The 57,671-nt window shown below is 57.5% G+C and carries 39 protein-coding genes, 2 tRNA genes and 17 pseudogenes (2 of these 58 cut by a window edge); 35 read left to right on the forward strand and 23 right to left on the reverse strand.

Annotated features, from left to right (window positions below):
• Window positions 1-36 carry the 5' end (the start) of a YtfJ family protein gene (locus SOPEG_RS06555; protein ID WP_025244740.1) on the reverse strand. Its footprint begins 531 nt before the window's first position, so only the first 36 of its 567 coding nucleotides appear in the window; the start codon lies at window positions 34-36; its stop codon lies off the left edge, out of view.
• A 278-nt stretch (window positions 37-314) separates the two neighbouring features.
• Between SOPEG_RS06555 and SOPEG_RS06560 the strand changes: the two genes are divergently transcribed.
• Entirely contained in the window at window positions 315-506 is a 192-nt protein-coding gene (locus tag SOPEG_RS06560) for a DUF1107 domain-containing protein (RefSeq protein ID WP_038468381.1), read from the forward strand.
• A gap of 100 nt (window positions 507-606) precedes the next feature.
• On the opposite strand, the pseudogene paeA reads toward SOPEG_RS06560, so the two are convergent.
• A pseudogene (gene paeA / locus SOPEG_RS06565) lies at window positions 607-1,941 on the reverse strand (polyamine export protein PaeA).
• Window positions 1,942-2,077: 136 nt separating this feature from the next.
• Window positions 2,078-2,659 carry a peptide-methionine (S)-S-oxide reductase MsrA gene (msrA, locus tag SOPEG_RS06570; protein ID WP_051419998.1) on the reverse strand — a complete coding sequence of 194 codons (582 nt, stop codon included), beginning with the start codon at window positions 2,657-2,659 and terminating at the stop codon, window positions 2,078-2,080.
• A gap of 450 nt (window positions 2,660-3,109) precedes the next feature.
• Here msrA and tamA point away from each other — a divergent pair, with 450 nt between their 5' ends.
• The 3 genes from tamA to SOPEG_RS06585 are packed head-to-tail and all read left to right on the forward strand — an operon-like array spanning window position 3,110 to window position 8,987.
• On the forward strand, window positions 3,110-4,801 hold the full coding sequence (tamA, locus tag SOPEG_RS06575; protein WP_081743104.1) for an autotransporter assembly complex protein TamA: 1,692 nt from the start codon (window positions 3,110-3,112) through the stop codon (window positions 4,799-4,801).
• Window positions 4,798-8,622, forward strand: coding sequence for an autotransporter assembly complex protein TamB (gene tamB / locus SOPEG_RS06580; RefSeq protein WP_025244743.1), 3,825 nt, complete (start codon window positions 4,798-4,800; stop codon window positions 8,620-8,622). Before tamA ends, tamB begins: the two co-directional genes overlap by 4 nt.
• Window positions 8,623-8,624: 2 nt before the next feature.
• On the forward strand, window positions 8,625-8,987 hold the full coding sequence (locus SOPEG_RS06585; protein WP_025244744.1) for a gamma-glutamylcyclotransferase family protein: 363 nt from the start codon (window positions 8,625-8,627) through the stop codon (window positions 8,985-8,987).
• A gap of 44 nt (window positions 8,988-9,031) precedes the next feature.
• Here the strand turns inward: SOPEG_RS06585 and ppa are convergent, their stop codons facing one another.
• Both ppa and fbp read right to left on the reverse strand, forming a co-directional pair.
• Entirely contained in the window at window positions 9,032-9,562 is a 531-nt protein-coding gene (gene ppa / locus SOPEG_RS06590) for an inorganic diphosphatase (protein ID WP_025244745.1), read from the reverse strand.
• A 183-nt stretch (window positions 9,563-9,745) separates the two neighbouring features.
• Window positions 9,746-10,735 (reverse strand): annotated as a pseudogene (gene fbp / locus SOPEG_RS06595) (class 1 fructose-bisphosphatase).
• 189 nt (window positions 10,736-10,924) lie between these two features.
• Here fbp and mpl point away from each other — a divergent pair.
• Window positions 10,925-12,280 (forward strand): annotated as a pseudogene (gene mpl / locus SOPEG_RS06600) (UDP-N-acetylmuramate:L-alanyl-gamma-D-glutamyl-meso-diaminopimelate ligase); the annotation flags it as partial.
• Between the two features lie 295 nt (window positions 12,281-12,575).
• Here the strand turns inward: mpl and SOPEG_RS06605 are convergent.
• Together SOPEG_RS06605 and argR are read right to left on the reverse strand one after the other, a co-directional pair.
• The gene (locus tag SOPEG_RS06605) at window positions 12,576-12,833 is read right to left on the reverse strand and encodes a YdgH/BhsA/McbA-like domain containing protein (RefSeq protein WP_025244747.1); all 258 of its coding nucleotides are present in this window, start codon (window positions 12,831-12,833) and stop codon (window positions 12,576-12,578) included.
• Window positions 12,834-13,509: 676 nt separating this feature from the next.
• A complete protein-coding gene (argR, locus tag SOPEG_RS06610; protein WP_025244748.1) occupies window positions 13,510-13,980 on the reverse strand; it encodes a transcriptional regulator ArgR in 471 nt (156 codons plus the stop codon).
• A gap of 253 nt (window positions 13,981-14,233) precedes the next feature.
• Between argR and mdh the strand changes: the two are divergent.
• Window positions 14,234-15,164: pseudogene (mdh, locus tag SOPEG_RS06615) on the forward strand (malate dehydrogenase).
• A 788-nt stretch (window positions 15,165-15,952) separates the two neighbouring features.
• Window positions 15,953-16,330 carry a DNA-binding protein gene (locus tag SOPEG_RS06620; protein WP_025244749.1) on the forward strand — a complete coding sequence of 126 codons (378 nt, stop codon included), beginning with the start codon at window positions 15,953-15,955 and terminating at the stop codon, window positions 16,328-16,330.
• 43 nt (window positions 16,331-16,373) lie between these two features.
• Here the strand turns inward: SOPEG_RS06620 and SOPEG_RS06625 are convergent, their stop codons facing one another.
• Entirely contained in the window at window positions 16,374-16,637 is a 264-nt protein-coding gene (locus tag SOPEG_RS06625; protein WP_025244750.1) for a helix-turn-helix domain-containing protein, read from the reverse strand.
• A gap of 186 nt (window positions 16,638-16,823) precedes the next feature.
• Between SOPEG_RS06625 and SOPEG_RS06630 the strand changes: the two genes are divergently transcribed.
• On the forward strand, window positions 16,824-17,204 hold the full coding sequence (locus tag SOPEG_RS06630) for a DNA-binding protein (RefSeq protein WP_025244751.1): 381 nt from the start codon (window positions 16,824-16,826) through the stop codon (window positions 17,202-17,204).
• Between the two features lie 90 nt (window positions 17,205-17,294).
• Here SOPEG_RS06630 and ispB read toward each other — a convergent pair whose 3' ends face one another.
• Window positions 17,295-18,266 carry an octaprenyl diphosphate synthase gene (ispB, locus tag SOPEG_RS06635; RefSeq protein ID WP_025244752.1) on the reverse strand — a complete coding sequence of 324 codons (972 nt, stop codon included), beginning with the start codon at window positions 18,264-18,266 and terminating at the stop codon, window positions 17,295-17,297.
• Window positions 18,267-18,537: 271 nt separating this feature from the next.
• Between ispB and rplU the strand changes: the two genes are divergently transcribed.
• The 6 genes and pseudogenes from rplU (at window position 18,538) to SOPEG_RS06670 (ending at window position 24,230) form a co-directional block, all read left to right on the forward strand.
• Window positions 18,538-18,849, forward strand: a complete 312-nt coding sequence (gene rplU, locus SOPEG_RS06640) for a 50S ribosomal protein L21 (protein WP_025244753.1) — start codon at window positions 18,538-18,540, stop codon at window positions 18,847-18,849.
• Window positions 18,850-18,864: 15 nt separating this feature from the next.
• Window positions 18,865-19,122 carry a 50S ribosomal protein L27 gene (gene rpmA, locus SOPEG_RS06645; RefSeq protein ID WP_025244754.1) on the forward strand — a complete coding sequence of 86 codons (258 nt, stop codon included), beginning with the start codon at window positions 18,865-18,867 and terminating at the stop codon, window positions 19,120-19,122.
• An 89-nt stretch (window positions 19,123-19,211) separates the two neighbouring features.
• Window positions 19,212-20,151 (forward strand): annotated as a pseudogene (locus tag SOPEG_RS06650) (DMT family transporter).
• A 16-nt stretch (window positions 20,152-20,167) separates the two neighbouring features.
• Window positions 20,168-21,334, forward strand: a complete 1,167-nt coding sequence (cgtA, locus tag SOPEG_RS06655; protein ID WP_025244755.1) for an Obg family GTPase CgtA — start codon at window positions 20,168-20,170, stop codon at window positions 21,332-21,334.
• A gap of 1,703 nt (window positions 21,335-23,037) precedes the next feature.
• A complete protein-coding gene (locus SOPEG_RS06665) occupies window positions 23,038-23,724 on the forward strand; it encodes a hypothetical protein (protein WP_025244757.1) in 687 nt (228 codons plus the stop codon).
• A 35-nt stretch (window positions 23,725-23,759) separates the two neighbouring features.
• Entirely contained in the window at window positions 23,760-24,230 is a 471-nt protein-coding gene (locus SOPEG_RS06670; protein ID WP_025244758.1) for a hypothetical protein, read from the forward strand.
• 51 nt (window positions 24,231-24,281) lie between these two features.
• Here the strand turns inward: SOPEG_RS06670 and dacB are convergent.
• Window positions 24,282-25,716, reverse strand: a pseudogene (dacB, locus tag SOPEG_RS06675) (serine-type D-Ala-D-Ala carboxypeptidase).
• A 260-nt stretch (window positions 25,717-25,976) separates the two neighbouring features.
• Between dacB and greA the strand changes: the two are divergent.
• Window positions 25,977-26,453: a transcription elongation factor GreA gene (gene greA, locus SOPEG_RS06680; protein WP_025244759.1), complete on the forward strand. Its 477-nt coding sequence runs from the start codon at window positions 25,977-25,979 to the stop codon at window positions 26,451-26,453.
• 148 nt (window positions 26,454-26,601) lie between these two features.
• Here greA and yhbY read toward each other — a convergent pair.
• A pseudogene (gene yhbY / locus SOPEG_RS06685) lies at window positions 26,602-26,886 on the reverse strand (ribosome assembly RNA-binding protein YhbY); the annotation flags it as partial.
• Between the two features lie 153 nt (window positions 26,887-27,039).
• Here yhbY and rlmE point away from each other — a divergent pair.
• The 17 genes and pseudogenes from rlmE (at window position 27,040) to SOPEG_RS06770 (ending at window position 44,985) form a co-directional block, all read left to right on the forward strand.
• Window positions 27,040-27,669, forward strand: coding sequence for a 23S rRNA (uridine(2552)-2'-O)-methyltransferase RlmE (gene rlmE, locus SOPEG_RS06690; protein WP_025244760.1), 630 nt, complete (start codon window positions 27,040-27,042; stop codon window positions 27,667-27,669).
• A 55-nt stretch (window positions 27,670-27,724) separates the two neighbouring features.
• Window positions 27,725-29,656: an ATP-dependent zinc metalloprotease FtsH gene (gene ftsH / locus SOPEG_RS06695; RefSeq protein ID WP_025244761.1), complete on the forward strand. Its 1,932-nt coding sequence runs from the start codon at window positions 27,725-27,727 to the stop codon at window positions 29,654-29,656.
• A 142-nt stretch (window positions 29,657-29,798) separates the two neighbouring features.
• Window positions 29,799-30,644, forward strand: coding sequence for a dihydropteroate synthase (gene folP / locus SOPEG_RS06700; RefSeq protein ID WP_025244762.1), 846 nt, complete (start codon window positions 29,799-29,801; stop codon window positions 30,642-30,644).
• Window positions 30,641-31,978 (forward strand): phosphoglucosamine mutase, encoded by a 1,338-nt coding sequence (glmM, locus tag SOPEG_RS06705; RefSeq protein ID WP_025244763.1) that lies wholly within the window; start codon window positions 30,641-30,643, stop codon window positions 31,976-31,978. The genes folP and glmM overlap by 4 nt, the downstream gene beginning before the upstream one ends.
• Window positions 31,979-32,446: 468 nt before the next feature.
• Window positions 32,447-32,779 (forward strand): preprotein translocase subunit SecG, encoded by a 333-nt coding sequence (gene secG, locus SOPEG_RS06715; protein WP_011410237.1) that lies wholly within the window; start codon window positions 32,447-32,449, stop codon window positions 32,777-32,779.
• Window positions 32,780-32,837: 58 nt separating this feature from the next.
• A tRNA-Leu gene (locus tag SOPEG_RS06720) sits at window positions 32,838-32,924 on the forward strand.
• Between the two features lie 59 nt (window positions 32,925-32,983).
• Window positions 32,984-33,060, forward strand: a tRNA-Met gene (locus SOPEG_RS06725).
• A 214-nt stretch (window positions 33,061-33,274) separates the two neighbouring features.
• A complete protein-coding gene (gene rimP, locus SOPEG_RS06730; RefSeq protein WP_025244765.1) occupies window positions 33,275-33,727 on the forward strand; it encodes a ribosome maturation factor RimP in 453 nt (150 codons plus the stop codon).
• A gap of 21 nt (window positions 33,728-33,748) precedes the next feature.
• Entirely contained in the window at window positions 33,749-35,236 is a 1,488-nt protein-coding gene (nusA, locus tag SOPEG_RS06735) for a transcription termination factor NusA (protein ID WP_025244766.1), read from the forward strand.
• 25 nt (window positions 35,237-35,261) lie between these two features.
• Window positions 35,262-37,898 carry a translation initiation factor IF-2 gene (infB, locus tag SOPEG_RS06740; RefSeq protein WP_025244767.1) on the forward strand — a complete coding sequence of 879 codons (2,637 nt, stop codon included), beginning with the start codon at window positions 35,262-35,264 and terminating at the stop codon, window positions 37,896-37,898.
• Between the two features lie 68 nt (window positions 37,899-37,966).
• Entirely contained in the window at window positions 37,967-38,383 is a 417-nt protein-coding gene (rbfA, locus tag SOPEG_RS06745; protein WP_025244768.1) for a 30S ribosome-binding factor RbfA, read from the forward strand.
• Window positions 38,383-39,324, forward strand: coding sequence for a tRNA pseudouridine(55) synthase TruB (gene truB / locus SOPEG_RS06750; RefSeq protein ID WP_025244769.1), 942 nt, complete (start codon window positions 38,383-38,385; stop codon window positions 39,322-39,324). Before rbfA ends, truB begins: the two co-directional genes overlap by 1 nt.
• Window positions 39,325-39,443: 119 nt before the next feature.
• Window positions 39,444-39,713: a 30S ribosomal protein S15 gene (gene rpsO, locus SOPEG_RS06755; protein ID WP_025244770.1), complete on the forward strand. Its 270-nt coding sequence runs from the start codon at window positions 39,444-39,446 to the stop codon at window positions 39,711-39,713.
• Window positions 39,714-39,972: 259 nt separating this feature from the next.
• Window positions 39,973-42,126 carry a polyribonucleotide nucleotidyltransferase gene (gene pnp, locus SOPEG_RS06760; protein ID WP_025244771.1) on the forward strand — a complete coding sequence of 718 codons (2,154 nt, stop codon included), beginning with the start codon at window positions 39,973-39,975 and terminating at the stop codon, window positions 42,124-42,126.
• Window positions 42,127-42,212: 86 nt separating this feature from the next.
• Window positions 42,213-43,100 carry a lipoprotein NlpI gene (gene nlpI, locus SOPEG_RS06765; RefSeq protein ID WP_025244772.1) on the forward strand — a complete coding sequence of 296 codons (888 nt, stop codon included), beginning with the start codon at window positions 42,213-42,215 and terminating at the stop codon, window positions 43,098-43,100.
• Window positions 43,101-43,206: 106 nt separating this feature from the next.
• Window positions 43,207-43,266 carry a protein YrbN gene (yrbN, locus tag SOPEG_RS30815; RefSeq protein ID WP_376744496.1) on the forward strand — a complete coding sequence of 20 codons (60 nt, stop codon included), beginning with the start codon at window positions 43,207-43,209 and terminating at the stop codon, window positions 43,264-43,266.
• An 11-nt stretch (window positions 43,267-43,277) separates the two neighbouring features.
• Window positions 43,278-44,985: pseudogene (locus SOPEG_RS06770) on the forward strand (ATP-dependent RNA helicase DeaD).
• 196 nt (window positions 44,986-45,181) lie between these two features.
• Here the strand turns inward: SOPEG_RS06770 and SOPEG_RS06775 are convergent.
• The 4 pseudogenes from SOPEG_RS06775 to istB all read right to left on the reverse strand — a co-directional run.
• Window positions 45,182-46,185: pseudogene (locus SOPEG_RS06775) on the reverse strand (luciferase-like monooxygenase).
• Between the two features lie 357 nt (window positions 46,186-46,542).
• Window positions 46,543-47,422, reverse strand: a pseudogene (locus SOPEG_RS06780) (U32 family peptidase).
• Window positions 47,423-47,436: 14 nt separating this feature from the next.
• Window positions 47,437-47,523 (reverse strand): annotated as a pseudogene (locus SOPEG_RS30370) (hypothetical protein); the annotation flags it as partial.
• A 122-nt stretch (window positions 47,524-47,645) separates the two neighbouring features.
• Window positions 47,646-47,897 (reverse strand): annotated as a pseudogene (istB, locus tag SOPEG_RS06785) (IS21-like element ISSoEn3 family helper ATPase IstB); the annotation flags it as partial.
• 73 nt (window positions 47,898-47,970) lie between these two features.
• Between istB and SOPEG_RS06790 the strand changes: the two are divergent.
• The gene (locus tag SOPEG_RS06790; protein ID WP_025244775.1) at window positions 47,971-49,179 is read left to right on the forward strand and encodes an IS256-like element ISSoEn2 family transposase; all 1,209 of its coding nucleotides are present in this window, start codon (window positions 47,971-47,973) and stop codon (window positions 49,177-49,179) included.
• 281 nt (window positions 49,180-49,460) lie between these two features.
• On the opposite strand, the pseudogene SOPEG_RS06795 reads toward SOPEG_RS06790, so the two are convergent.
• Window positions 49,461-49,622: pseudogene (locus SOPEG_RS06795) on the reverse strand (trp operon repressor); the annotation flags it as partial.
• A gap of 54 nt (window positions 49,623-49,676) precedes the next feature.
• A pseudogene (locus SOPEG_RS24250) lies at window positions 49,677-50,536 on the reverse strand (transglycosylase SLT domain-containing protein); the annotation flags it as partial.
• On the opposite strand from SOPEG_RS24250, the pseudogene SOPEG_RS06805 reads away from it, so the two are divergent.
• A pseudogene (locus SOPEG_RS06805) lies at window positions 50,504-50,734 on the forward strand (energy-dependent translational throttle protein EttA); the annotation flags it as partial. The pseudogenes SOPEG_RS24250 and SOPEG_RS06805 overlap by 33 nt on opposite strands.
• 148 nt (window positions 50,735-50,882) lie before the next feature.
• Here the strand turns inward: SOPEG_RS06805 and nadR are convergent.
• The 3 genes and pseudogenes from nadR to serB all read right to left on the reverse strand — a co-directional run bounded on the left by nadR (window position 50,883) and on the right by serB (window position 54,508).
• Complete coding sequence (nadR, locus tag SOPEG_RS06810; protein ID WP_025244779.1) at window positions 50,883-52,112, reverse strand: multifunctional transcriptional regulator/nicotinamide-nucleotide adenylyltransferase/ribosylnicotinamide kinase NadR; 1,230 nt, start codon at window positions 52,110-52,112, stop codon at window positions 50,883-50,885.
• A gap of 13 nt (window positions 52,113-52,125) precedes the next feature.
• Window positions 52,126-53,467, reverse strand: a pseudogene (radA, locus tag SOPEG_RS06815) (DNA repair protein RadA).
• Window positions 53,468-53,530: 63 nt separating this feature from the next.
• A complete protein-coding gene (serB, locus tag SOPEG_RS06820) occupies window positions 53,531-54,508 on the reverse strand; it encodes a phosphoserine phosphatase (RefSeq protein WP_025244780.1) in 978 nt (325 codons plus the stop codon).
• A gap of 107 nt (window positions 54,509-54,615) precedes the next feature.
• Between serB and SOPEG_RS06825 the strand changes: the two genes are divergently transcribed.
• Window positions 54,616-55,320, forward strand: a complete 705-nt coding sequence (locus SOPEG_RS06825) for a YtjB family periplasmic protein (protein WP_025244781.1) — start codon at window positions 54,616-54,618, stop codon at window positions 55,318-55,320.
• Window positions 55,321-55,348: 28 nt separating this feature from the next.
• Here the strand turns inward: SOPEG_RS06825 and deoD are convergent, their stop codons facing one another.
• From deoD to SOPEG_RS06840, 3 genes and pseudogenes are all read right to left on the reverse strand, one after another.
• Window positions 55,349-56,068 (reverse strand): purine-nucleoside phosphorylase, encoded by a 720-nt coding sequence (gene deoD / locus SOPEG_RS06830; RefSeq protein ID WP_025244782.1) that lies wholly within the window; start codon window positions 56,066-56,068, stop codon window positions 55,349-55,351.
• A 155-nt stretch (window positions 56,069-56,223) separates the two neighbouring features.
• Window positions 56,224-57,447 (reverse strand): phosphopentomutase, encoded by a 1,224-nt coding sequence (gene deoB / locus SOPEG_RS06835; RefSeq protein WP_025244783.1) that lies wholly within the window; start codon window positions 57,445-57,447, stop codon window positions 56,224-56,226.
• A gap of 102 nt (window positions 57,448-57,549) precedes the next feature.
• Window positions 57,550-57,671, reverse strand: a pseudogene (locus tag SOPEG_RS06840) (thymidine phosphorylase) (it continues 870 nt past the right edge of the window).

Consider the following 57,671-nt stretch of genomic DNA (forward strand, 5'->3'; position numbering starts at 1 on the left):
GAGGCAGCATAACGGTAGGCCGATGAGATAGCGCATAAAAAACTCCTGTTGTTAGGATCTCACCGGGCCCTCTTTGGCCCAGTGTGTGTGCAAGCACAACCACCGCACTTTTAGGATAATTATACTGTTTATAGGGATTTGTTTTTTATACCCTACTGTCAAATTATGTAAAAGCAGTAATGCATCCTGTAAGAGCGTGAACTAAAGCACAACTTACCACTCAGATAAGGTGTAGTTAGGTAGCGTTACCGGATTTCCAATCGCGGTAGTCAGTACCATAGGAAGAAGTAACCCTGTAGGAGGAAAGTAAAAAAATGAGAATCTTCCATCGCTATAACGCCATAAAAGTAGCCACTTACGTAAAGACCTTATTTCGCGACAGACTTTACATCAAGGGCATCGGCGCTTTTGAGTTCGATAAAGGTAAAATTTTGCTGCCCAAGGTGCGAGATAAACAGTATTTCAGCATCATGTCTGAAGTCAATCGCCAGGTAATGCGGCTCTAGCTAGATATGGCCTAAGAACGCTTTTTACGGTGAACCGCCGCCGTAGTCATTATGCCTCCGCCGCGCGCGGGGGCTGTTTTTCATCACTGCGGCGCTTATCTCAGGCGACATGGGCATTGTTGTCGGACGCCGGGGACAGTAGCGGGGAGGATTTTTCCTCGACGCGCGTAACCAGCAGCTGATCGATTTTATAGCTGTCGGTATCCACCACCTCAAACTTGTAGCCGGCGTATCGGACGAAATCGGTGCGTTTGGGGATTTTGCGCAGCATAAACATCATAAAGCCGCCGATGGTTTCGTAGTTACCGGATTGCGGAAACTCATCAATGTGCAGCGCCCGCATCACATCATCAATCGGCGTGCCGCCCTCAATTAGCCAGGAGTTTTCGTCGCGGGCGACAATCTGCTCCTCCAGCCCCTGGCCCACCAGATCCCCCATAAGCGTGGTCATCACATCATTAAGAGTGATTATCCCGACCACCAGCGCATACTCGTTTAAGATGACCGCGAAATCCTCGCCGGCGGTTTTAAAGCTTTCCAACGCCTCAGACAAGGTCAGGGTATCCGGCACGATCAGCGCCGAGCGGATCTACACGCCGCTATTGAGCGCCAGGCTCTGATTGCCCAGCACGCGATTAAGCAGGTCCTTCGAGTCGACATAGCCGACGATGTGGTCGATGGTTGCGTCACAGACCAGGAATTTGGAATGGGGATGGGTGGCAATTTTCTCTTTAATGCTGTCCTCGGTTTCGCGCAGATCAAAATAAATGATATTTTCGCGCGACGTCATAGAGGAGGGCACAGTGCGCGATTCCAGCTCAAAGACGTTTTCGATGAGTTCATGTTCTTGCTTGCGCAGCACGCCGGCCAGCGCCCCTGCCTCCATCACCGCGTAAATATCGTCGGAAGTGATATCGTCTTTGCGCACCATGGGCAGTTTCAGCATTCTGAAAATGACGTTGGCCAGACCGTTAAACAGCCACACCAGCGGACAGAATACCAGCAGGCAGAAGCGCATTGGGTAGATAATCTTGACGGCATAACTTTCCGGGGAGATCAACGCGATGCGTTTCGGGGTCAGATCGGCAAACAGAATAAATATGCCGGTCACCAGCGAGAAGGAGCAAATGAAGCTCAACTGTTCCGCCAGCTCGGATGATATAAAGTGCGCGAATACCGAGGCAAACCAGGGAAAAAAGGCGGCGTCGCCGACGATGCCTCCGAGAATGGCCACGGCGTTGAGGCCAATCTGAATCACGGTAAAAAACACGCCCGGCGTCTCTTGTAATTTGAGCACGCGCTGCGCGTTAATATCCCCTTCGTCGGCCAGCAATTTCAATTTTATTTTGCGCGAGGCGGCCAGCGATATCTCTGATATCGAAAAAAATGCGCTTACTGCAATCAGCAGCAGAATAAGCAAAAAACTATTTAGCATAAGTTAACCAGTTCGGGCTATATGGAAGCGTCGGCGCCCTGTAAGGGCGAATTTGCGTGAACATCTCGCCTCAACGCCACGGCGACCGTGTCGCACGACAGTATAGCAGCGTCTGTCATCGCGCCGCCAATACCGCTTAGCGGGCCGGCGGCAGGCACACGCCAATGCCCCCGAGGGCGCAATAGCCGTCGGGATGTTTATGTAGATATTGTTGATGCTCATCCTCGGCATAATAAAAGGGCGCCGCGGGTTCCAGTGCGGTCGTGATGGGCCGGGTATCGCCGGCGTCGGCCATCGCTTGGGCAAAAGCGGCCAGGCTTGCGCGCGCGGCCTCGCGCTGCGCATTATCCTGGGGAAAGAGCGCCGAGCGGTACTGGCTGCCGATATCGTCCCCCTGGCGCATGCCCTGAGTCGGATCGTGGTGCTGCCAGAATAACCCCAGCAAAGCCGTGTAGGGGATGATCTGCGGGTCGAACACCACTCTTACCGCTTCGGCATGGCCGGTCTGGCCGCTGCACACTTCGCGGTAGGTAGGGTTGGGCGTATAGCCGCCGGTATAGCCGGCCGCGGTACTGTAAACGCCGGGCTGTTGCCAGAACAGCCGCTCCACGCCCCAAAAACAGCCCATGGCGAATATAGCTAGCGCCATGCCGTCCGGGACGTGGCTCATGGAATGGTGCAGCACCGGATGCGTGGGGGCGATGGGCATGGGCGTCATGCGCCCCGGCAGCGCTTCACTTTGCGTAATGCGCGTGGTTTTGTCGAAATTTTGCGCCACCCTGAACTCCTCATTTGAACAAATGCCGGCGAAATACCCCGCAAGGGGTTGTTTAACCGGCACGCTTTACCGACAATAAAGCGCATTATTACATGATGCTGTGAAGATAAATCGATTTTACTGCGAAAATATCTCATCACTAACCATAGAGGGTTGATACACCTGAGTATCAGGTGAGTAAGCGCCACTCAGCGCCCGACGGCGAGACGGACGCGGCCGCGCAAGGCCCGCCCGGCGATTTTGCCAACGGAGTATTGAGTCTGCTAATAATAGCATCAACGCTGATTCGTCGCGGATGGAGAGACTTTGCCAGGAAAGAAACAATCAGAGATCATCAGCGTGAAAGCACGGTACGGTCGAAAATCCCTATTTTTCTGCGCGCTGTTGCTGATGCCGCAGGCCCATAGCGCCAACGTCCGCCTGCAGGTGGAGGGCCTCAGCGGCGACCTGCAGCGCAATGTACGCGCGCGCCTGTCGACCATTGGCAGCGATGAGGTGACCGCCGACGCGCGCTTCCAAAGCCGGGTTGATAACGCGGTGCGCGAGGGGCTGCGGGCGCTTGGCTATTATTCGCCCACCATCGATTTCGTCTTTAAGCCGGCGGTGAACGGCGGTCGCGATGTACTTATCGCCCGTATCACGCCGGGTAAGCCGGTGAAAATCGCCGGCGTCAATGTCATTTTGCGCGGCGAGGCGCGGCAGGATAGCGATTATCGCCAGTGGGTGTCAGACGGCAAGCCCGCCCTCGGCACCGTATTGAACCACGGCGCTTACGACAGATTCAAAAACGGTTTTTCCAGCCTGGCGCTGCGCAAGGGGTATTTCGACGCCGAGTTTCGCAAAAGCCAGTTGGGTGTAGCGCCGTCGCGCTACCAGGCTTATTGGGATATCGATTTTGATAGCGGCCAGCGCTATCGCTTCGGTAAAGTGCGCTTCCACGGCGCCCAGATCCGCGAAGATTACCTGCAAAATCTCGCCAAAGTACGCGAGGGTGAACCTTACAGCGCCGAATCGCTGGCGGAGCTAAATCGCCGGCTGGCGGCCACCAACTGGTTTAATTCGGTGGTGATCTCCCCTGACTTTTCCTCCGGTAAACAGAGCAAAACGCTGCCGCTGGACGCGGTCGTGACGCCGCGCAGTCGCAACAGTCTCGAAACCGGCGTCGGCTACGCCACCGATGTGGGACCGCGGGTCAAAACCACCTGGAACAAACCGTGGCTTAACTCGCGCGGCCACAGTTTGCAAACCAGTCTTAGCCTGTCGGCGCCGGAGCAATCGGCCGATGTCAGCTATAAAATTCCGCTGCTCAAAGATCCCCTGGAGCAATATTATCTGCTGCAAGGCGGCTTCAAGCGCGAAGACCTCAACGATACCCAGGCGGATTCCACCACGCTGAACGTGGCGCGCTATTGGGATCTGTCCAGCGGCTGGCAGCGGGCTATCAATTTGCGCTGGAGCCTGGATCACTTTACCCAGGCCAACGTTACTGATACCACGATGCTTATCTATCCCGGCGTCAGTATCACCCGGACCCGCCAGCGTGGCGGCCTGATGCCCACCTGGGGCGACAGCCAGCGCTATTCGGTGGATGTCTCCAATACCGTCTGGGGTTCGGATATCGATTTTGTCATTTTGCAGGCGCAAAACGTCTGGATCCGCACGCTGGCGGAGAAACACCGCTTCGTAGCCCGCGGCAACCTGGGCTGGATCGAAACCAACGATTTTGAACGCGTCCCGCCTTCGCTGCGCTTTTTTGCCGGAGGCGATCGCAGTATTCGCGGCTATAAATACAAATCCCTGTCGCCGCGCGACGATGACGGCAAATTGACCGGTGCCTCCAAACTGGCTACCGGATCGTTGGAGTATCAATATAACGTCACCGGCAAATGGTGGGGCGCGGTATTTGTGGACAGCGGCGAGGCGGTTAACGATATCAAACATAGCAACTTCAAGACCGGCGCCGGCGGCGGCGTGCGCTGGCAATCGCCTGTCGGCCCCATCAAGCTGGACATCGCCGCCCCGGTGGCGGATGAACATGAGCACGGCGTGCAATTCTATATTGGACTGGGGCCGGAATTATGAGCCTTGTTAAGAAAATCTGCCTGGGTGTCGTGCTGCTGCTGGTGGGTGCGCTGGGGTTTCTGGTGGGCACCACCAGCGGGCTGCACCTGGTGCTGAACGGCGCGGCCCGCTGGGTGCCGGGACTGGAAATGGCCTCCGTCAGCGGCGGCTGGCGCGATTTGGCCATTAAGCAGTTACGTTACCAGATGCCCGGCGTTACGGTCGGCGTCGGCGAATTCCATCTTGCGCTGGATTTTGGCTGTCTGCGGGATCGCCAGCTGTGCCTCAACGATCTCTCCCTGCGCGATGTGAATGTCGGCGTAAACACCGCCGAATTCAGGCCGCCGGCGCTGGCAACGCAGGAGGCGTCGGGCGGCGGTTCCCTGTCGACCCCCTATCCGCTTAACCTGCGCCGTCTGGCGCTGAATAATGTGCAGGTCAAAGTGGATAATACCCGCATCGCCCTTGACGAATTCAGCACCGGCCTTCAGTTTCAGGGCAATAACCTGACGGTGACGCCGACGCGCATCGCCGGTTTGCTGGTGGCGCTGCCGACGGCGGCGCAGGTGGTGGCGGATAAGGCGGCCGCCACTGCCGCGCAGGCGATAAAACCCGACACGCGCACGCCGGCGCAAAAACGCGCCGATACTGAGGCGACGCTGGCGACAATTCGCGCGCAGCCGCCGCTGGCCGAGACGCTGCGCGCACTGTTCGCCAAGCCGCTCCTGCCGCCGCTGCCTTCGTTTACCCTGCCGTTGAATCTGACGGTTGAGGATATCGAAGGGGAAAATCTGCGTCTCTCCGGCGACGCCAATCTGCTTATCACCCGCTTACGTTTGCAGGCGACGACCCGCGATCGGCATGCTGAATTGAAACTGCTGGATATCGACTCGCCTCGGGGCTTGCTCAACGCGTCCGGCAACGCCGAACTTAGCGGGCGCTGGCCGGTGTCGATGACGGTCAACACCACCGTAAATAGCGCGCCGCTAAAAGGCGAGAAGATCAAGCTCGCGGTGGACGGCGACCTGCGCGATGAACTGCGCGCCGCGCTCAATCTCTCCGGTCCGGTCACCGCGCAGTTGGCGCTGAAAACGCGCCTGGCGCAGGCGGGTCTGCCGCTGACATTGACGCTCGACGGCCAGTCCGTGCAGTGGCCGTTAACCGGTACGCCGCAATATCAGGCACGGGGTCTGGCCCTGCGTTTGGACGGCGAGGCGCGGGATTATCGGCTGACGTTGAAAGCGGCGCTCAGCGGCGAGGGTCTGCCGCCGGCGGATGTGAGCCTGGACGCCAAGGGCAATACCGACGGCTTTACGCTATCGCGTCTGCGGTTGGCGGCGCTACAGGGCAATACCGATCTGAGCGCGGTGGTGGACTGGCAGCGTGCCATTAGCTGGCGTAGCGAGCTGTCGTTAAGCGGGATTAATACCGCCCGCCAGTGGCCGGACTGGCCCGCGCGGCTGGCCGGAAAACTCACCAGTCGCGGCAGCCTGTATGGCGGCAGCTGGCAACTACAGGTGCCTGAACTGGATCTCCATGGCCATATCCGGCAAAACGCGCTCACCGCTAAGGGGTCGCTCAGCGGTAACGCCGCCGGTCAATGGCAGGTGCCGCAACTGCTGTTGGCGCTGGGGCGTAACCAGTTGACGGTGAAAGGCGAATTGAACGATGCCTTCGCGCTGGACGCCGTGCTCAACGCACCGGCGCTGAACGGTGCCTTGCCAGGGCTGGGCGGCCGGGCGGCGGGCGATATCAAACTGCGGGGCAATCTGCGCGCGCCGCAGTTGCTTATGGATCTCAACGCATACGCGCTGCGCTGGGGAGAGTTAACCGTCGGGCGCATTGCGTTGCAGGGCGATGTCCGTTCCAGCGACATCGTGCGCGGTAACGTTCAGCTGCGGCTGGACAGGTTGCTACAGGGGTCGCTATCCATCGCCCAACTGACCCTGGACGCGACCGGCGATGAAAAGCAGCATCAGCTCAAGCTGGCGATGCAGGGTGAGCCGGTTGCCGGCCAGTTGCAGTTAAACGGCGGTTTCGACCGGCAACAGCAACGCTGGCAGGGTACGCTCAGCCAAACCCGTTTCGCTACGTCGGTGGGGGAATGGCGGCTGACGCGCGCAATGACGCTAGATTATCAGGCCGTCGCGCAAAATCTCATTATCGGCTCGCATTGCTGGCAAAACCCCAATGCGCAGATCTGCGCGCCGCAAAACAGTGAGATAGGGGCATCCGGGCAGGCCAGTTTGCTGCTGAACCGCTTCGATTTGGCGATGTTGAAACCCCTGCTACCGGCGGAAACACAGGCCAGCGGCGTCTTCACAGGCCGGGCCGATGTGCGCTGGACCGCGGGGGGCGGCCTACCGCAGGGCAAAGTGGCGCTAGTGGGCAACGGCGTGAAGGTCAGTCAAACGGTGCAGGGCAAGACTCTGCCGGTGGAGTTTGAGACGCTGACGCTCAATGCCGCGCTGGATAAGGGATTGGCCCGCCTCGACTGGCTTTTCAAAATCTCCGGCAATGGCCAGTTCAACGGTCAGGTGCAGGTGGCGGATCCCCAAAATCGGCGGGCGCTGTCCGGCAACGTCAACATCAATCAGCTTTCGCTGGCGCTGTTAAAACCGTTGATGTCGCGGGGCGAAAGCGTCGATGGGCTGGTTAATGCCGCGTTGCGTCTCGGCGGCGATGTGCAGCGGCCGCAGCTGTACGGTCAACTGGGGCTGGAGCATCTGGTTATCAAAGGCAACTTCATGCCCTTTGCCATGACCGACAGTCGCCTGGCGCTCTCTTTCGCCGGGACCCGCTCTACGCTACAGGGGCTTATCGGGACCACCCACGGCCAGGTCAACCTTACCGGCGACGCCGACTGGAGCCGGATGGCGGCCTGGCGCGCGCGTATCAACGCCCAGGGCAATCGGGTGCGCATCACCGTGCCGCCCATGGTACGGCTGGACATGTCGCCGGATATTGTGTTCGAGGCCACGCCGACGCTGTTCGCCCTTAATGGCAAGGTTGAAATTCCCTGGGCGCGCATTGAAGTGAAGGATATGCCGCAGAGCGCGGTCGGCGTCTCCAGTGATGAAGTGTTGCTGAACGATAATCTGCGGCCGGTAGCCGATAAGGATAGCGCCGCCATCCCCATTACCTCCAACCTGCTGGTACATGTCGGCGACGATGTGCGCCTGGACGCTTTCGGCCTCAAAGCCAGGCTTAAAGGGGATTTGAAAGTATCGCAGGATAAGCAAGGGCTGGGGCTTAACGGGCAAATCGATATTCCCTCCGGTCGCTTTCACGCCTATGGACAGGATTTTATCGTCAACAAAGGGCAGTTGCTGTTTTCCGGCCCGGTTGATCAGCCTTATCTGAACATCGAGGCCATCCGCAATCCGGATTCCACCGAGGATGACGTCACGGCGGGGGTACGCGTCACCGGCTTGGCCGACCAGCCGAAAATGGAAGTCTTTTCCGATCCGGTCAAATCGCAACAGGAGGCGTTGTCTTATTTGCTGCGCGGACAGGGTCTGGATGCCTCCGGCGCCGACAGCAATATGATGACGTCGATGTTAATTGGGATGGGGGTTGCACAAAGCGGGCAAGTTGTGGGTAAAATCGGACAAGCATTCGGGGTCAGCGATTTAGCGCTGGACACGCAGGGGGTTGGCGACAGCTCCCAGGTCGTGGTCAGCGGTTATATCGCGCCCGGTCTGCAGGTCAAATACGGTGTTGGTATTTTTGACTCACTGGCAACGTTAACGCTGCGTTATCGTTTAATGCCGAAACTTTATCTGGAAGCCGTGTCTGGTCTTAACCAGGCGCTAGACTTGCTCTATCGGTTTGAGTTTTAACCATGCGAATTATTGTTTACGGTAGTCTGCGACGCAAACAGGGAAATAGTCACTGGATGACCAACGCCCAATGGCTGGGAGATTACACTATTCCAGGCTATGCGCTTTACGATCTCGGCCATTATCCGGCGGTCGTGTCGGGCGACGGCGCGGTCTATGGCGAGGTGTACCGCATCGATTCCACCATCCTGGCGGAACTGGATGCTCTGCGCACCAAAAGCGGCGAATACAAGCGGATCCTGATCGGCACGCCCTACGGCAGCGCCTGGATGTATCTTTATCAGCGGCCGGTCACCGGTCTTACGCTGCTGCCCGGAGGAGATTGGGTACGCCGGCATGAGGACCCTTCCGACGAGGCGGGTTAACGGCCAAAAAAACCGCTCGGTGAGCGACTTTTTTTTCGGCGGTATCATTTCTTTTTGGCGCGCTCGAAAGAGGCGAGAATTTCGGCTTTGGCCGCTTCGACGTTATCCCAGCCGTCGACCTTCACCCATTTGCCAGCTTCGAGATCTTTGTAATGCTCGAAGAAATGGGTGATTTGCGCCCGCAGCAGCTGAGGCAGATCGTCGACGTCTTTAATGTGGTCATATTCTTTAGACAGCTTGGTGTGCGGCACCGCCACCAGTTTGGCATCTTCGCCGGATTCGTCGGTCATTTTCAGCACGCCGACAGGACGGCAGCGCACTACGGAGCCAGGCTGTAGCGGATACGGCGTCGGCACCAGCACGTCCACCGGATCGCCATCCAGGGAAAGAGTGTGGTTGATATAGCCGTAGTTACAGGGGTAGAACATCGCGGTGGACATGAAACGATCGACAAACAGGGCGCCGCTTTCCTTGTCGACTTCATATTTAATGGGGGACGCGTTAGCCGGAATTTCAATGACCACATAAATATCTTCTGGGAGATCTTTGCCTGCCGGTACCTGATTCAAACTCATGTCGTTTTCCTTAAACTTTCCAATAATGGCGAGACGGCTAGTATAACCGATTTTCCCTCGCGGTACGCTGGGCGCCCCCGCGGATAGGCTCACGCTGTTGCACCGGCCAACGCGGCGGCCGTCCGGCCCGTGGCGCGGACGCAGAGTAGCACGGCGCGACATCCCGCCGGCGCGCTCCCAGGCTTAAACGTTATCTGGGTAATCGCGGATAAAGCGTTCAACACCGTTAACCATGGACTCGGTCCCGGTGAAGAACGCGGAACGCTGATGCAGCTCGTGCGGCTCAATATCCAGTATGCGGTTTTTGCCGTCGCTGGCCTGCTCGGCCAGAAACGCTATCGGGTTGCACTCATAGGCTAATTGCAGCTTGCCGTTGGGATGGGTCGCGATGCTGGGATAGAGATAAATGCCGCCTTTGAGTAAATTGCGATGGAAATCGGAAACCAGCGAACCGATGTAGCTCGAGGTGTAGGGGCGGTGGGTGGCTTCGTCCATCTCCTGGCAGTATTTGATGTATTTCTTCACCCCGTTGGGGAACTTGATGTAGTTGCCCTAGTTGATGGAGTACATCTGCCCGGTCGCGGGAAAGCGCACGCTTTCATGGGACAGACAAAAGACCCCCAGCGACGGATCGTAGGTAAAAGCGTGTACGCCGCAGCCGGTGGTGTACACCAGCATCGTGGAGGAGCCGTAGACCACATAGCCTGCGGCGACCTGTTTATTGCCGGGTTGAAGAAAGTCTTCTTCGGTCACCGGCGTACCGACCGGCGTGATGCGCCGATAGATAGAGAAAATAGTGCCAACCGAGACATTGACGTCGATATTGGACGAACCGTCCAAGGGATCCATCAACACCACGTACTTGCCGTTTTCCACCCCTTCAAAGACGACAATCTCATCTTCTTCCTCAGAGGCACTGTCCGCGACCTGTCCACGGGCTTTCAGCGCCGCTTTCAGCTTTTCGTTCGCGAACAGATCCAGCTTCATCTGGACTTCGCCCTGCACGTTTTCAGCCCCGCTGGTACCGAGGATATCCACCAATCCTGCTTTGTTGATGTCACGGTGAATGATTTTAGCTCCGAGCTTTATCGCTGAAAGTAACGCGGTCAGCTCGCCGGTGGCATGCGGAAAATCATGCTGCTTCTCAACAATAAATTCGCCTAACGTTTTCATGACACATTCCCTGAATATCAAAAAGGACCCTGAAGCTACGGATGAAAAGCGGTATAATTTTTTTACCACTACCAGTTAGTCCATCCAGTTTAGCCTAAACAGATTGCCAGTACATCATCAAATACCGTTTCTATCAATCGGCTGGGGCGCTAGAATAGGCGGCATTACGCGGCTAAAAATGGAAAAATTATGCGCATTCATATTCTTGGTATCTGCGGCATCTTTATGGGCGGTCTGGCGATGCTGGCGCGTTCTCTGGGACATGAGGTCACCGGCTCGGATAATAATGTTTATCCGCCGATGAGTACGCTGCTGCAGGAGCAGGGAATTGGTCTGATTCAAGGTTACGATCCGACTCAGCTCGATCCCGCGCCGGATTGGGTCATTATCGGCAACGCCATGTCGCGGGGCAATCCCTGCGTAGAAGCGGTGTTGGAACGCGGCATCCCTTATGTGTCGGGTCCGCAGTGGTTGCACGATCACGTGCTGGCGCAGCGCTGGGTAATCGCCGTTGTCGGCACCCACGGCAAGACCACCACCACAGGCATGGTCGCCTGGATCTTGGAGGAGTGCGGCTATCAACCGGGTTTCGTGATTGGCGGCGTACCGGGCAATTTCACCGTCTCCGCCCGGCTTGGCGATGGCCCGTTATTCGTGGTGGAGGCGGATGAATACGATTGCGCCTTTTTCGATAAACGGTCCAAGTTCGTCCATTACTGTCCGCGCACCCTTATTCTGAATAATCTGGAATTTGACCACGCTGATATTTTTGATGATCTCAAAGCGATCCAGAAACAGTTCCATCACCTGATCCGGCTGGTGCCCGGTAAAGGGCAAATCATTTTGCCGGATAATGACGCCAATCTTAAACACACCCTGGCGATGGGATGCTGGAGCGAAACGGAATACACCGGCGAAGAAGGCGCATGGCGGGCGAAAAAAACCACCCCGGACGCGAGCGGTTTCGAGGTGTATTTTCACGATGAGCCCGTTGGCGCGGTCAGTTGGCAACTGGTGGGCGAGCATAATATGCATAACGCGCTGATGGCTATCGCCGCCGTTCGCCACGTCGGCGTGCAGCCGGCGGACGCCTGCCGGACGCTGGACCGCTCTATCAATGCCCGCCGGCGGTTGGAGCTTAAAGGTACCGCCAACGGCGTGACGGTTTACGATGATTTTGCCCATCATCCCACCGCTATCCTGGCGACGCTTGCGGCGCTGCGCAGCAAAATCGGCGGCACGGCGCGGATTCTGGCGGTACTGGAGCCCCGTTCCAACACCATGAAAATGGGGCTATCCAAAAATGAGCTGGCGCCGTCACTCGGCCGCGCTGACGAGGTGTTTCTGTATCAGCCGCAGCATATTCCCTGGCAGGTGAGCGAAGTGGCGGAGGCCTGCGTGCAGCCCGCGCACTGCAGCGCTGATGTTGATACGCTGGTGGAAATGATCGTGAAAACCGCGCAACCGGGAGATTTCATCCTGGTGATGAGCAACGGCGGTTTTGGCGGCATTCATGCCAAGCTGCTGGATCAGTTGGCGCAACGAGCCACGCGCCAGGGCAGCGCTTTCTCGCGGCAGGGAAGGGTAGCGCTCTGCGCCAGGGCAAAAAAAAACCCGCGAGCGGGGGAAAATCATCTGCTAGACGATGAGGGAATCATCAAATCGCGATGGGTTAATTCCGGACACGGGATTAACTGAGGGTCGCCGCGAAATGATGTGGGTTACAGAGAGTGTTTCACAACATGACACATTGCATAGTGCTGCCAAAAAGCATGCCCGCCGGGTGGCGCTGATCTGCCAGGCGCTACCGCGGGCAGCCGTCCCGGTTCTGGCGAACTGATTATTTGTAAAGCTGGGCGGTGGCGTGCCAGTTGCCGTGTTCATAGGCTTCGGTTACGTGGTAGGCGCGTGCGCCCTTCGCGTCGGCCGCCTGATTCAGCGCCTGATGGATGTCGCTTGGCGCACCGTCGATACCGCTAACGCTGCCCATGGGCTGCAAATCTTGAGCCTGCTGCAGCGAGATCGAATCCGCGGCGAACGCGCCGAAAAACAATGCGGAAAGCACCGCCATTAATGGTAACGCCGTTCTTGCTTTCATCATTTTATTCCTCATATAACGCTCATTTTTCTCGGACTGTGATGCTTATCACGAAGCTAAGTATGCACTAGTAACAACATAAACCAATAGTTTGATAATAATTATTTATGAGAATTTCAGCTTGCAATCATCCAGGTTAGAAGTAAAAGTTATTAAATATGCGCAAAAAATGAGCGTATTTTGTTAAATTCATGTAAAATCATGCGTATAAGTTGATGTGGCTAAAAGTGCGGTCTGAGATAACATTTCCCACTGGCCTACAGATAAAGTCCCTTATTTCTGACATGTAACATCCGACGTCACGCTATTTACCAAGGTAAAAAAACCTACCCGGCGTAAGACAATGTTAAAAATCGCCGTTTAACTTATCGGATCCGGCTTTGTGCATGATGACGGATTAGGGCGCATCCGCCTAAATCGCGTGCCGATGGAGCGCGGTAGCTTCTGGGCATGTACGCGACCGCCGGCGGGAGCCGGCGCTGGCGAAAGGAACGTTAAACGTCGAAAGCGGGATCATTTCCACCCTGCGGCATGCTGGGTTTAACGCCGTGGCGAGGCGCCCGACCGGCAAGCTTAGGCCAGCAGGCGCCGGCGGCAGCTCTACGGTAACGCCGCCGGCATGGCGCATCCCGTGCGCCGTCGGCCCTGCCGGCTGCGAACGCGAGCGGCGGTGGCGTCAGAGCTCTTGGTTAAAGTGGACCAGAATAAATTCATACAGTCGTTTGACCGAGAAGCCAGGCGCGGGCGTGGTAAAGACCGTATCATCGCCAGCAATGGTGCCGAGGATCCCTTCTGATTTCCCCAGCGAATCCAGCATTCGGGCAATGAGCTGTGCCGCGCCGGGGCTCGTATGGATGACAACCAGTGCGTCATTATGATCCACATCCAGCACCAGATTTTTCAGCGGGCTGCTGGCGGTGGGAACGCCCAGCTCCGCCTGCAGGCAATATACCATTTCCATCTTGGCGTTACGGGTGCGTACGGCGCCGAATTTAGTCAGCATACGCGAGACCTTGGATTGATTAATGTTCTCAAAGCCCGCTTCCTGCAGCGCAAGCACAATCTCGCCCTGAGAGCTGAATTTTTCCTCTTTTAGCAGCGCCTTGAACGCCTTGACCAGTTCTTCCTGTTTCGATTGATTTCGCATGTTTTACCGCAGAGTAAGCCGATTATTTAATGGATTATTATGCATATTTATGCAATGAAATTGCTGCCGGAGACAGCTTTCGCTGTCCATGGTGGGTGAAAAGCCCCCAACTTGCAACCCGCCTACAGATGGCCTGCTTCTCCATGCGCTGTCGCAATCCTGATGTTCATCAATTGTCTTTATTAGGCGATGCCTTTATGCTTTTCAGTAGAGTATGAGATGCCATTCTTCGTAGGGATATAAGGAGATTACAATGAAAGTCGCATTGCTCGGCGCGGCAATGCGGCATCGGCCAGGCGCTGGCGCTGCTGCTAACAACCCGTTTACCCCAGGATGGGGAACTCTCGCTGTATGACATCGCGCCGGTAATGGCGGGGATTGCCGTGGACCTCAGCCACATTCCCTCGCCGGTGAAGGTGCGTGATTTTTGCGGTCCAGACGCGTCCCCGGCGTTGCTTGGCGCCGATATCGTGCTGATTGTGGCGGGCGTCGCCCGTAAGCCCCGTATGGATCGTGCGGATCTGTTTAATGTTAATGCCGGCATCGTGCGGCAGCTGGTGGGCCAGGTGGCGGTCTGTGCGCCCGAGGCGCTGATCGGCATTGTCACCAATCCGGTGAATACCCTGGTTGCCATCGCCGCCGGCGTGCTGGCGCAGGCCGGGGTCTATCAGCCGCAAAAGCTTTTTGGTATCACCACCCTAGACGTCATCCGCGCCAACAGTTACGTGGCGGCCATGAAAGGGCTGCGGCCGGATCAAATAGAGGTGCCGGTGGTAGGCGGCCACTCCGGCGTCACCATTCTGCCTTTGTTATCGCAGGTGCCGGGGATCACTTTCAGCGATGAAGAAGTGAATCTCCTGACGCGGCGCATCCACAACGCCGGCACCGAGGTGGTGGAGACCAAAGCCGGCGCTGGATCGGCCACGCTTGCCATGGGGTATGCCGCGGCCCGCTTTACGCTGTCGCTGGTGCGGGCGCTGCAGGGGCAGCAGGGAATTATCGAATGCGCCTATGTCGAAAGCGAGTCGGCGTTTTCCCGCTTTTTTGCCCAACCGCTGCTGCTGGGGCCGCAGGGCGTTAGCGCGCGGCGACCGCTGGGTATCCTCAGCGACTTCGAGCAGCAGGCGCTACAGGATATGCGCGCGGCGACCAGTTCCTGCAGCAGTAGCCCGCCGCCGCCGTGAGGATAAGGCGCTACGATCCTTGCGTCGGCGTGGCCCTTTATAATCACAGCCGCCGGGTGCGGTCTGTTATTTGCCGGCGACGCCGGCATTGTTTTGTCAGGCGTTTCGCCCGGGCTAGGGGCATTGCCGCGCCGGGGCGTGGGCTGGCCCGGCGCGCTTAGGTGTCAGGCAGGGCCGGCGCCGGTGGGGCGGCTATTGCTGATGAGCCGGTGCGTGTGACGGTGCCCTGCGCCGGCGAAAAGGGACGCCTGACGCCATGCGGGGATTGTCTCGACTTCTGTTATGGCGTCGGCGGAGGGATTAAATCTACGCTAAACATTTCATCGCCTCAGCAGGGTATAACGATAAACTTTTCCTTATGCCAAATACTATTTCTGGCCCGGTTTCCGTGTCGAAAATTTAGCAGCAACGCCATTTTCTTTTCCCTTTTCCCGGTCATTCGTTTTCACCTAAACTTATTTCTTAAGGTATAGTTTATTACATTACAGTAATAACATGGATAATGCTATAAGAATTCTATTCAATTAATAATGAACAGTTTTTATTAATTTTGTGTTTTTTATTCTAATAGCTGGCATTGATCTCATTTTTTAATGCCACCTTTGATCCAATGCGCTTTTTTTGTGTTGTAATTAGCGTTACGACAAGTCTTTAATGTTATACATTAAATGTTGTCGTAATAGCGGAACGGGAATCAGGTGCCGTAAATTCCACAGTACCTGCCCAAACCGTGCGATGGCGATAGCGCCAGGCTGTCACCATGACAAGGAGGGGGATTAAAGATGGAAATAAAAAAAGAATGGATTGCAACGCACGAATTGATTGGGGTAGGTGGACTACCCAAAACACGACAGGGACTGAATCGGCGAGCCAGGGAGGAGGGCTGGCAAAAAAGGCGGCGCGAGGGTGCGCGCGGCAAAGCGGTAGAGTATGCCTGGCACAGTTTGCCGGACATGGTAAAAAAGACGCTTTCTTTAAGGACCAACCCGGCGGAGTACCAACTCTCTCCACAGGAGACGTCGGCAACTTGGAACGAAATTCATCGGCAACTTTCCGATGCGGAGCGCGATTTTATCGTCTCTTTTATCGTACGTGAGGGTGTGTTGAACCTGTTAAAGCGTCTGGACTATCCGGATGAGCCGGTTAACGATCTCAGGCCGGAATGAAATAATGCGCCGGGGAAGGCATGGCCCTCCCCAGCGCCGAGGATCAGCGCTGGCGTATCAGGCTTTTCCTATCGAGCAATTGATTGGTTTCCGGGTCGATATAGCGGCTGGGCCATATCACCGAAGGATGGACCTCCAGCACATCGGCGATGAGCCATTCACCTTTGGGCCAAGGCCGGGTGAGGGCGTTCGCCAGCGTGGATGAACTCAATCCCGCCGCGCGCGATACCGCGGCCAGGGAGGTTCCGCGTTTACGAAGTGCCGCGATGATATCCGCAGGGTGCCAATCTGTATTCCTTTCGCTCACATTTCGTTCCTTTTGCTGTAAGACAAACGAGGATTAATGGTATAACTAACCAATGTAGATAAAACGAAGGCAATGGTCACAGCCTTTAGTTGGAAAATATATAGCATCAAACTTCTTAAATATTTTCAATTATTTTCCAAATAAATTCTAATTTGTTATGCAGGTCGAATTCGGAATGAAAATCTTATGAAACAAGCCTGGTTCAGCACGCAGGAACTGCTGTCCGTTGCCGGACTACCCGGTACCCGTCAGGGGCTGTGTGATCTTGCCAGGCGTGAAAAATGGAACCGGCGGCGCAGAAAAGGGGCGCAGGGGCGGGGGATGGAGTATGCGTTCGATAGCCTGCCGGCGGTGGTGCAAAAAGCGCTAATGCGCCGGGAAATGCGGGACGGGGACGACGTCGAATGGTCTCTTGAAGCGCCAGCGGAAGGGGTATCCGTGGCCCTGGCCACCTGGATAACCATCTACCGGCAACTGACCGTGGAAGAGAGGGAGCGGGTGATTGCTTTTGTTATGCGCGAAGGCATCGGCGCGTTTATCGTACGGCTGGGGCTGCAAGAAGAGTAACGGTAGTAACCACGACAGCGTTACGCCGTGGTTTGCCGTTCAATGACGGCGATTTTCCAAAGAGATTCCTTTCCTCTGGCGATTGCGCTTTCAAGCGTCGCGCTGCACCGCCACGTGGGCCAGGCCCTCTAGCGCATCGCGGTAAGGGGAGGGCGACAGGCAGTCCAAACAGGCGATAGCTTTGTCCGCTTCCTCTTCCGCGCACCGGCGTGTGTATCCCAGGGAATCGCACTGGCGCATGGTGTCCAGCACCGTCTCCAGCAGGTGGCGTCCATTGCCCTGCTCGATCGCCTGGCGGATCAGCGCCGCCTGTTCTGGCGTGCCGTTACGCATGGCGTGCAGCAACGGGAGCGTCGGCTTACCTTCGTTTAAGTCATCGCCCGTATTCTTACCCAGCGTTTTCCCGTCCGCGCCGTAATCCAGCAGGTCGTCAATGAGTTGAAAGGCGGTGCCCAGATAACGGCCGTAATCGCGCAGCGCCGCCTCCTGGCGGGCATCGGCGCCGGCCAATATGGCGGAGGACTGCGACGCCGCCTCGAACAGCCGCGCGGTTTTGCTATAGATAACCCGCATATAACTGTCGATTGTGATATCCGGATCGTTGCAGTTCATTAATTGCAGCACTTCCCCTTCAGCGATAATGTTAACCGCCTCAGACATCAGCTTCAGCACCCGCAGGGATTCCAGCGCGGTCATCATTTGAAAAGCGCGGGTATAGATGAAATCGCCGACCAAGACGCTGGCGGCGTTGCCAAACGCCGCATTGGCCGTCGCTTTGCCGCGGCGCATGTCCGATTCATCCACCACGTCGTCGTGCAACAACGTGGCAGTATGGATAAATTCGATCAGCGCGGAGACGGTGACATGCTGCTTGCCCTGATAGTGCAGCGCACGCGCCGCCAGCACCGCAATCATGGGTCGGATACGTTTGCCGCCGCCGCTGATGATGTAGTGGCCGAGCTGATTTATCAGGGCGACCTCTGAGTTTAGCTGCTCGCGAATTGCCGTGTTGACCTCCGCCATATCCTGCGCGGTCAGTTCAGTAATTTGTTCAAGATTCATTATTTTCTATCGGTTTGTAGGTATACCGTCAGTGTAATGCCGCACACGGGACCGAATGGCGGAAAGAGTGTTACTGATTGTACTTGAAAAACGTAAGATAAGAGATAAATGGCGATGAAGAAACTGCACCTTTATTCGCTTTCTGTATGTATTCTGCACTTGTCTTTAGTGAGATTCTTGCGTAGAATTCGTGCCCTATTGTTTTGTTGTGAATATTTTATAGCACGCTCCAGACGATTACAGATTGAGCGTGCGGAAAGCGGGGTTTTTTATGTACGCGGTTTTCCAAAGTGGTGGTAAACAACACCGGGTGAGCGAAGGTCAGACCGTTCGCCTTGAAAAGCTGGACATCGCAACGGGTGAAACTGTTGAATTTGACCAGGTTATGATGATCGCCAACGGCGACGACATCCAGATCGGCGGTCCTTTCGTGAACGGCGGCAAGATCACGGCGGAAGTTGTGGCTTACGGTCGCGGCGATAAAGTGATGATTGTGAAATTTCGTCGCCGTAAGCACTTCCGTAAGCATCGGGGCCACCGTCAGTGGTTCACTGACGTTAAAATCACCGGTATTGGCGCTTAACAGGAGAGCAGGCTCATGGCACACAAAAAGGCTGGCGGCTCCACACGTAACGGTCGCGACTCAGAAAGTAAACGCCTAGGCGTTAAACGCTTCGGCGGCGAAACGGTAAATGCCGGCAGCATCATCGTCCGTCAGCGTGGAACGAAGTTCCACCCGGGGACCAACGTAGGCTGCGGTAAAGATCATACGCTGTTCGCTTTAACGACGGGTAAAATCCAGTTTGAAGTGAAGGGCCCGAAGAACCGTAAATTTGTTAGCATCGTTTCTGAATAAATTTTCCGTTCTCTGATAGCCGAGTAAAGCCCCGCACCTGGTTGCGGGGCTTTTTACTTTATTCCGCTGTTTTACGCTCACCGTTCATCATGAAAAATACGCAGCAGGCTGGACAGCAGACGGGCATCGGCATTGCGCTCGCTTTGACCACCGCCATGTGCTGGGGCGCGCTCCCCATTGCCATGAAGTAGGTCCTTACCACCATGGAGCCTTACACCGTGGTTTGGTACCGTTTTTTAATGGCCGGTATGGGGTTGCTGCTGCTATTGGCGCCGCGCAGGCAATTGCCGCCGCTGCGGCTGTTTTTCCGCTGGCGCTGGCTGATACTGCTCGCGGTGGCGACCGCCGGGCTTTTAGGCAACTTTGTCTTTTTTGGCACGTCGCTGCAATATTTGAACCCCTCCGCCTCGCAGGTCATCGGCCAGCTGTCGCCGGTGGGTATGATGCTGGCGAGCGTCGTCATTCTGAAAGAGCGCATGCGCATCACGCAGCTGATTGGCGGTTTGTTGATGTTTTTCAACAGCAGCCTGCGCGAGATTTTCACCCGTCTGACCGCCAACACCCTGGGGGTGATCTTTGGCTGTTGCGCGGCGATGGTTTGGGTGAGTTATGGCGTGGCGCAAAAAGTCTTGCTGCGGCGCCTGGCATCGCAACAGATTCTGTTGTTGCTGTATATTTTGTGTACAATAGCGCTGACGGTGGTGGCGAAGCCGCTGACGCTTTTGCAATTAACCGGCGGCCAGTTGGCCTGCCTGCTGTTCTGCGGCCTGAATACGCTGGTGGGATATGGCGCGCTGGCAGACGGCGCAAGTGAGCGCCATTATTACCCTGACGCCGCTGTTTACCCTGATTTTTTCTAATTTGCTGGCGCTGTTCTGGCCCACGGCCTTCGTGCCGCCGCCGCTGAACTTTGTCGGCTATAGCGGCGTGGTGGTGGCGGGTGCGATGTGTTCCGCTGTCGGTCACCGCTGGTGGCCCGGGCTGAACAGACGGGCCCCGGTCGCCGTTATCAAGCCGCCCGGCAAATGAGTTATGGAGAGTTATCATGAAGTTTGTTGATGAAGCCGCCATTTTGGCGGCGGCGGGCGACGGCGGCGACGGCTGCGTCAGCTTTCGCCGGGAAAAATACATCCCCCGCGGCGGGCCGGACGGCGGCGACGGCGGCGACGGCGGCGATGTGTGGCTGCTGGCGGATGAAAATCTGAACACCCTCATCGATTACCGATTTGAGAAAAACTTTCGCGCCGAGCGCGGACAAAACGGCCAGAGCCGGGATTGTACCGGCAAGCGCGGCAAAGACATCGTTATCAAAGTGCCGGTGGGTACTCGGGTGCTGGATTTGGGCACCAACGAAGTCATGGGCGATATGACCCGCCACGAGCAGCGGCTGATGGTGGCCAAAGGCGGTTTTCACGGCTTGGGCAACACGCGTTTTGAATCGTCGGTCAATCGGGCGCCGCGGCAGAAAACCGACGGTACCAAAGGCGAGATCCGCGAGATCCAGCTGGAACTGATGCTGTTGGCGGACGTCGGTATGCTCGGTCTGCCCAATGCCGGTAAGTCTACGTTTATCCGCGCGGTATCGGCGGCCAAGCCGAAGGTGGCGGATTATCCGTTTACCACGCTGGTGCCAAGCCTCGGCGTGGTACGCATGGATAACGAGCAGAGCTTCGTGGTGGCGGATATTCCCGGACTGATCGAAGGCGCGGCCGACGGCGCTGGTTTGGGTATTCGTTTCCTTAAGCATCTGGAGCGCTGCCGGGTGTTGTTGCATCTTATCGATCTGGCGCCGGTGGACGAGTCCGATCCGGTCGAAAACGCTCGCATTATCGTCACCGAGCTGGAATGCTACAGTGAAATGCTGGCCGCCAAACCGCGCTGGCTGGTATTCAACAAAGCGGATCTGCTTGACGCTGAGGAAGCGGCCGCGCGCGCCAAGGCTATTGCCGAGGCGTTGGGTTGGGAAACGCAATACTATCTGATTTCCGCCGCCAATCGCGACGGCGTGAAGGCGCTGTGCTGGAATGTGATGGCGTTTATCAACGCGCATCCTAAAGAGCAGGCTACGCCCGAGGCGGGGCCGGAAAAAGTGGAATTCATGTGGGATGATTATCACCGCGATCAGCTCATGCAGGCGGAAGCCGAAGAGGATCTGGATGATGATTGGGATGAGGACGATGAAGACGGCGTGGAAACGATCTATCAGCGCTGAGCATCATTAACTCTTTTCCTCCCCCGGCGGTCATGGCATCGCCCGGTTGGCGATAGCTGGTCAGTAAGTGCTGACTGGCTATGCCCGCCTCCCCCAGCCGCGATATTGCTGCCTAACCGCGCATTGCGGCTGGGAGAATGTCTTTTCAGGCCGTAAGATATTTCCATTACGAGCCATCCGTCCGGGGGCAAATCCTCTTGCCTGCCGCCCGTTTAGAACGGTAGATTGGCCCTATCGCTGAAGAATCCGCTGAAAATTACCGGTTGTGATTAAACCGTCTTTTCTTCATGTCGCTGCCGCGGCTTTCATACTACCCTGGTCACTAAAGCCGCGAGAAAGGTTATACGCAGCGCCGACTGCCTGCTGCCCGTTGCATTTCACCCGTCTAACATGACCCGGCCGTCAGGATGGGCGGTACATGTCCTCAATGATGCGTGCGCTATCCCTCAGGGTCTCCCCTGATGGCAGGCCCGGCAGTGCCTGAATGTTGACGCCATCACGCCATGACGCGCCGCGGCCCGAACGGCGTTGCGAGGTGTCACTTCGACCCAATGGAACTGAACAGGAGTCACTATGCCGAATACCATGGATGTCAGGCAAAAAGCAGGATTGAACGCTTCCCGTCAATCCACATCACCGGCTTCACCCGACGTAGGAACGCCACAGACCCCGCCCCGGTCGCCCGCCATGGTCGAACGTCGGACGGTGAGGCCGGCGATTCCCCTCTGCCCGCGCGGGCGTTCCTCGGTGCCTGCCGCCGTAAGGAACTTCCCGCTGATGATAAATGCACTGCTGAAGAAAACATCCCGGCCCCACGCGCGGCCTAACCACGGTGCAAAGGCGTGTCCTTTGCCTCCTGCGCCGCAGGCAGCGTCAGCCCGGCGGCGGGAGTCCGGCTACCCCGTCCCCCGGCAAAGAGCCACGGGGCAAAAACCGCTCTCGTCATGGCGTAAAAAAACAGCAGAAGCCCGAACAGTCGTCCTACCGTCAACTACGCTATGCCGCACTGAACGCGACCGCCGGTGAGGCGGACGCCTCCACGCCGCTCCCCACCGCCGCCCTGGCGCGAGGGGCAATACCCGCAGCAACCGCCATCAACGGCGGCAGGCCTGACGCGCGCGCGAACGGATACCCTACCTATCGGCGAGGATCGGGGGAGGGTTATCGCAATAACCTCCACAGCGACCACGGCGCGCAGATAAGGATGACCAGCGTTCCCTGGCCCGGGGCCATCGCCGGCTGCGGCTGGCGCAATATGATGTGTATGCTGGCGGCCAACGTCATTGACACCTCGGCGCAAGGAAGCAGAGAGACCCGGGTTTTTAGCACCTGGACACCTTATTGGCCTCAGCCGACGGCGGGAGACGTCACACCTGCAAACGAAACCCTGAGCGGTTATGGCAATCTTGTCGGTGGATTATGGACGGGTACCGCGAGTCGGGGTGATGCGCTTCCGGCGATAGGCACCGCCTTTGCCGGTGCGATGGCGAGAGCGATTAGCGCCGCGCCGCGAGCCCAGGAGGGCTCCGCGTCCGTTAATGTTAAGCGTGAGCCGGTCAATGCCGCGTCGCCCGCCGTGGATGTGTCCGACGCCGCGATCGTTACGGGCGCGCAGATTAACGCCGCGTTGCCCGCCGCGGGTCCGTCCGCCACCGCATCCCCGTTCGGCGTTGCCGTCACGCCCTGTGTCACGGGGGCTATTAATGCGTCTGTCACTCCTGCAAGACGCCTACCGCCCGACCTATGACCTGATGCCGTCGCAACAGACGCAGAGCGTGTCGCTTTTTCCCCTGGCGAGCTACTCGCCATCCCCCCTTCCTATGTCGCGACTGGCCAGTTTCATTCATCCCATGGGGTACTATAAATTCCTGTTCGAGCGTAAGCAGGATCTGACCGAGGATTTAGACGCCACGGTAAAAGCGTACTATGCGCGGAACGAAATTCGACGTTGTGAGGCGGCGGGTTGGGAAGAGGGCAGAGTGATGGCGTATCTGCGTAACTTCAAAGTCCATGTGTATTCCTATGGCAAGCAGATGCAAACCATTCCTCCCGCCTTTCAGTATCTGCGGCAAAACTTGAAGCGTTTCATCCATGAGGTTGAGTTGGCCCATGACTATGTCAGGCGTGCGCTTGATATCTATTTCGACGAGATCGAAGATACGCTGACGGGGACGCAGAACATTGCCGGCGATAGTAGCATCAGGTGCTATCTCAGCGGCGTGCTGCATACCCAAGATGATCTTATCCTCACCCAGGCCATTTTGCGGCTACACTATTGTCACATCAGTCTCAATGACTACCTGTGCTATCCAAAACCAATATCCTTTTCGCCTCGTCGAGAACCCCGGGTCAGCCCTTTAGCTACGATCCGACCATCCCGCTGGGCGTGACCCTGCCCAATGATGCGGGAAACAGGGTGGTGATTATGGTGGATAACGACAGGGTTGAAAAACACTATCCGATGCATGTCACAATCCTGCATGAAATTTCCCATATCCAGGCGGGCGCCCAGGATTTTCTGTTCCTGCCGAGTAACGGCCAGTCTGTGGACGTCACGACTATCCTAAAGCAGTTCTATGATGCGATTAATAATCGCAATGGCGAGACGCTGCCCTACGCGAAGACCTTAGTGAAAGGCTATGAAAATTTCTGCAAATTACGGCCCCTAACGCCGCTGGAATTCATCGAGCGGGTCAGAGCGGACAAAATGCTACAGGCCAATATCATTATGGACAACGCCGATTGTATCGCGCAGTTTGTCGTCGACATCGGTCAAGGCCGCCCCTATCGCCGCAAAGACAACGGCACGTTGCGGCACATCGAGCACCTGATGGCCGCCATCTGCTGCCGTGATCTGCGGAAATTGTTGGAAAAAATCATCGCCAGCCGCTTGTAGGAAAGAAGGGCGTCTCCCGGCCGGCGCGTGGGCCGACCGGGCGCGAAACGGCTAGTTATTCTGATAAATATCTTTATACAACCGGCTCTCGAAACGCACCAGCGGAACGCGCCGCGCACGTTGATCCGCCGGCGGCACCGCATAGCCGGAGAGATATTGCACAAACGCCATACGTTGACCGCTGGCGGTGGTGATAAAGCCCGCCAGGTTGTAGACGCCCTGTAGCGAGCCGGTTTTCGCCGACACTTTGCCGTCGACCCCAGCCTCATGCAGACCCGCGCGGTACATGAGCGTGCCGTCATAACCCGCCAGCGGCAGCATGGAGATAAAGTCCAGCGTCTGATCGTGCTGACCGATATATTGCAGCACCTGCATCATGGTGGCGGTGGAAATCAAATCGTGGTGCGACAGACCGGAACCATCCATCTGGATACTGTTGCCCAGATTCGATGCCCGCCTGCTGACGCAGGATCTGGCGCACCGCATCCGAGCCCGCGCGCCAGGTGCCCGGCACTTTAAAGCGTTCGTGGCCAATCATGCGAAAAACCGTGTCGGCAATCATATTGTCGGATTTTTTCAGCATAATATGCAGTAAATCGTGCAGCCGTGCGGAAGAGGATTGTGCCAAAATGTGTCCCGGCGGGCTGGGCTGCGTCTGGCGCAGGAGCGTGCCGTTCAGCGTGATATCCGTCTGCTGCAATTCGTCTTTGAGGATGGCGCCGGCATAGCTGGCGCCGTCCTGAATGGCGAACGCCAGCGGTAGCGGTTCGGCGCGCTGGGTCATGCAGCCGGTAAGGGTATAGCGGTTAAGCTCTCCCGGCACCACGTCCAGCTCGCAATATTGCGCCGCGCCGTCGCCGCGGGCCAGGGTACGCACCTGGCTGAACATATGCACCGGGTAATACGAGGCGACGCGGATAAACGCCGGCTCTCCGGCCGTCCGGGCGCTGTAGAGCGACACCGAGAAACAGTTGCGATCGACAATGGCCGCGCCCGGCGGTGCGCTAATGCATTGCGTCAGATCGTTCCAGGGCCAGCCGGGGGCTTTGTCATGGCTGGCAAACACCGAGGTGTCGATAATCAGGTCACCGGTAATTTGTTTGATGCCTTGCTTGCGCAGCTCGGCCACCATATTGCGCAAGCGCTGTCGGGTAAACGTGGGATCGCCGCCGAAGCGCGCGGTCAGGTTGCCGCACAGCACGCTGCCCACCGGCGCGGAGGCCGCTTCGAGGGTGGTGGTAAAGCGATAGTCCGGGCCCAGCTGCAACAGCGCCGCCAGCGCGGTGAGCAGCTTCATGGTGCTGGCGGGCAAGGCCATCTGCTGACTGTGATAATCAATAACGGGCTGCGGGGCCCCCACTTTTTGCACCACCAGCGCCAGGTTGGCGCCGTCGGGCAGATATTCCGTATAGTTTTCAACCGGCGCCGCCTGTGCGGAAAGCATGAAAACACTGGTCAATCCTATGACTAATCGTAAAAAACGCATAATTTTGGGCAACGGCAATGTAACGTGCTGTCATACTACGGTGCAAACAGGGATAAAGTAAACGATGACCCACACCGAACTCTGCGGTAAAATACGTATCAAAATGCAAAACTGAGGCTGGCCTGGGAAGCAATTCCGGGGTTGCCTCACTTTTGCTTTGCGCTTAGTGAGCGGCGTGTGCCAAACGCGCGTCGCGCCAGCGCCTGTCACGCCAGGACGGCGATTATTTTAGCAGGAAGAATTTACATAGAGGTACAATTATGAACCAGATTCCGATGACCCTGCGCGGCGCTGAAAAACTGCGGGAAGAGCTCGAAAATCTCAAAAGCGTCCGTCGCCCCGAAATTATCCGGTCTATTGCCGAGGCCCGCGAGCACGGCGATTTAAAAGAAAACGCCGAGTATCATGCCGCGCGGGAACAACAGGGCTTTTGCGAAAGCCGCATCCAGGAAATTGAAGCCAAACTGTCCAATGCGCAGGTGATCGATGTGACCAAGCTGGCCCCGAGCGGCCGGGTCATTTTCGGCGCCACGGTCAGCGTGAAGAACCTGGATAGCGAAGAGAAGCAAACCTACCGCATCGTCGGCGACGATGAGGCCGATTTCAAGCAAAACCTGATTTCCATTAATTCTCCCATCGCCCGCGGGCTGGTGGGCAAGGAAGAAGGGGATATCGTCGTCATCAAAACCCCTGGCGGCGAGGTGGAGTACGAGATCCTTAAGGTGGAGTATCTGTAAACGTCCGGGCGGCGCCGCAGCCGGCCTCCGTCCGCTTATCCCCCCGCGGGCCGCCGCTGGCTTTGTAAAGAAAAGCAAAAGGCCGCGGGTGGCCTTTTCCTGTGGGTCGGAGAGTGGCATCTTTCCATCGGAAAGATGATGTTAGCGGGCGGGGCAGCGTAATTTTCCGCTCTGCAGCCGGCCGGTACAGCACCAGAATATTGCCAATAACCTGTACCTTGCTGGCGCCGCTTTCACGAACGATGGCATCGGCGATCAGCGTTTTGGTCTCGCGCTCTTCCGCGGCAATTTTCACCTTGATAAGCTCATGATGTCCCAATGCCTGTTCGATTTCGGCGAGCACGTCTTCCGTCAAGCCGTTATTGCCCAGCTTGACGACAGGCTTCAGCGAATGGGCCAGCCCTTTAAGATGCTGTTTTTGCTTATTATTCAGATTTCTTTGTGTTTTTTACTTAGGTTGGGATTGAAAACGGCATATTCTACCGCCATCTCATTCATATCGCCAAATCGGCGTCCGTCGATATCGGCACATGGGCGGCCAAATCTTTCCACCGCTGCACTCTATACAAGATAGCTGGAAAATAAGATGGCGACCAAAAAGCGTTCTGCAAGCTCCAGCCGCTGGCTGCAGGAACACTTTAGCGATAAATATGTTCAGCAGGCACAAAAAAAGGGACTCCGTTCCCGTGCCTGGTTTAAGCTTGATGAAATACAGCAGAGCGACAAGCTATTTCGCCCGGGGATGACCGTGGTGGATCTGGGCGCGGCGCCCGGCGGCTGGTCGCAATACGTCGCCACGCAAATCGGCGGCAAAGGGCGTATCATCGCCTGTGATATCCTGCCGATGGATCCGATGGTGGGCGTTGACTTTCTGCAGGGGGATTTTCGTGACCCCCTGGTGCTGCAGGCTTTGCTTGAGCGCGTAGGCGAGCAGAAGGTGCTGGTGGTGCTGTCCGACATGGCGCCCAATATGAGCGGTACCCCGGCGGTCGATATCCCCAAATCCATGTATCTCGTGGAGCTAGCGCTCGATATGTGCCGGGATGTGCTGACACCGGGTGGGAGTTTTCTGGTTAAAGTCTTTCAGGGAGAAGGTTTCGATGAGTACCTGCGGGAAATACGCTCCCTGTTTACGAAGGTAAAAATCCGTAAGCCAGACGCTTCCCGGGCCCGCTCCCGCGAAGTGTACATTGTGGCGACAGGGCGCAAAATATAGTACCCTACGCTAATTGTTAACACTGTTGTAATATGAGGTTAATCCCTTGAGTGACATGGCGAAGAACCTGATTCTCTGGCTAGTTATCGCAGTCGTGCTGATGTCGGTATTCCAGAGCTTCGGGCCCAGCGAGTCCAATGGGCGTAAAGTGGATTACTCCACCTTTATGTCCGAATTGAATCAGGATCAGGTTAGGGAAGCGCGTATTAACGGTCGTGAAATCACCGTTACTAAAAAAGACAGTAACCGCTACACCACCTATATCCCGGTCAACGATCCCAAGCTGCTCGATATCCTGTTGACCAAAAACGTCAAAGTCGTGGGCGAACCGCCGGAAGAACCCAGCCTGCTGGCGTCTATCTTTATCTCCTGGTTCCCGATGCTATTGCTGATTGGGGTCTGGATTTTCTTTATGCGTCAAATGCAGGGCGGCGGCGGTAAAGGCGCCATGTCGTTCGGCAAGAGCAAGGCGCGGATGCTGACGGAAGACCAGATTAAAACGACGTTCGCCGATGTTGCCGGTTGCGATGAAGCGAAGGAAGAGGTCAGCGAGCTGGTGGATTATCTGCGCGAGCCAAGCCGTTTTCAAAAGCTCGGCGGCAAAATCCCGAAAGGCGTGCTGATGGTGGGGCCGCCAGGGACCGGTAAAACGCTGCTGGCCAAAGCCATTGCGGGAGAAGCCAAGGTCCCGTTCTTCACCATTTCCGGTTCCGACTTCGTGGAAATGTTCGTCGGCGTGGGCGCCTCCCGCGTGCGCGATATGTTCGAGCAGGCGAAAAAAGCGGCGCCTTGCATCATCTTTATCGATGAAATCGACGCCGTCGGGCGTCAGCGTGGTGCCGGTCTCGGTGGCGGTCATGACGAGCGCGAACAGACCCTGAACCAGATGCTGGTGGAAATGGACGGCTTTGAGGGTAATGAAGGTATCATCGTCATCGCCGCGACCAACCGCCCCGACGTGCTGGACCCGGCGCTGCTGCGCCCGGGCCGTTTCGACCGCCAGGTGGTGGTGGGCCTGCCCGATGTGCGCGGCCGCGAACAGATTCTGAAAGTCCACATGCGCCGCGTCCCGCTGGCGCCCGACATGGATGCGGCGGTTATTGCGCGCGGCACGCCCGGCTTCTCGGGCGCCGATTTGGCCAACCTGGTAAACGAAGCGGCGCTGTTTGCCGCCCGCGGCAGCAAGCGCGTGGTGTCGATGGTGGAATTTGAGAAGGCCAAGGACAAAATCATGATGGGCGCCGAGCGCCGTTCCATGGTGATGACCGAAGCGCAGAAAGAGTCCACCGCTTACCATGAAGCCGGTCATGCGATCATCGGCCGCCTGGTGCCGGAGCACGATCCGGTGCATAAAGTGACGATTATCCCGCGCGGCCGCGCCCTGGGGGTGACCTTCTTCCTGCCGGAAGGGGATGCTATCAGCGCCAGCCGCCAGAAGCTGGAAAGCCAAATCTCCACCCTTTACGGCGGCCGGCTGGCCGAGGAGATCATTTACGGTCCGGCGAAAGTGTCTACCGGGGCCTCCAACGATATTAAAGTGGCGACCTCGATTGCCCGTAACATGGTGACCCAGTGGGGCTTCTCCGAAAAGCTGGGTCCGCTGCTGTATGCGGAGGAAGAGGGTGAAGTTTTCCTCGGCCGCTCGGTGGCCAAGGCGAAGCATATGTCTGATGAAACGGCGCGCATCATCGATCAGGAAGTGAAGTCGCTGATTGAGCGAAATTATGTCCGCGCCCGCACGCTGCTGATGGAAAATATGGATATCCTGCATGCTATGAAGGATGCGCTGATGAAATATGAAACCATCGATGCGCCGCAGATAGACGATCTGATGGGCCGCAAGGCGGTCCGCCCGCCCGCAGGCTGGGACGATACCGTCTCCGACAATAGCGCCGACGACGGCACGCCGCGCGCGCCGACGCCGGTGGATGGACCGCGCACGCCGAATCCCGGCAATACCATGTCGGAGCAGTTCGGCAACCGTTAATGGTTCCCTCCCGCGTCGGCGGCAAGGCCCCGGCGCGGTACTACCGACAGCCCCGCGTTATACGACACGCCGGGGCTTTTTTTGCGCAGAAGATGCTAAGATAGCGGCCTTACAGTTTGCACAGCACAAGGAAACCGTCGTTATGCAACTAAAAGCTCGAGAGCGTACCCTTAGCCTTTCCATTCCGCGCGTCATGGGGATCCTCAACGTAACCCCGGACTCATTCTCCGACGGCGGCAAATACCAGCATCTGGCCGCCGCAATCGATCACGCCGCGGCGATGCTGGACGCCGGCGCGGCCATTATCGATATCGGTGGCGAATCCACCCGCCCGGGGGCGGAGACGGTCAGCGCAGAAGAGGAAGCGGCACGGGTGGTGCCGGTGGTGGCGGCGCTGGCGCAGCGCTTCGACACCTTCATTTCGGTGGATACCTCCAAGGCGCTGGTTATTCGCGAAAGCGCGGCGGCCGGCGCCCATTTGATCAACGATGTCCGCTCGCTGAGCGAACCGGGCGCCCTGGACGTCGCCGCCGCCAGCCAGCTGCCCGTCTGTCTGATGCATATGCAGGGCGATCCGAGCACCATGCAGCAGGCGCCGCACTATGAGAATGTGCTGGCGGAGGTAGAAGCGTATTTTGTGCAGCAAATTGAGTGCTGCGAAGCGGCCGGCATCGCCAAAGACCGTCTGCTGCTCGATCCGGGCTTCGGTTTCGGCAAGACGTTGGAGCATAACTATCAACTGCTGGCCCGGCTGGGGGATTTTCATCATCTCGGCCTGCCGCTGCTGGTGGGGATGTCGCGCAAATCGATGATAGGTCAATTGTTGGACCTTCCGCCAGAGAAGCACGTTACGGGCAGCGTTGCCTGCGCGGTCATCGCCGCGCTGCAGGGGGCGCAGATTATCCGGGTTCATGACGTCAGGCAAACCGTGGAAGCAATGCGCGTGGTGCAAGCCACGCTTTCAGCGAAGGAAACCTATTTCCAATGAGCAATCATCAATATTTTGGCACCGACGGCATCCGCGGCAAGGTCGGTGATTCCCCCATTACGCCGGATTTTGTCCTCAAGCTGGGGTGGGCCGCCGGTAAGGTGCTGGCGCGCCACGGCTCGCGTAAAATTATCATCGGCAAAGATACCCGAATCTCCGGCTATATGCTGGAGTCGGCGCTGGAAGCGGGGCTGGCCGCGGCCGGCCTGTCCGCCGCTTTTACCGGCCCTATGCCGACGCCGGCTATCGCCTATTTGACCCGCACCTTTCGCGCCGAGGCGGGTATTGTCATCTCCGCCTCCCATAATCCGTTCTACGATAACGGCATTAAGTTTTTTTCCATCGACGGCACGAAACTGCCCGACGAGGTGGAAGAAGCTATCGAGGCGGAGCTGGCCAAGCCGTTAACCTGCGTCGAATCGGCGGAACTGGGCAAAGCCAGCCGGATTGTCGATGCGGCCGGGCGCTACATCGAGTTTTGCAAAGGGACTTTCCCGGGCGATCTGAGTCTTAAGGGATTGAAGATAGTTGTAGATTGCGCCAACGGCGCGACCTATCACATCGCCCCCAGCGTGCTGCGCGAACTCGGCGCGACGGTGGTGACCCTCGGCTGCCAGCCGGACGGTATGAACATTAACCAGGAATGCGGCGCCACCGATGTGCGTCTGTTGCAAAGCCGGGTGCTGGCGGAAAAAGCCGATCTGGGCATCGCCTATGACGGCGACGGCGATCGGGTGATCATGGTGGATCATCTGGGGCAGAAAGTGGATGGTGATCAAATCTTGTATGTCATCGCGCGGGAAAAATTGCGTCAGGGCCAGTTATCCGGCGGCGTGGTCGGCACGCTGATGAGCAATATGGGCCTGGAGCTGGCGCTTAAGCAGTTGGGGGTGCCGTTCGTGCGCGCCCGCGTTGGCGACCGCTATGTGCTGGAAAAAATGCAGGAAAAGGGCTGGCGTATCGGCGCGGAGAACTCCGGCCATGTCATCTTGCTGGACAAAACTACCACCGGCGACGGCATTATCGCCGGGCTGCAAGTGTTGTCGGCGATGGTCGGTAATCATATGAATTTACATGACCTTTGCAGCGGCATGCGCCTGTTGCCGCAGATTCTGGTCAATGTACGCTTTGCCGGACTTCACGATCCGCTGGAATCGGCGGCGGTAAAACAGGCCAGCGCCGAGGTGGAGCAGCAGCTGGCCGGGCGCGGGCGGGTGCTGCTGCGCAAGTCGGGTACCGAACCCCTGATCCGCGTTATGGTAGAAGGGGATGACACCGAGCAGGTCAGCCGGCTGGCGCACCAGATCGCGGATGCCGTAAAAGCCGCGGGCTAAGATGTACGGCAATTCGGCGCGTATGCGGTGGACGTGGTGGGCTAAAGCGCCAGACTCCTGACATTGATGCCGATTAAGCCGCGAGCTGAAACGCCAGACTCTTTGATGCTGATGTCATGAAAGCTGCGGGCTGCGACGTAAGATTTTTCAGCGCTGATACGGTGAACGCCGCCGTCCGGGATATACAGGCTGACGCTGCGCTGACGGCCGGCACAAGGCGGCGGTTTTGGCCGGCATAAGCAGCGCGTCAGCGCCCGCTGCGGCTTTGGCGGGCCCCGTCGACCAGCGCCGGCGGCGAACGGCATTGGCGTTTTTTTCCGCAAACGGTCAGCCAGCCGTAAAATGCCCTTGCACGCAAGGGGCGCTTTGGTTAGTATTCACACCCGCTTCAGTCGGCGACGCCAAGCGCCGTATTGGGGGCTGCAATAGCTTAACGTGCGGTGGTAGCCGCAAGGATACTGAAAGATTATGTACCAAGCTCTGTTAGTCATATTCCTGTTGGTAGCGGTCGGCCTGGTTGCGCTGATCATGCTGCAACAAGGTAAAGGTGCTGATATGGGAGCCTCGTTCGGTGCAGGCGCCTCTGGCACCCTGTTCGGTTCAAGCGGTTCCGGTAACTTCATGACCCGTATGACGGCCGTGCTGGCGACTCTGTTCTTCGTTCTCAGCCTGGTGCTGGGCAACCTGAGCAGCAATCATGGTCAAAAAGGCAGCCAGTGGGATAATTTGAACCAGGCTCAGCAGGCGGATAAGGCACCAGCCGAAGCGCCGGCGAAACCGGGTAACGATATTCCGCAGTAAGCGTTAAGCCGTTGCCCGGCAAGGCAACGAAACAGCAGCGTAAGAGTCGATAGAAAGTGCCGAGGTGGTGGAATCGGTAGACACGCTACCTTGAGGTGGTAGTGCCCGATTGGGCTTACGGGTTCAAGTCCCGTCCTCGGTACCAATCCCAGAGATAACTTGCTTTTTCAGGGTTATCAGTGTAGTATTTTCATCGTTTTCGGACGCGGGGTGGAGCAGCCTGGTAGCTCGTCGGGCTCATAACCCGAAGGTCGTCGGTTCAAATCCGGCCCCCGCAACCACATTCCTTTAGAGTGCTTTTTCAAATATACTGTCTGTAGGCGTTAGGTTTACCATCACAGGAGTTTTGAAAAATGATTCTTCTGGAATGGTTTCAAAACCGCCTGCGGTTTACAGGGTCCAGTCACTTAACGCCCCGAATTTTCGGGGTTTTTTGTTATTTCACTACAGTAATACTGGGCTAATAAGCCCTTTTTTTATGTCTTGGGGGTGGCCTTGTCCACATTAGAACAAAAATTGACAGAGATGATCACGGCACCCGTGGAAGCCCTGGGGTTCGAGCTGGTGGGTATTGAATTTATTCGTGGCCGCCAGTCGACGCTGCGCATTTATATCGATAGTGACGAGGGCATCACCGTTGATGATTGTGCTGATGTAAGCCACCAGGTCAGCGCGGTACTGGACGTCGAAGACCCTATCTCCGTGGCCTATAGCCTTGAAGTTTCATCACCGGGCCTGGATCGCCCGCTGTTTACCGCCGCGCATTATCGCCAATTTATCGGTAGCGACGTCAGCGTGGTGCTCCGTATCGCGGTACAAAACCGCCGTAAATGGCAGGGGATCATCAAAGCGGTTGACGGTGACATGATCACCGTGACGGTGGAAGGAAAAGATGAAGTGTTCGCTTTGAACAATATCCAGAAAGCGAACCTGGTACCCCACTTTTAACGTTTTACTGAGGCAACTAGGATGAATAAAGAAATTCTGGCTGTTGTTGAGGCAGTGTCCAACGAGAAAGCCGTCCCGCGGAAAAAGATTTTCGAGGCGTTAGAGACGGCACTGGCCACGGCAACGAAGAAAAAATACGAACAGGAAATCGAAGTCCGCGTCAGCATCGACCGCAAATCGGGGGATTTCGATACCTTCCGCCGTTGGCTCATCGTGGACGAAGTGACTCAGCCCACCCGGGAAATCACCCTGGACGCGGCGCAATTTGACGACCCTGAGGCGCAGCTTGGCGGCTACATCGAAGATGAAATTGAATCGGTAGTGTTTGACCGTATTACCACCCAGACTGCCAAGCAAGTCATCGTGCAAAAAGTGCGTGAAGCCGAGCGGGCGATGGTGGTCGATCAGTTTCGCAGTCATGAAGGTGAAATCGTCACCGGCGTAGTGAAAAAAGTTAACCGGGACAGCATCAGTCTCGATCTGGGCAGCAATGCCGAAGCGGTGATCGGCCGTGAAGACATGCTGCCGCGTGAAAATTTCCGTCCCGGCGACCGTATTCGCGGCGTGTTATATTCTGTGCGTCCGGAAGCGCGCGGCGCGCAGCTGTTTGTCAGCCGGTCGCGGTCGGAGATGCTGGTAGAGCTGTTCCGCATTGAAGTGCCGGAAATCGGCGAAGAAGTGATTGAAATCAAGGCCGCCGCCCGCGATCCGGGCTCACGGGCGAAAATCGCCGTGAAGACCAACGACAAGCGTATTGATCCGGTCGGCGCCTGCGTCGGCATGCGCGGCGCGCGCGTCCAGGCGGTGTCCAGCGAATTGGGCGGTGAACGCATCGATATCGTGCTGTGGGATGACAACCCGGCCCAGTTCGTTATTAACGCCATGGCTCCTGCCGATGTCGCCTCCATCGTGGTGGACGAGGACAAGCACACCATGGATATCGCGGTAGAAGCGGGCAATCTTGCCCAGGCTATCGGCCGCAACGGGCAAAACGTCCGGCTGGCTTCCCAGCTTAGCGGCTGGGAGCTGAACGTAATGACGGTAGAGGATCTGCAGGCAAAACATCAAGCTGAAGCCCATGCGGCCATCGATATCTTTACCCGCAATCTGGATATCGATGAAGAGTTCGCCGAGGTACTGGTGGAGGAAGGTTTCTCATCTCTTGAGGAGCTGGCCTACGTACCGATAAACGAACTGCTGGAAATTCAAGGGCTCGATGAAGATACGGTGGAAGCGCTGCGCGAACGGGCGAAGAATGCGCTGACCACGCTTGCCCTGGCGCAGGAAGAGAATCGCGGCGCGGGCGTACCGGCTGAAGACCTGCTGGGTCTGCCTGAACTTGAGCGCGACATGGCGTTCAAGCTGGCGGCGCGTGGTGTTTGTACGCTGGAAGATCTTGCCGAACAGGGTGTCGACGACCTGTCAGATATTGAAGGGCTGAGTAGTGAAAAAGCCGGCGAGCTGATTATGGCCGCGCGCAATATTTGCTGGTTTGGCGACAACGCGTAATAAACTGTAGCAGGAAAGGAACAGCATGACAGATGTAACCGTAAAATCGCTCGCCGCAGAAATACAGACTCCGGTCGATCGCCTGGTACAGCAATTTGCTGATGCGGGCATTGATAAAACCGCAGTGGATTCTGTGACCCAGCAGGAAAAAGAAACCTTACTGGCGCACCTGAACCGCGATCGCGGCGCGGCGCCCAATAAATTAACTTTGCAGCGCAAAACGCGCAGCACCTTGAATATTCCTAGCACCGGCGGTAAAAGTAAGTCGGTGCAAATCGAAGTGCGCAAGAAGCGCACCTATGTGCAACGCGATCCGCAGGCGCAAGAGCAGGCTGAAGCGGAAGAACGGGCCCGGCGTGAAGCGGAAGAGTTGGCTCAGCAGCAGGCCAAGCGTGAGGCCGCTGAACAAGCGAAACGTGTGGCAGCGGAAAGTGATAAATTGACTAACCAGCAGACCAATACTATGACCAAGTCACCACAGGCGGCTGAAAAAGCTAGCCGTGAAGCCGAAGCCGCGGAGCTAAGACGCAAAGCGGAAGAGGAAACGCGTCGCAAGGTCGAAGAAAAGGCTCTCCAGGTCGCGGAAGAAGCGCGTCGTATGGCCGAAGAACGCGGCGGCACCAGGGATAACGCGCCTGAGCCGGCGGAGGAAGACACCACCGATTACCACGTTACGACCTTCCACCACGCCCGGGAAGCTGAAGACGAAAACGATCGCAAAGTGGAAAGCGATCGCCGCAGCCGCACCCGCGGTGGTAAAGCCACCAGGCAGAAGAAGACCAGCCGTTTGTCCGAATCCAAGGCCGATCGCGAAGAAGCGCGTGCCGTGGGCCGTGGCGGTAAGGGCAAGCGTAAACCGAGCACGTTGACGCAGGGCTTTAACAAGCCGGCGCAGGCGGTGAACCGCGACGTGGTCATCGGCGAAACCATCACCGTGGCGGAACTGGCCAACAAAATGGCGGTGAAAGGATCGCAGGTCATCAAAGCAATGATGAAGCTCGGCGCCATGGCGACCATCAACCAGGTAATCGATCAGGAAACCGCGCAACTGGTGGCGGAAGAGATGGGTCACAAGGTGATTTTACGCCGTGAGAACGAGCTGGAAGAGTCGGTGATGTCCGACCGTGATACCGGCAGCTCCGCCGCCGCGGAATCGCGCGCGTCGGTGGTGACCATCATGGGTCACGTCGACCACGGTAAAACCTCGCTCCTGGACTATATCCGCTCCACCAAGGTGGCGGCAGGCGAGGCCGGGGGCATTACCCAGCATATCGGCGCCTACCATGTGGAAACCGATAACGGCATGATAACCTTCCTTGATACCCCGGGGCATGCGGCCTTTACCGCAATGCGCGCCCGCGGTGCGCAGGCGACGGATATCGTGGTGCTGGTGGTGGCTGCCGATGACGGCGTAATGCCGCAGACTATCGAAGCCATCCAGCACGCCAAAGCGGCCAAAGTACCGGTGGTGGTGGCGGTCAACAAGATCGATAAGCCGGAAGCGGATCCGGATCGGGTCAAGAATGAGCTGACCCAATACGGCGTCATTCCGGAAGAGTGGGGCGGTGAAAGCCAGTTCGTGCATGTTTCCGCCAAATCCGGCGCGGGCATTGACGAACTGCTGGACGCCATCTTGCTGCAGGCGGAAGTGCTGGAGCTAAAAGCGATCCGCAACGGCATGGCCAGCGGTGTCGTCATCGAATCCTTCCTGGACAAGGGCCGTGGCCCGGTGGCAACGGTGCTGGTACGTGAAGGTACCCTGAATCGGGGCGACATTGTCCTGTGCGGTTTCGAGTACGGCCGCGTGCGCGCCATGCGCGATGAAGTGGGCCGCGATGTGGCTTCCGCCGGCCCGTCGATTCCGGTCGAGATCCTAGGTCTGTCCGGGGTGCCGGCCGCCGGTGATGAAGCGACGGTAGTGCGCGATGAGAAGAAAGCGCGCGAAGTGGCGTTGTATCGTCAAGGCAAATTCCGCGAAGTCAAACTGGCGCGCCAGCAGAAGTCCAAACTGGAAAACATGTTCGCCAACATGACCGAAGGGGAAGTGTCCGAGCTGAACATCGTGCTGAAGTCTGACGTACAGGGTTCCGCCGAAGCCATCAGCGACGCGCTGAAGAATTTGTTCACCGACGAGGTGAAGGTGAAGATTGTCGGCTCCGGCGTGGGCGGCATTACCGAGACCGACGCGACGCTGGCGGCGGCTTCAAACGCCATCCTGCTGGGCTTTAACGTGCGTGCCGATGCCTCCGCTCGCCGCGTCATCGAAGCGGAAAACCTGGATCTGCGCTATTACTCGGTCATCTACGATTTGATTGATGAAGTCAAACAGGCGATGAGCGGCATGCTGGCGCCGGAATACAAACAGGAAATCATCGGTCTGGCGGAAGTGCGCGATGTGTTCCGTTTACCGAAATTCGGCGCTATCGCCGGCTGTATGGTGACGGAAGGCGTGGTGAAGCGTCACAACAAAATCCGTGTGCTGCGTGAAAACGTGGTGATCTACGAAGGTGAACTGGAGTCGCTGCGTCGCTTCAAAGACGACGTTAACGAAGTGCGTAACGGCATGGAGTGCGGCATCGGCGTAAAGAACTATAACGACGTGCGCTCAGGCGACGTGATCGAAGTCTTTGAAACCATCGAGATCCAACGTACCATTGCCTGATAACGCGTTATCGGCAGCGCACATTACAGGGGGGCGGAAAGCCCCCCTGCTTGTCTGGAGAATTTACCATGGCCAAAGAATATAGCCGCACCCAGCGCGTCGCGCAGGAGATGCAAAAGGAAATCGCCATCATCCTGCAGCGCGAAATCAAAGATCCTCGCGTCGGCATGGCGACGGTGTCCGGCGTTGAAGTCTCGCGCGATCTGGCTTATGCCAAAGTGTTCGTCGCTTTTTTGAATGACAATACCCCCGAACAGGTGAAAACCGGCGTCCGGGCGCTACAGGATGCGGCGGGTTTTATCCGTAGCCTGCTGGGTAAAGCCATGCGTCTACGCGTGGTGCCGGAGCTGACGTTCGCCTACGATAATTCGCTGGTAGAGGGCATGCGCATGTCCAACCTGGTCAGCCAGGTCGTGCAAAACGACCGCCTGCGCCGCGGCACAACCCCGGCGGACGATGAAGGCGGCGAGGAGAAGGAAGACTGATGGGCCGTCCAAGTCGCCGTGGCCGTGATATCGACGGCATCGTCTTGCTGGATAAACCGCTCGGGCTTTCGTCCAACGATCTGCTGCAAAAGGTAAAACGCCTGTTTCACGCCAACAAAGCTGGGCATACCGGCGCGCTGGATCCGCTGGCGACCGGCATGCTGCCCGTCTGCCTCGGCGAGGCGACCAAGTTTTCCCAGCATTTGCTGGACGCCGATAAACGCTACCGGGTGACCGCCCGGCTCGGCGAACGCACCGATACCTCCGATGCCGAAGGCCAGACGGTCAGCGTCCGGCCGGTATCGCTGGACCAAGCGCGGCTGGAGGCGGCGCTGGACCACTTCCGCGGCGAAAGCCGGCAGGTGCCGTCGATGTTTTCGGCGCTAAAGCATCAGGGGCGGCCGCTGTACGAGTACGCCCGCAAAGGTATTACCGTAGAGCGCGAGTCGCGCCCCATCCACGTATACGATTTGCAGTTACACCATTGGGACCTGACGGAGGTGGAACTGGAAATTCATTGTTCCAAAGGCACCTACATCCGCACCATTATCGATGATTTGGGTGAACGTCTCGGCTGCGGCGCGCACGTCACGGCGCTGCGTCGGTTGGCGGTCGCCCGCTATCCCACCGAGCGTATGGTAACGCTTGCGGCGCTGCAGGCCACCGCCGCCGACGCGCCGGAGACGCCGGAAACCCTGGCGCAACTGGATGCGCTGCTGTTGCCGATGGACAGCGCGGTGGCGGATATGTCGGCGGTTAATCTGCCGTCTGATGTCGCCGCGCGGGTCCGGCTTGGGCAAACGGTAGCGGTTACAGCGCAGCCACAGGCCGGTCTGGTACGCTTGACCGAGGGGGACGCCGGGCGTTTCTTCGGCATCGGCGAAATCGCCGCGCCAGGCCGGCTGACGCCGCGCCGCCTGATAGCGGAACCGCGTGCCTGATCATGTAATCGCCTTGCGATCGGCACGGGCTGAGAGTAGAATAGCGCGGCTTTTATGAAGCGGGTGGCTGAATTAGAGATCGGCGCCCATCTATTTCACAATCATTTTGGAGTGTTATAATGTCTCTAAGTGTTGAAGCGAAAGCGAAAATTGTTTCTGATTTCGGCCGTGATGCCAAAGACAGCGGTTCCACTGAAGTTCAGGTTGCTCTTTTAACCGCTCAGATTAGCCATTTGCAGGGCCATTTTGCGGAACATAAAAAAGATCACCACAGCCGCCGTGGTCTGCTGCGTATGGTTTCACAGCGTCGTAAACTGCTCGACTACCTGAAAGGCAAAGATGTGGCGCGTTACACCAGCCTTATCGAACGCCTGGGTCTGCGTCGCTAAGCCAGACAGTTTCAGGAGAAAGGGGCCTTATGTGGCCCCTTTCTTCTAGGCAGCGCCCACCGGGGCGGGGGATAGTTTCGCCCGCGCCGCGGTGGACGCTAAGTAGATTCTTCCATTGCTGAGGTTCACGCGGCTAATGAGAGGCTTTATTCCGCGGGATAAAGATTGTCATTAGTCGCGAGGATGCGATGAGAAGGTTGTTCGTCAACGGTGGGCGGTGAGTTTGAAAGCGCCGCGCACTTTGAAAAAGGAAATTATTTTGCTAAATCCGATTGTTCGCAAGTTTCAATACGGTCAGCATACCGTCACGTTGGAAACCGGTATGATGGCCCGTCAGGCGACTGCCGCAGTCATGGTAAGCATGGACGACACGGCGGTGTTTGTGACCGTTGTGGGTGCCAAACAAGCAAAACCGGGACAGAGCTTCTTCCCGCTCACCGTCAACTATCAGGAGCGGACCTACGCCGCGGGCCGTTTCCCGGGCGGGTTCTTCCGCCGTGAAGGCCGTCCGAGCGAAGGTGAAACGCTGATTTCGCGTCTGATCGACCGTCCGATCCGTCCGCTGTTCCCGGAAGGTTTCCTGAACGAAATGCAGGTTATCGCCACCGTAGTATCGGTTAATCCGCAGGTGAGCCCCGATATCGTGGCAATGATTGGCGCTTCCGCTGCGCTGAGCCTGTCCGGCATTCCGTTCAGCGGCCCTATCGGCGCCGCGCGCGTTGGCTACATCAACGATCAGTACGTGCTGAACCCGACCCAGGCTGAATTGGCTACAAGCCGCCTGGATCTGGTGGTGGCCGGTACCCAGAATGCGGTGCTGATGGTGGAATCCGAAGCGCAACTGTTAAGCGAAGACCAAATGCTGGGCGCCGTGGTGTACGGCCACGATCAGCAGCAGGTGGTGATCGACAACATTAATCAGCTGGTGGCTGAAGCCGGCAAGCTGAAGTGGCAATGGCAGGCGCAGGACGTTAACGTCGCTCTCCAGGCGCGGGTCGCCGAGCTGGCGGAATCCCGTTTGGGCGACGCCTATCGCATCACCGAAAAGCAAGAGCGCTATGCCGCGGTGGATTCCATTAAAGCCGATGTCGTGGAAGCCCTGACCGGCCAGGACGAAACCCTGGACGAAGGCGAAATCAAAGACATCCTGGGCACGCTGGAGAAAAATGTGGTGCGCAGCCGAGTGCTGCGCGGCGAACCGCGTATCGACGGACGTGAAAAAGATATGATCCGCGGTCTGGACGTGCGCACCGGCGTACTGCCGCGTACTCATGGGTCGGCGCTGTTCACCCGCGGCGAAACCCAGGCGTTGGTCACCGCCACTCTCGGCACCGAACGCGATGCGCAGAATATTGATGAGTTGACGGGTGAACGGACAGACCGTTTCCTGCTACATTATAATTTCCCTCCGTACTGCGTCGGTGAAACCGGCATGGTGGGGTCGCCGAAGCGCCGGGAAATCGGCCACGGCCGTCTAGCGAAGCGCGGCGTTCTGGCGGTGATGCCGAACGCCAGCGAATTCCCGTACACCGTGCGCGTGGTATCGGAAATCACCGAATCCAACGGCTCCTCCTCCATGGCTTCCGTGTGCGGCGCGTCGCTGGCGCTGATGGACGCCGGGGTGCCCATCAAGGCGGCCGTTGCCGGTATTGCCATGGGGCTGGTGAAAGAAGGCGACAACTTCGTGGTGTTATCCGATATTCTGGGTGATGAAGATCATCTAGGGGATATGGATTTTAAAGTTGCCGGCAGCCGTGAAGGCGTCACCGCACTGCAAATGGACATTAAAATTGAAGGCATCACCCGCGAAATTATGCAGGTGGCGCTGAATCAGGCCAAGGGCGCGCGTATGCACATCCTCGGCGTGATGGAGCGGGCAATCAGCTCGCCGCGTGGTGATATTTCCGAATTCGCGCCGCGCATTCATACCATTAAGATCAGTCCCGATAAGATTAAGGACGTGATTGGTAAAGGCGGCTCGGTTATTCGCGCGCTGACCGAAGAAACCGGCACGACGATCGAAATCGAAGATGACGGTACCGTGAAAGTGGCGGCCACCGACGGTGATAAAGCCCGTCACGCGATTCGCCGCATTGAAGAGATCACCGCGGAAATCGAAGTGGGCCGGATTTATAATGGTAAAGTGACCCGCATCGTGGACTTCGGTGCCTTTGTTGCCATCGGCGGCGGCAAAGAAGGGCTGGTGCATATCTCCCAGATTGCCGATAAGCGTGTAGAGAAAGTGGCTGATTATCTGGAACTGGGCCAGGAAGTGCCGGTCAAGGTTCTGGAAGTTGACCGTCAGAGTCGCGTTCGTCTGAGCATCAAGGAAGCCAGTGCCCCCAGCCAGGACGCCGTGGTGCCTGAAGCTAAACTGTTAGCGCATTTAACAGCTCCTTGTCCCGGTGGGTAGCTGTTCGTATCACAAGGGCGGGACGCCTTGTGTTAAGCCGATGGGGGACAGGACGTTCATCCAATGTTTTTCTTCGGGAGTGGGAAATGAGGCCTTACTTGCGCTGGTGGTTCGTTGCAATGGCGTTAATGCTGGCAGGATGCAGCAACAGTGATTGGCGTAGTAAAGATAGCGTTCTGGCCGTACCTTTGCAGCCCACGCTACAGCAAGAAGTCATCCTGGCGCGTATGGAACAGATACTGGCGAGCCGGTCCCTTACCGATGATGAACGAGCACAGCTATTATATGAGCGCGGAGTGCTGTATGATAGCCTTGGGCTGAGAGCGCTGGCGCGCAATGATTTTTTACAGGCGCTGGCAATCCGACCCGATATGCCGGAAGTTTTTAATTATCTTGGCATATACTTAACGCAGGCGGGCAATTACGATGCCGCCTATGAAGCGTTTGATTCTGTACTAGAGCTTGATCCAACTTACAACTACGCGTATTTAAACCGTGGCATTGACCTGTATTACGGTGGCCGCTTCCGTTTAGCGCAGGATGATCTGCAGGCGTTTTATCGCGACGACCCAAACGATCCCTTCCGCTCGCTGTGGCTTTTCCTGGTCGAGAAAAAAATCGACGATGGTAAAGCGCGTAACGCGCTGCAAAGCCGTTATGTGAGGGCGAATAACGGGCAATGGGGATGGAATATTGTCGAGTTCTATCTGGGGGACATTAGCGAATCGACGCTGATGGCGCGCCTCAAGGCGGACGCAACGGATAACACTTCGCTCGCCGAGCATCTCAGTGAAACTGACTTCTATTTAGGTAAACACTACCTGAGTCTGGGGGACAAGAACGCCGCTTCGGCGCTGTTCAAACTGACGGTTGCTAACAACGTGCATAACTTTGTTGAGCACCGCTATGCATTGTTGGAATTGTCGCTTTTGGGCCAAGGGCAAGACGACCTATCAGAATCGGACCAGCAATAGCTGACGAACAAAACATACGTAGCCCGCATTACTCTTTTTTTCACCTGCGAGGGTGAGGGCTTGTTTTTTTCGTTTTAAATCCAATTTGAGCCGGTTCACACTTTTGATGAAAATGAATGAAAGTTTTCACGACGAGGTATGTAGACTGGCCGCCATTAAGAAATGAGGCACGTGTACATGTTTGAAGTAGAAACCTCTTTTGCCGATCTGGGGCTGAAAGCTCCTATCCTTAACGCACTGACCGATCTCGGTTATGAAAAGCCGTCACCCATCCAGGCCGCCTGTATTCCGCATCTGTTGGCCGGCCGTGACGTACTGGGCATGGCGCAGACCGGTAGCGGTAAAACCGCGGCCTTCTCTTTGCCGCTGCTGCACAATATCAATCCCGAACTGGCCGCGCCGCAGGTGCTAGTGCTGGCGCCGACCCGCGAATTGGCGGTACAGGTCGGGGAAGCCTGCGCCGATTTCGCCAAGCATATGAAAGGCGTCAACGTGGTCGCCCTGTACGGCGGGCAGCGTTATGACGTGCAATTACGCGCACTGCGCCAAGGGCCGCAGGTTGTGGTCGGCACCCCGGGCCGCCTGCTGGATCATCTGAAGCGCGGTACGCTGGATCTGTCCAATCTGAGCGGGCTGGTACTGGACGAAGCCGATGAGATGTTGCGCATGGGCTTTATCGAAGACGTGGAAAATATTCTGGCGCAGGTGCCCGCGCAGCATCAGATCGCGCTATTCTCCGCCACCATGCCGGAAGCGATTCGCCGCATTACCCACCGTTTCATGAACGAGCCGCAGGAAGTACGTATTCAATCCAGCGTGACCACCCGTCCCGATATCAGCCAGAGCTACTGGACGGTTCACGGTATGCGCAAGAATGAAGCGCTGGTGCGGTTCCTGGAGGCGGAAGATTTCGACGCCGTCATTATCTTCGTGCGTACCAAAAACGCCACGCTGGAAGTGGCCGAAGCGCTGGAGCGCAGCGGTTACAACAGCGCTGCCCTGAACGGCGACATGCACCAGGCGCTGCGCGAGCAGACACTGGATCGCTTGAAGGATGGCCGCCTGGATATTCTGATCGCCACCGACGTCGCTGCCCGCGGCCTGGACGTTGATCGCATCAGCCTGGTTGTGAATTACGATATTCCGATGTATTCCGAATCCTACGTGCACCGTATCGGCCGTACCGGTCGTGCCGGCCGCGCCGGTCGGGCGCTGCTGTTCGTGGAAAACCGCGAGCGCCGTCTGTTGCGCAATATCGAGCGCATCATGAAACTGACCATCCCCGAAGTGGAGCTTCCGACTGCCGAGGTGCTGAGCACCCGCCGCCTGGCCAAGTTTGCCGCCAAGGTGCAAAACCAGCTGGAAAGCAGCGATCTGGATATGCACCGCGCACTGCTGGCCAAACTGCAGCCGGCGGAAGAGCTAGATATGGAAACGCTGGCCGCGGCGCTGTTGAAAATGGCCCAAGGCGAACGCCCGCTGATTCTGCCGCCGGATCCGGTGATTGAACGCCGTCCGCGCCGTGAATTCCGCGAGCGCGACGAGCGCCGCGATGTGGGCGAAATGGATCTCTACCGTATCGAGGTGGGCCGCGATGATGGCGTGGAAGTCCGCCATATCGTCGGTGCGATCGCCAACGAAGGGGATATCAGCAGCCGCTATATCGGTAACATTAAATTGTTCGCCTCCCATTCGACCATTGAGCTGCCGAAAGGCATGCCGGGAAAAATGCTGTCTCACTTCACCCGTACGCGTATTCTGAACAAGCCGATGAATATGCAGTTTGTCGGTGAAGCGCAGTCGCAGCTTCGGCGATCGCCGCGATGGCGCTGCCGGCGGCGAACGTCGGTTCAACCGTGACGGTCAGCGTGCGCCGCGACGGTGACGCCGCACCGGCCGGCCGCCGCCGTCGGGCGGTGTTGCGCGCTAGGGGACGAAGGTAGGTGACAGGCTCCGCACCCGGGACCTACGTGCGCCCCGCGCTCATGCCGTGCCGCTGATGATAAAAAACCCGCCTGTCGGCGGGTTTTTTTGGTGTGCCGCGCCGGTGGCGCCAATGGGCATTGACTCAGCCGCCGGTGCTAATCCTTCAGGTGTTCCCGCGCCGCCATGGCAATCTCAAATGAACGCAGACGCGCCTGATGATCAAAAATCTGGCCATTAATCATCAGTTCGTCGGCGCCGGTCTCTGTTATCAGGGCCTTTAGCCCGCTCTTGACCTGCGCGGCATCGCCAACTACCGACAGCCGCAAAGCTTGATCAACGCCGTATTGCTCACCCGGCGACCACAGCGCCTCGATATCTTCCACCGGCGGCGGCGGCGGGCCCGGCCGGCCGCGGCGCAGGTTGATAAATTGTTGCTGCATCGAGGTGAACAAGAAGCGGGCGTCGCGTTCGCTGTCGGCGGCGATCACGTTGATACAGACCATGGCATAAGGCTGTGCCAAGGTGGGCGACGGCGTGAAATGCTCGCGGTAGAGACTCAGCGCCTGTCACAACATGTCCGGCGCGAAATGGGAGGCGAAAGCGAAGGGCAGACCCATTGCCGCCGCCAGCTGTGCGCTGTAGAGGTTGGAGCCCAGCAGCCAAATCGGCACATGCAATCCTTGACCGGGGACCGCCTGCACTGGCTGGCCCGGTTTGACGTCAGCGAAGTAGCCTAACAACTCTTGTACATCGCGCGGGAAGTTATCCACGTCATTGGCCAGATGCCGGCGCAGCGCCAGCATGGTGCGCTGATCGGTACCCGGCGCGCGGTCTAGCCCCAAATCCACCCGTCCGGGGTAGAGGGTTGCCAGCGTGCCGAACTGCTCGGCAATCACCAGCGGCGAGTGGTTCGGCAGCATGACGCCGCCGGAGCCGACGCGCAGGGTAGTGGTGCCATTGGCGATGAACCCCAACAGCACCGAGGTGGCGGCGCTGGCGATGCCGGTCATATTATGATGTTCCGCCATCCAGTAGCGGTGGTAGCCCCATTGTTCGGCGTGGCGCGCCAAATCCAGGGAGGCATGGAACGCGTCGCGCCCTGCGGCACCGGAGCGAGATCCAGTACGGAAAAGGGAATCGGTGTCTGTTTAGTTAGCATGGGCATACTCACAGGTTGTCTGTGCCGCAACTTTGTCGGCTAATGATAATTATGAGTATTAACTAAAAATACGGGCAGCGATAGCCCATTATTTATTGTGGTTATTAGGCCGGCGATGGTTTGTAGGGTGGCGCGGCGCCATGGGTGTTACCCTTAATGCGCCGGTGGCCGGTCGCGGCGCCGGCGTGAAGGGTCACATCATCAACGCTGATGCACCGCGTCGTCAGCATGAAGGGTCATATCACCCGCGCTGATGCACCGCCTCGCCGGCGCTAACGCTCAACATCATTGGCATTGATGCCCTGCGGCGCGAGAGTGGCTGCGCCGAACCCTGCGTGTTTGCCCGCGTCTCGGGCATTATTCCACCAGCGCCAGGCCGGGAATGCGTCGCCAGTAGCCGTTGCATTCTTTCTGACCGTTTAGCACCGTGTCATGTTGCCCCTGCTGGTTGGCGCGAAACGCCGCTACCTGCCCAGGCGTAGACAGGTCCTGGGGCGACAGGCGTACCACATCCACCAGCCCTGCCATGGAAATCTGTTCATTAATCAGATTATAGCAATAGCCACTCTGGGTTTGGATGCCGTTCAGCACGAAGACCTGTTGCTGCTCCTGCGTCATCACCGGCCGCCCCTGGGGGTAATGGAGACAGCAGGTTTCGCACTCATCCTTTGACCGGTTCTCCGAGCGGGCGGTGAAACAGCGCGCCGACCAGGCGAGCGGCAGATGGCCATAGCTGAAAACTTCCACCTCAAAACGGCCGCGGATCCCCAGATCTTCGCACTGTTCCAGCGTGTTACTCAGTCATTTGCGCGACAGCTCGACGGGCATACACCAACGCACCATCCCCTGTTTTAGCAAAATGCGCAGCGTATAGGCGTTATAAGCAATTCAAAGCAGAGCCGGCGACGAAGGGCAGCCGCTGCTCCGCCGCCAGCTGCACCGTGCCGAGATCATTGGCCTCAAGTAAAAACTCGCCGTTATCCAAGTAGCGTTTCAGCTCGGTGAGTTCGGAGGGCGCCTGAATCAGCGCCAGGGTGGAAATCACGATCTGTTTGCCGCTCGGCAGGAGATGCCTGCCCATGGCCAGCCAGTCGCCGGTTTTCATTAATCGGCGTTTGCTGCAAACGGTTTCACCCAAATAGATAATATCGGCCTGGCTTTCCGCCTCCTGCTGGTAGAAGGTTTCCAGCGTCGGTTTGGGCCAATAATACAGTACCGGCCCGAGAGAATAGCGCATGTCTGACTCTCCTGTTACTGCCAGCGGCGATGATAAGCGCCGAGGGTGGTCTGAACGCCTTCCGACATCGCCGCCAGCGTCTGATTCCAGGCATCCTCCGGCGTGCAGATTCCGACGTATCCGATCAGCTGTTCCGGCGACATCCGATCAGTTATTCCGATATTTTCCGATCACCCATTCCAGTGATATTCGATCACGTGTTCGCTCATCTTCTGACTCGGGTTTAGTCTATTTTTCCTGTGCTGGCTACTCCTTGCTCTTTGCGTAGTGATTCGCCTTTAAGTTCCAGTCTATAGCTGGGGTGTACTAACCGATCGAGTAACGCGTCAGCTGTCGTGGGGTTTTCTATCAGTCCATACCATTTTTTCACCGGCAGTTGACTGATCAGGATGCTGCTGCTTTTGTCGTAGCGATCTTCCATCACCTCCAACAGCATCGTTGCCTGCATCGGACTTATTGATTCTAGGCCCACGTCGGAGCCTGTTTAGAAATTTGTGTATTTGCCTGATTTTGATATGTTCAATCCAACATCAAAAACAGGTTAATTTATGGACGAAAAACAGTTGCAGGCTCTGGCTAACGAACTGGCCAAAAATCTCAAAACCCCTGAAGATCTCAGTCACTTCGATCGGCTGCTGAAAAAAATCAGCGTCGAAGCAGCTCTCAATGCCGAAATGACCCATCACCTCGGCTACGATAAAAATCAGCCTAAACCGGGGACCAACGCCCGCAACGGCTATTCCACAAAAACCGTTACCACTGGCGATGGCCCGCTGGCGCTGCGTACTCCGCGCGATCGTGACGGTTCCTTTGAACCGCAACTGGTGAAGAAGAACCAGACCCGGATTACCGGGATGGATAACCAGATTTTATCGTTGTACGCCAAAGGGATGACCACCCGCGAGATCGCCGCCGCGTTCAAAGAGCTGTATGACGCCGATGTCTCGCCGGCGCTGGTCTCAAAGGTCACCGATGCGGTCATGGAGCAGGTTGTCGAATGGCAAAACCGGCCTCTGGATGCAGTCTATCCCATTGTTTATCTTGATTGTATCGTTCTAAAAGTCCGGCAGGACAGCCGCATCATCAACAAATCTGTGTTCCTGGCGCTGGGCATCAACATCGAAGGCCAGAAAGAGTTGCTAGGTATGTGGCTGGCCGAAAATGAAGGCGCAAAGTTCTGGCTGAACGTGCTGACAGAGCTGAAAAACCGCGGCCTGAACGATATCCTTATCGCCTGCGTAGACGGGCTGAAAGGTTTCCCTGACGCTATTAACGCGGTGTATCCGGAGGCGCGGCTCCAGCTGTGTATCGTACATATGGTGCGCAACAGCCTGCGGTTCGTCTCCTGGAAGGACTTCAAGGCCGTCATCCGCGACCTGAAAGCTATCTATCAGGCCCCTACGGAAGAAGCCGGCTTGCAGGCGCTGGAAGCGTTCTCCAGTGCCTGGGACATCCGCTACCCGCAAATAAGTCGAAGCTGGCAGGCAAACTGGGCCAATCTGGCCACGTTCTTTGCCTACCCAACGGACATCCGCAAGGTGATCTACACGACCAACGCCATCGAGTCGTTAAACAGCGTGATCCGGCATGCCATCAAAAAGCGCAAGGTGTTCCCGACCGACGACGCAGTGAAAAAGGTGGTGTGGCTGGCGATACAGGCGGCCTCACAGAAATGGACAATGCCTTTGAGGGACTGGCGCATGGCAATGAGCCGCTTTATTATCGAGTTCGGTGACCGCCTGGACGGTCACTTCTGAGAAAAGGCATTTACACAGAATCGTGTACAGGGTCAGGCCATTTAAACAAGCGGAAATTATTTGTTTATTTTTTGTTAAAATAGCAAGTGTAAAACTGTTTAAACGGCCTTCAAACTTACTCAAACTACGACCAATCCAGTCCAGAATATAGTGCAAAAAAATCATTTTTTGCTCATTTTTTTGCGACGAGTCCAGAATCCTCAAAATCGCTGTAAGCCTCGCCAGTAAAGGGCTTCCGGCTTAATCCATCGTTCCCCTTGAGAGTCTAGAAATGATTGCCACCCCACAGCCTCGCGTTCGTCGGGCGTAAGCATCAGCTGCAACAGCGGCACGTGCAGCTCGTCGGCATAGGCCTGGCCCAGCAGGCGGGCAAAGGTGCGCCAGTCCTGCTCCAGCCTATCGGCACCGGCGTCCGCGCTGGTGGTGGAAGATGTCGCGTTCATAAACTACCGCCATACCATTCAACTAGTACATGAGCTTATCATACTTTTCGCCGCTCAGTAGCGCCGCTGCCATTCAGCGTCGGTCAGCAGCTTCGCCGGCTGGCGCAGGAAATAGCGGTAAAACACGTCATAGGCCAGGACGTTCTTGACATAGTCGCGCGTTTCGGAAAAGGGAATACTCTCGATGAACGCGATGGCGTCGGCGCGTCCGGCGCTGGTGTTCAGCTAGCTGTTGACTCTGCCGGGACCGGCGTTGTAAGCGATGCTGGCGAGAATACGGTTACGGCCGAACCTATGATAGACATATTCCAAATAGGCCGTGCCGAGGGCGATGTTGATTTGCGGATCCAATAGCTGGCCAGGCTGGGTGTAGTTTGCCATATTAAACATCTGCGCCGTATGCTGCGCGGTGCTTGGCATCAATTGCATCAGGCCGGCGGCGCCCATCGGTGAACGCACCTTTGGATTCCACGCGCTCTCCTGACGGGCGATGGCCATGGCGTAACTCTGGCTGATTCCTTTATCGTTGGTCGCCTGACGGAACGTTTGGTGCCAGACCAGCGGGAAGCGCTCTTCCAGATGGTCCCACAGCTTGCCGGTGATCGTCGCCTGCACGCTCAGATCCGGCCATTGCTGTAAAAACGCATAGCGCGCCAGCTGCTCCTGCTGCGGCTGGCCACCAGCGCGCTCCATTCGCTGCGCGCCAAATTGTCCATATTCCAATACATTAGCTCGCGCACCCGGGCGATAGCCGGCTCCCGCGCCAAAGCCGGGTCCGGCGGTGCGGCGCGCGCCACGTTAATGACATAGCGTTGGCCTAACGCCGCCGCCGCCATGGGATAAAACCCGCGCGCCTGCATCAGCGGACACAATAGCGCCTCACCCTGCGCGCGCTGGAAAACGCCCTGCTGGAGTTCCCCGGCTGCGCTATGGTCATCTCCCATGACCGCTGGTTCCTCGACCGCATCGCCACGCACATTATCGACTACCAGGATGAAGGAAACATCGAATTCTTTGAGGGAAACTTCACCGAATACGAAGAGTACAAAAAAAGGACGCTGGGCGCGGAAGCGTTGCAACCGCACCGCATCAAGTACAAGAAAATGGCCTGACGGCCAGCAGTGTGTTACGGCGCCGCACGGCGCCGTTTTTTTACGCCTGCGCCATGCGAGTGGCCTGCGCTGAGCGTTGGTCGATAGTGCCGCGCGTTGGCCGCTACGCCTCGCGGTGGCGCCTGCAAATTTGGCGCCGGCGGTGCCGTCAGCGCTCCCCCAGCAGCTTTTTCACCAGGGTAATGCACTGTAAAAAGCGCTGGTCATAATCCGCCACGTCCACCCGCACGTAAGGGATGTGATTATCGTGCAGCAATACTTCAAGTAAACGCTGGAACTCATCGCGGTCCGTCGGCGCGCCGAAACTGCGCAGACCGTCGGCGACCCAGGGAGTATTGTTCTTCAGCAGGATAACCAAATCGAAGCGGTACTCATCAATCATCGCCTGCACGAAAGGGTGCTCACGGCCGTGATATTTTTTGCAAAACGCCTGGCTGGTGACGAAATCGGTATCGATAAAGGTCACCTTATTGGCGTATTTCACGGCGAAATCGATGAACTGGGCCTGGCCTAGGGCAATTTTATCGTAATCGGAATATTGCAGCGCCATCTCATCGCCGCCAAGGTGGGTGAACACATAATCACGGCCATATTCCCAAGCGCTGGTGGTATTAAAGATATTGGCCAGCTTGTTGACCATGGTGGATTTGCCGCTGGACTCCCCGCCAATCAGCGCCACGGTGCGGACGAAGAAGGGTTTGACCTCCGTTGGAATATAGTCCCAATAGCGGAAAGGATCCTGACGGATTTGCTCTCCGCTGATGGACATAAACGAACGGTCGGGATCGATAATGACGGTTTCAATCCCCAGATGTTCACGATAATGCACGAGATCCTGTTTTTCGCTCGAATAAATAAAATCCGCCTCAATGCCTTTGTCGGCCATGAAACCCTTTACGTCTCGGCTCCAGACATCCCAACCGTGGGGGTAAGGCTCCATTCCCTGTTCATTGAAAGCATGAATACGGATATTTTTTTGGTACTTGAAAGTTTGCAGCAACCAGCGCAGCCTGTCGCTGAGCGTGGGCTGCTGGGACATGGCGCTGTCCTCAAACAGCCGCAGGTCGCGCTGATTGTCGTAGTTAAGGATCACATGCAGCTCATCCACCTGACTACAGGCCCGCTGAATCAAATAGATGTGCCCGGTATGCAGCGGATAGAACTTGCCGAATATCACCCCGACCGTTTTCTGCCGCCGGGGAAACTCCAGCCCAAGGAAACGGTGGATGGCTTCGAGCTTCTGGGCGCTCGGACTTTTGATTTTTGCGTTCAGCAGCTGGCTGAGGTAGCCCTTGGTGACGCCGCAGGCTTCCGCCACCTGCTGTAAGGTGCATCCCTGCTGCTTGATGGCGCTTTTCAGGTAGTTGAACGACGACATATATTCCTCAGCGTCAGAGTTCTTCCAGTATCGCCAGCGCGTCGGCCAGTTTTTTTACGCCGAAGATCTGCATATTTTCCGGCATTTTTTCGGCACGTTGGCCTGCGGCACGATGGCGCGGCGAAAACCGTGTTTGGCGGCCTCGGTGATCCGCTCCTGTCCACTCGGAACCGGGCGGATCTCCCCCGCCAGACCGACTTCGCCGAATACCACCAGATCTTTCGGCAACGGGCGGTCGCGCAGACTGGATACCATCGCCAGCATCAGCGCCAAATCGGCGCTGGTTTCGCTGACCTTCACCCCGCCGACCACGTTGACAAAGACATCTTGATCCGCCATCTGCAGCCCGCCGTGGCGGTGTAGCACCGCCAACAGGATCGCCAGCCGGTTTTGCTCCAGCCCCACCGCCACCCGGCGCGGATTGGCCATCATCGAGTGATCCACCAGCGCCTGGATCTCGACCAGCAGCGGGCAGGTGCCTTCCCACACCACCATCACGCTGCTGCCGGGCGTCATCTCCTCCCCGCGGCTTAGGAATATCGCCGAGGGGTTGCTGACTTCACGTAGCCCTTGCTCGGTCATGGCGAACACGCCAAGCTCATTCACCGCGCCGAACCGGTTTTTATGGCTGCGCAGCGTACGGAAACGGGAATCGGAATCGCCGTCCAGCATAATGGAGCAATCGATACAGTGCTCAAGCACCTTCGGCCCTGCCAATGAGCCGTCTTTGGTTACATGGCCAACCATGATTATCGCCACGCCCTGGGTTTTGGCGAAGCGGGTCAGATAGGCAGCGGATTCCCGTACCTGGGCGACGCTGCCCGGCGAGGACTGCACATCGGCCATGTGCATAACTTGAATCGAGTCGATGACCATCAAGCGCGGTTTTTCCTGCGAGGCAATCAGGCATATTTGTTCGATACTGGTTTCCGACAGCATATTCAGATCGGCGGTGGGCAGCCCGAGCCGGTGCGCACGCATCGCCACCTGCAGGAGGGACTCCTCGCCGGTGACGTACAGGGTTTTCATTTCGCCGGCCAGCTTGCAGAGCGTTTGCAGCAACAGCGTACTTTTCCCGGCGCCCAGCACGCGATCCAGCTCGTTAAAACCCGTAGAGAAGCGAGGCAGCGCTTCCAGGCTGATGTCCGAAAGCTTTTGCACTCTGCTCACGCCGCTCTCGCCGGCGTAGCCGCTGAACCGCTCGTTGCACGCCGCCGCCGGCGTAGCGGCAAGGCGGCAAGGCGCACTTCGGTGATGCTGTTCCAGGCATGGCAAGCGGTACATTGCCCCTGCCAGCGGGGATAATCCGCACCGCATTCGTTACATACAAAAGCGCGTTTTACCGCTTTAGCCACAGATTACCTCGGCAAGATAGGGCGCGCCGGACGCCGCGGTCGATACGCCGCGGGCGGGCACGCTCAGCGTTCATCGTGTTTGAGATTGCCGCTCAGGATGCACAGCACTCCCAGCAGATCGGCGTGACGAATCGTCACCTTACTCTGTTCATTGACTTTCGGCTTGGCGTGGAACGTAATACCCAGACCTGCTGATTGTATCATCAATAAATCATTTGCACCGTCGCCAATCGCCACCGTCTGGCTGATGGGGATGGCCAACTTGTCCGCCAGGCGCGTCAATTCCCGCGCTTTGTAACCGGCATCCACCACCTCCCCCAACACCTCACCGGTCAAGCGGCCATCGCGAATTTCAAGCTCATTGGCGGCGATGGAAACCAAACGCAGTTTGTCACGCAGTAATTCGGCGAAGTAGGTAAAGCCGCCGGAGGCGATAGCGACATGCCAGCCCAGGCTCTGCAGCTTTTTCGTCAGCTGGGTCAGACCGGGCATCAGCGGTAACGCCTCGCGCACCTGCCGTAAAATATCGGCATCGGCGCCTTGAAGGGTAGCGACCCGCTGGCGCAGGCTGGCGGTGAAATCCAGCTCGCCGCGCATCGCCCGCTCGGTGACCGCGGCCACCTGTGCGCCAACGCCCGCCAGTTTGGCGATTTCATCGATGCACTCGATTTGTATCGCCGTGGAGTCCATATCCATAATCAGCAGGCCCGGCGCGCGCAAATGGGGCGTCTTGCCAAAGGGGGCCACGTCCAGGCCGTGATCATGGGCCAGCCGCGTGGCGCGCGCCGTCAGCGACCCCGCCAGACGCACCACCCGATAGTCGTCGATTTGCCAGGCGGAAACCACCACCATCGCCGCGCCTAGCGCGCGCTGATACCGCGACAGACTCTGTTTATCCAAATTTTTGCCGTATAATAACCAACCGGTATGGCCCGCCCGATAATCCAGCGGCATGACCTCATCGCCGCTTAATGACAAAGGCAATCCCGGCCAGTGTGAAATCCCCTCGGGCAGATCGCAGTAGGTCAGACTATTGGACATTTTGACTCCTGTAGGATGATGTTCAGCCGCCGTTAGCAACACGCAACAAGCTATCCTATCGCCGGCGCTTCTGGCAACATAAAGCGTCCAAAAGAGAAAGGAAACCTATGGCCCGCGCCAGATTCTCGTTCCGTTTACACCGCACGGTTATCGTGCTGATTTGCGTCGCGCTGCTGGTGGTGTTGATGCAGGGCGCGACCTATTTCAGCCTGAGCCACCAAATGGCCCGCTCGGCGCAGGTGGAGGAGTTGGCGGATACGCTGATTCGCCAGGTCACCGGCGAGCTGGCGCCCTTGATGGCCAGCCGTGACGACAACAGCGCCCCCATCAAATCGGTGCTGGATCGCCTCACGCGCAATAGCCGCATTCTCGACGCCAGCGTGTATAACATGGACGGCAGTCTGGTGGCCCGCTCGGGCGAAAACATCAGCGTACGCGACCGGCTGGCTATCGGCAATCAGCGGGCGGGCAGCTTCTTCAATCACCAATTGGTGCGGACAATCGAAGATGACAAAGGCCCGAGCGGTTTTGTCCGTCTGACGCTGGATACCCACGTGTTGGAGATTGAGGCCAAACAGGTGGATAACACCACTAACCTGCTGCGCCTCATGATGATGCTGGCGCTCGCCATTGGCATTATCCTGGCACGTACGCTGCTGCAAAACCGTCGCAGCCGCTGGCAGCAGTCGCCTTACCTGCTCACCGCCAGTACGCCGCTGGCGGAACGGCGCGCGGAAGAAGATGACGCCGCGCTCCCCACGGACGACGCCAAGCCGTCCGCAACCGACGTCAAGCCCCCCGACGCGCCCTGAGACGGCGCCGCCCCAGGCCGGCACCGATTTACCGCGCGTCGCCCAATAATACCGATTCCAGCGCCACTTCAATCATATCGTTGAACGTGGTCTGGCGATCGGCCGCGCTTAAGGCTTCTCCACTGCGAATATGATCGGACACGGTGCAAATCGCCAGCGCGCGCGCGCCAAATTCCGCCGCCACGCCATAAATCCCGGCGGCTTCCATTTCCACGCCCAAAATGCCGTATTTTTCCAGCACGTCGAACATCTGCGGATCGGGGGTATAGAACAGATCGGCGGAGAAAATATTGCCCACGCACACCGGAATGCTGGCGGCGTTAGCCGCATCCACCGCATTGCACACCATATCAAAATCGGCGATGGCGGCGAAATCGTGATCTTTAAAACGCATGCGGTTCACTTTGGAATCGGTGCTGGCGCCCATGCCGATAACGATATCCCGCACACTGACGTCGCTTCTAATCGCGCCGCAGGAGCCTACGCGGATAATCTGTTTCACGCCGAAATCGGTAATCAGCTCTTTGGTGTAAATCGAGCAGGACGGAATGCCCATACCGTGGCCCATTACCGAGACGGCCCGCCCTTTATAGCTGCCGGTATAGCCCAGCATGCCGCGCACCTGATTCACTTCCCGGGCATCGGAAAGGAAGGTGTTGGCAATATGCTGCGCCCGCAGCGGATCGCCCGGCATAAGCACAACCTCGGCGAAATCGCCCATTTCAGCATTAATATGCGGCGTTGCCATACTCTGATTCCTTGTTGTGTTGAAGATAAAAACGGGCCGCCGGCCCCAGCAGGCCCACGGCCAATAGCCACGGTTGATTGACTGGCCGCTTAGCGCGACGTCTTGGCAACGTCAGGGCGCCAGCCGTGTCATCGACGGGCGCCGCCCCGCACGGCTTAAATTATCGCTTTGCCATAGTCCATCGGCGAGAGGCCGAAGTAGCGCGCCACCGTCTGGCCTATATCGGCGAATGTCGTGCGATGGCCGTAAAAACCCGGATTCACTTTCGGACCGTAGATCAGCACCGGCACATGCTCACGGGTATGATCGGTACCGTGCCAGGTGGGATCGCAGCCGTGATCGGCGGTGAGGATCAAGATATCATTGTCTTTCACCCGCGACATCAGCTCCGGCAAACGGCAGTCAAACAGCTCCAGCGCCGCCGCGTAACCGGCCACATCCCGCCGGTGGCCGTAGGCGGAATCGAAGTCAACGAAATTGGTGAACACCAGGGTGTTATCCCCCGCCGCGTCCATTTCCCGCACCGTCGCATCGAATAAGGCATCAAGGCCGGTGGCCTTCACCTTTTTACTGATGCCCACCTGGGCATAAATATCGGCAATCTTACCCACCGACACCACCGTCCCGCCTTTCTCTTCCACCAGCTTTTGCAAGATGGTGGCGGAGGGCGGCGGCACCGCTAAATCGTGTCGGTTGCCGGTACGCTCAAATTGGCCGGCCTTCGCGCCGACGAAGGGCCGGGCGATGACGCGGCCGATATTGTAACCGCCATCGGTGAGAATCTCGCGCGCTATCTCGCACAAATCATACAGACGCTGTAGGCCGAAAGTCTCTTCGTGGCAGGCTATCTGAAACACCGAATCCGCCGAGGTATAAAAAATCGGCTTGCCGGTGCGCATATGCTCTTCCCCCAACCGATCGAGGATCACCGTCCCCGAGGCGTGGCAATTGCCGAGAAAACCCGGCAAGCCCGCGCGGGCGACCAGCGTCTCCAGCAGCGCCTGCGGAAAGCTGTTTTCCGTTTCCGGGAAATAGCCCCAGTCGAACAGCACCGGTACGCCCGCGATTTCCCAGTGTCCCGATGGCGTATCTTTACCGGAGGAAATTTCGCTGGCATAGGCGTATGCGCCAATGATTTCCGCCTGCTTATCCAGCCCCGACGGAAAATGCCCGGTGGATTGTTCGCCGGCTTTGCCCAGCCCGAGGCGCGTCAGATGAGGCAGCTTCAGCGGCCCGTTGCGTCCGTGATTGGCGTCGCCGCGCTCACAGCGCTCGGCGATATGCCCCAGAGTGTCCGACCCGCGATCGCCAAATTTATCGGCATCGCCAGCGGCCCCGATACCGAATGAGTCCAGCACCATGATGAATACACGTTGCATCATTGTTCTCCTGCTTGCGGCGAAATGCCGGCCTATCGGCCGCTTTTGCACCGCGTTCGAGGGGAGCGGCGCGCACCGCTCCCGCAATAAAAAGCCGGCAGACTAATCGGCCGCCGCCGTAATGCGGCGGTAAACGACCGGTAACACTTCCGGCGCCCCGTCGTCGAGCTGGATGGCCGCGCGCACCGCCTCGGCCGCGCGCATCCAGCTTTCCTCGCTGACGG

It is taken from the genome of Candidatus Sodalis pierantonius str. SOPE (genome assembly GCF_000517405.1).
Taxonomy (GTDB): Bacteria; Pseudomonadota; Gammaproteobacteria; order Enterobacterales; family Enterobacteriaceae; genus Sodalis_C; species Sodalis_C pierantonii.

Coding starts and splice junctions, on each gene's coding strand:
- folP (WP_025244762.1), top strand. CDS start 29,799: ATGCAACTAAAAGCTCGAGAGCGTACCCTTAGCCTTTCCATTCCGCGC.
- truB (WP_025244769.1), top strand. CDS start 38,383: ATGGGCCGTCCAAGTCGCCGTGGCCGTGATATCGACGGCATCGTCTTG.
- rplU (WP_025244753.1), top strand. CDS start 18,538: ATGTACGCGGTTTTCCAAAGTGGTGGTAAACAACACCGGGTGAGCGAA.
- SOPEG_RS06585 (WP_025244744.1), top strand. CDS start 8,625: ATGCGAATTATTGTTTACGGTAGTCTGCGACGCAAACAGGGAAATAGT.
- cgtA (WP_025244755.1), top strand. CDS start 20,168: ATGAAGTTTGTTGATGAAGCCGCCATTTTGGCGGCGGCGGGCGACGGC.
- deoD (WP_025244782.1), bottom strand. CDS start 56,068: ATGGCAACGCCGCATATTAATGCTGAAATGGGCGATTTCGCCGAGGTT.
- deoB (WP_025244783.1), bottom strand. CDS start 57,447: ATGCAACGTGTATTCATCATGGTGCTGGACTCATTCGGTATCGGGGCC.
- SOPEG_RS06670 (WP_025244758.1), top strand. CDS start 23,760: ATGGTGGATAACGACAGGGTTGAAAAACACTATCCGATGCATGTCACA.
- ppa (WP_025244745.1), bottom strand. CDS start 9,562: ATGAGTTTGAATCAGGTACCGGCAGGCAAAGATCTCCCAGAAGATATT.
- rlmE (WP_025244760.1), top strand. CDS start 27,040: ATGGCGACCAAAAAGCGTTCTGCAAGCTCCAGCCGCTGGCTGCAGGAA.
- SOPEG_RS06665 (WP_025244757.1), top strand. CDS start 23,038: ATGCGTCTGTCACTCCTGCAAGACGCCTACCGCCCGACCTATGACCTG.
- nusA (WP_025244766.1), top strand. CDS start 33,749: ATGAATAAAGAAATTCTGGCTGTTGTTGAGGCAGTGTCCAACGAGAAA.
- nlpI (WP_025244772.1), top strand. CDS start 42,213: ATGAGGCCTTACTTGCGCTGGTGGTTCGTTGCAATGGCGTTAATGCTG.
- ftsH (WP_025244761.1), top strand. CDS start 27,725: ATGGCGAAGAACCTGATTCTCTGGCTAGTTATCGCAGTCGTGCTGATG.
- ispB (WP_025244752.1), bottom strand. CDS start 18,266: ATGAATCTTGAACAAATTACTGAACTGACCGCGCAGGATATGGCGGAG.
- secG (WP_011410237.1), top strand. CDS start 32,447: ATGTACCAAGCTCTGTTAGTCATATTCCTGTTGGTAGCGGTCGGCCTG.
- glmM (WP_025244763.1), top strand. CDS start 30,641: ATGAGCAATCATCAATATTTTGGCACCGACGGCATCCGCGGCAAGGTC.
- SOPEG_RS06790 (WP_025244775.1), top strand. CDS start 47,971: ATGGACGAAAAACAGTTGCAGGCTCTGGCTAACGAACTGGCCAAAAAT.
- tamB (WP_025244743.1), top strand. CDS start 4,798: ATGAGCCTTGTTAAGAAAATCTGCCTGGGTGTCGTGCTGCTGCTGGTG.
- serB (WP_025244780.1), bottom strand. CDS start 54,508: ATGTCCAATAGTCTGACCTACTGCGATCTGCCCGAGGGGATTTCACAC.
- infB (WP_025244767.1), top strand. CDS start 35,262: ATGACAGATGTAACCGTAAAATCGCTCGCCGCAGAAATACAGACTCCG.
- tamA (WP_081743104.1), top strand. CDS start 3,110: ATGCCGCAGGCCCATAGCGCCAACGTCCGCCTGCAGGTGGAGGGCCTC.
- SOPEG_RS06605 (WP_025244747.1), bottom strand. CDS start 12,833: ATGAAAGCAAGAACGGCGTTACCATTAATGGCGGTGCTTTCCGCATTG.
- SOPEG_RS06630 (WP_025244751.1), top strand. CDS start 16,824: ATGAAACAAGCCTGGTTCAGCACGCAGGAACTGCTGTCCGTTGCCGGA.
- argR (WP_025244748.1), bottom strand. CDS start 13,980: ATGCGAAATCAATCGAAACAGGAAGAACTGGTCAAGGCGTTCAAGGCG.
- nadR (WP_025244779.1), bottom strand. CDS start 52,112: ATGTCGTCGTTCAACTACCTGAAAAGCGCCATCAAGCAGCAGGGATGC.
- rbfA (WP_025244768.1), top strand. CDS start 37,967: ATGGCCAAAGAATATAGCCGCACCCAGCGCGTCGCGCAGGAGATGCAA.
- rpmA (WP_025244754.1), top strand. CDS start 18,865: ATGGCACACAAAAAGGCTGGCGGCTCCACACGTAACGGTCGCGACTCA.
- msrA (WP_051419998.1), bottom strand. CDS start 2,659: ATGACGCCCATGCCCATCGCCCCCACGCATCCGGTGCTGCACCATTCC.
- SOPEG_RS06825 (WP_025244781.1), top strand. CDS start 54,616: ATGGCCCGCGCCAGATTCTCGTTCCGTTTACACCGCACGGTTATCGTG.
- greA (WP_025244759.1), top strand. CDS start 25,977: ATGAACCAGATTCCGATGACCCTGCGCGGCGCTGAAAAACTGCGGGAA.
- SOPEG_RS06560 (WP_038468381.1), top strand. CDS start 315: ATGAGAATCTTCCATCGCTATAACGCCATAAAAGTAGCCACTTACGTA.
- rpsO (WP_025244770.1), top strand. CDS start 39,444: ATGTCTCTAAGTGTTGAAGCGAAAGCGAAAATTGTTTCTGATTTCGGC.